This is a genomic window from Bradyrhizobium rifense (assembly GCF_008123425.1).
GTDB lineage: Bacteria > Pseudomonadota > Alphaproteobacteria > Rhizobiales > Xanthobacteraceae > Bradyrhizobium > Bradyrhizobium rifense.
The window spans coordinates 1-46749 of record NZ_VSSS01000071.1 but is presented as its reverse complement, the minus strand read 5'-3'; the positions used below and the strand labels follow the sequence as shown (position 1 = coordinate 46749).

The window sequence follows — 46749 nt, the reverse complement described above, 5'->3', positions numbered from 1 at the left end:
GTCGGGCAAAACAGGCGCATGCTGGCATCATGGCACGATCGGCTCTGCGAGCGGCCTGCGCGGATAAGCCGGATGGCATCGGTGCGGCGACGGTGCTAGGTAGTCCGCATTTCCTTTTGATGTTGCGGGTTCAAGACATTGCTCGACGGACTCTACAAGGTTGAATACGGCATCCACGACGCTTTCGGGCGCAGCATCATGTGCCTGCACGACGGCAAGATGCTGGGAGGCAATTCCGCCTTCGCGCATCTCGGCACCTATTCCGAGCGGGACGGCGAGATCATTGCCGAGGTGATCACCGAGCGCCACAACGAGGACCCCCATTACAAGCCGCTGATGGGCGCCGACGTCGCCACGATCGGCGCGCGCGGCCGGCTGGATGGCGACCAGATCCGTCTCGAGGGCAGCGCGGACACCATGCCGGGCGGAAATTTCTGGGCCGTCCTCACGCGGCTCGACGATGGCGCGTTGCCGCCACGCGGCACGATCGGGCAGGGTGGCATCGCCAACGGACTCTATGGGATGAGCCTGCGCGCGCTCGATGGTGTCGATGCCGGGCTTTCCGGGGTGATGCTGCTGATCGACGGCCGCATCCTCGGCGGCGATGCGTTCTTCTACTATCTCGGCTCCTATTCCTCGGCGGACGGCCGATGGAAGGGCGAGATGCTCAACCAGGAGCACACGCCGGCGAAGGGCGACAATCCCGTGTTCGGCGGCTACGAGGTCGGGATCGGCTTTTCGGGGACCTGCACGTCGGACAGCGGCGAGCTCGAGGGCATCGCGCTCGCAGGCAAGCGCAGCTTGCGGCTGGCGGCCTCGCTCAAGCTGATGCGCAGGGCGTAGGGCGTCTGCTCACATACCGCGCCATTGTCCTTCCGGAAATCGGCGATTATTTTGTGATCGGGCGCCAAGCGGCCGATCAACCACGCGCTCATCCGTTCCCGCACCGGTGATTGTGGCGCCTCCACAGGAGGCCGGGGGGCTAAGCGTGCTGAACCGTCACCAAGTTTTCTAGGCCATGTTGTACGACCATCGGCCTGCGATGTCGTGGGACTAAATTCAAGCCAATACAGGGACCGCACCTTGTCTACGGCTTCAGCCCTCTGGCAGACCAGCCAGGCGCATGCCTTGAATACTGCGCTTGCCCGCGGCGCGAAACATCGGATCATCGCTAAACGCGTTGTTCTTCATCCGACGGATGGTGAACGATGGGTCTAACGCAAGCCCTTCCTTCGCGGCAACCCGTGCCTCATCCAGCTTTCCGATAAGCGCGAGCGCAGCGGCGAGCTGAAAATGCCCTATAGGATAATTTGGGTTTGCTTTCAGACCTCGACGTAACCAGACGACAGCATCGTCGTCAGCTCCGAGTACAAATTTGCCGAACCCAATCCAACACATCCATCGGTGCGCGCCTTCATCGCGAGGCGACAAACGAAATGCCTCATTTATATCGGCTTCCGCTTCTGCGGCGCGACCGAGATGTATTTTGCCGACACCAATGAAAGCATGGGCGTCGGCCAAGTTCGGGTTCAGTGTCAGCGCGTACTCACACTCAGCTATGCCTTGTGCGGCCCGGTTAGTGCACAATTGCAGGCAGCCCAAAAACGCGTGAGCGGGAGGGTAGTGCGGGGCCAAGGAGGCCTTAACCAACGCCCTTTCAGCCACAACAAAATGCTCATCAACGTTGTCACTGAGCAAAAAGCCAGCGATTGACATATCGATAGAGGCGATACCCACCAGCGCTTCAACATGATCGGGATCGAGCTTAAGGGCACGCTCGAAAAAGTCCCGCGCTTGCACCATATTTTCCAAAGTCCAGCGCTTATTCCAACGAGCCATTCCTTGGAAATACAAATCTAATGCGGTGGGATGCAACGAGCGCGCCGCTCGCTCCGCCTCGGCTGCAATAAGTTGGGCATTCAATGTATTGGCGAGCCGCGATACGATTTCATCCTGCATGTCGAGGAGGTCGGCAAGAGGCTTGTCGAAGCGTTCGGCCCAAAGGTGGTTTCCGGTTTGTGCATCTACGAGCTGAACGTTCACCCGAAAGCGGTTGCCGCCCCGTTGCACGGACCCTTCAAGCACGTAGCGGACGGTCAGTTCGCGGCCCACCTGCCGGATGTCGATAGATTTGCCCTTATAAGAAAAAGCAGTATTGCGGGCAACGACGAGTGAACCGCGGATGCGTGACAAATCCGTGGTCAGGCTCTCAGTCACGCCGTCAACGAAATAATCTTGATCGGGGTCGCCACTGAGGTTCGCAAGCGGCAAAACAACAATCGAGAGAGGTGATAAAATCGAGTTCGGCCAAGATCGAGTGCCCGCCGTCGCTGTCGCTAATTCATGCGGCACAACAGCATAAGTTCGCACTGGGCGGTCGATGTTCTTGAGACTCAGCTCGCCCATATCAATAAAGCCAGCGGCGATCTTGCCCTGAATATGTTCGTAAGCGGCTGCGGAGATGCAGATACCGCCGGGCTCTGCTATGCTCTCAAGCCGCGCCGCAATGTTTACGCCATCTCCAAAAATATCGTGCGGTTCAACTATGACGTCGCCGACGTTGATGCCGACGCGGAGGGCAATCCGTTCATCTTTGGCATCGGTCGATGTAAGTTCTTTGATGCGGTTCTGGAATTGCAAGGCGGATCGAACAGCTTCGACAGCACTTGGAAAATCAGCCAAGAACCCGTCGCCAGTATTTTTAACGACGCGGCCCCCATGTGCGGAGATCGCAGGCGTGACAGCGTCCGTAAGGACCGCCGCCAATTTTGCGTGCGTGGCTTCCTCGTCATGGTGCATGAGTCGCGAGTACCCAGCTACATCAGCGGCTAATATAGCCGCCAACTTGCGCTCAACCCTGACTGGTAACTCTTGCGCCATGACATCTAATCCGACCGGCTAGGCACTGTACGACGGGTTCATACCCGATGCCATACCCCCGACGCCCATAGGTGGCGGCGATCCAATCCCGAATCCCGGTGCCGTCTGGCGCTTGATAGGGCCATGCCCCGTCTTACCCGACGCTGCGGCCGCAGCGCCCGACAGGAGAGTTGGCTCATCTATCACGGCGATTGCAGATAACGGCTTGGGATAATCGGGGAAGACGGCGGGCACTCGCGGTCGGTCGAGAAGAGCCCACCGAATTCCGCCCCTAACCGCATGGGGCATATGCGCCGACGCTCGAAATCTCCCGCCGTGATCAACGTTCCCACTTTGGGCATTCGTCACAGAGATGGTCGGGCTTCCGATCGCCCTCATACTCGTTGCACTATTGCTGCGCCGATTGCGTTTGGTTCATCCGGCAATATGGGAAAAGCTCGGCCGACCATCCTTATTCATATGGACTTGGCCCGGATCGATTGTCGCGCTTCTTGAGCGCGTTGATGCCAATACGCGATTGATCTTGTTTCCTTTCCGAGCCCAAAGCTTCCAGCGTGGCGATCCTCGCACAGCGATTCTATTGTGGCTGGTAAGGGCTATGCTGGGCTTGCTCGTGATACTCCGTTGTTGGTCGTGGTGGGCGAATGGATAGAAGTCCCGGCTCATAAGCCATCGATGACGACTGAGCGGCGCGGCCTGCTCAGGAAGCCGATGCCAATGAGCACTCACCTGGCGCCTTGTCAGGCAGGTGGTCCTTGCGCGCCTTGCTGCCTCGCTCACGGCAGATGCCGCGGGCCCAGGGCGCCTGCTTATGCATTCGTATTTTATCGACACGACATCATGTCGCCGCTGCACGTCATCGCCGCGACTAGCCTCCCTGTCGCAGAGTCTCGACGGGATCGAGCCGTGCAGCGCGCCACGATGGGTAGAGCGTCGCGAGGAACGACAGGGTCAGCGCCATGATCACGACCGCGGCGGTCTCGACGAGATCGATATCCGCCGGCAGCTTGGACAAAAAATAGAGTTTTGGCGGAAACAGGTCGGTGCGCGTCAACCAGGACATGAACTGTCGGATCTGTTCGATATTGGCGCAGACGAGAAGCCCGGCGACGAAGCCGGCCAGCGTGCCCGCCACGCCGATCGAAGCGCCGGTGATCATGAACGTTCGCATGACAGCACCTTGCGACGCGCCCATTGTCCTGAGGATCGCGATGTCGCTGCCCTTGTCCTTCACCAGCATGATCAGGCCGGACACGATGTTCATCGCGGCCACAAGGACGATCAGGCTCAGGATCAGAAACATCACATTTCGCTCAACCTCGAGCGCGCCAAAGAAGGTCGCATTGCGCTGTCGCCAGTCGACCAGGAAGATCGGTCGGCCAGCCGCTTCCGCGACCGTCTTGCGAAACAGGTCGATCCGATCGGGATTGGTCGTGAACACCTCAATCGCGGTGACGTCCTGATTGCGGTTGAAGAAAGCCTGCGCCTCCGCGATCGGCATGAAGATGACTCCCGAATCGTATTCGGACATCCCGATCTCGAACACGGCGGCGACCAGGTATTTCTTGACGCGCGGCATCACGCCCATCGGCGTCACCGCGCCGCTGTGCAACGAGCGTGATACTGTCGCCGGCTTGGAGAGAGAGTTGATCGGCGAGGCCCTGGCCGATGGCGACGCCCTGGCCCTCGTCAAAATGCTCGAGTGACCCGTGCTTGATGCCGTTGGCGATTGAGGGAAGTTGATTAAGATCGGCGGCCCGGATGCCGCGCACCAGGACGCCGGAGGCATTGGACGACGAGGCCAGGGCCGGGCCGTCAACGACCGGCACCGCCAATCGAACGCCCTGCACCTGACTGATGCGCTCGGCGACATCCTTCCAGTCCGTCAACGGAGTTTCCAGCGGCTGCACCACAATATGCCCGTTGAACCCGAGAATCTTGCCCAGGAGTTCTGTGCGAAAGCCGTTCATCACGGCCATCACGATGATCAGCGTGGCGACCCCGAGCATGATACCCAGAAACGAGAATCCCGCGATGACCGAGACAAACCCTTCCTTGCGGCGGGCTCGTAGATAGCGCGCCGAGAGCATCCACTCGAACGGCGCAAAGGGTCCTGCTTGCGGCGAATCCATCACTGTCTCGTCCATCATCCGATCGGACCGTCATTCTCTCCCGTTGTGATTGGATTTGCTAGAGTGGCGTGTTGCTTCACGGCCGGCTGTATTCTGCGGCACCTGCACGTCGGACAGCGGCGAGCTCGAGGGCATCGCGCTCGCAGGTAAGCGCAGCTTGCGGCTGGCGGCCTCGCTCAGGCTGATGCGGCGGGCGTAGGGCGTGTGCTCACCAAGTCGTCGCGTTCGTTTTGCTGTCAGAAGGCGGCATTAAAGCCTGGCGTCTGGATGTCGGCCTTGGGCCAATAGGGAAGAGACAAGACCAGGCCGTGTACCCATAAACCCGGCGACGTGATGCGACGAACGCAATGTCCGCTTTTCCCCTATAGCGGCCGAGTTCGTGCGGCAGCGCAATATGTCGCGATGGGCCAATCGCGTCGTTATGGACCGCTCTTAGGCAGGTCCGATCTACCCTTCAAGGGCGACATGAGGCGACAGACGGATTCAATCGCATCCGCAAACGTCGAACTTTTGATCTCGGCTGCTCATCACCTTGGGTCAGTTCGGCCGCTGCTTCGGGGGCATCGAAGCCAAAGTGGATGACCAAGTGCCCTTGGCTTGCTTTCGCCGAAGGTGGTGGAGAAGCGGGGGTATGTGATGGGGATCGTGCGGGAGCGAGCGTGACTCGCTCGCATCACGCTGTGAAGCATGAACGCTGCTAGCAGCCACTTCAATTCGTCGTGGTCTTGCCGCCGCGCATGGACACGAGCTTGTCCTCACGAAATCGGAGAATGAGCCAAGCGGTCTCATCGAAACCGTCTGCGAGCTTTCCCTCGTGATAATACACCATCTGAGCAGGTTCCGACTTCGACGGCGGTCCCAGCGCCGTGATTACCTCCTGACGCGACATACCTAAATGCAGCTTGCTGTCGAAGACGACGGGCGAGAACTTTTCCGGAATGATGCCGCAATCGGTCGAGGTCTCGGTGTCTTTCTCGGTGAGCTCTTCAACGATCTCTGTGACGAGATGGTCCGGGCCGCCCATCTCTCCGCTGGACACGACCCATAATCGATGCTGCGCGCGCCGATAACACAGCCAATAGATGCTACCTCCAGCGTCGCCCTGGTGTTGGATGGTCCCTTCGCCCACGGCTTCGCGGACCGCGCCGAGCCGCGTCTCTTCGAAGCGGCCGGCGAATGCGCCTAGCGAAAAGCGGGTCGCCAATCTCTTCACGACCGTCGGTGGCACGCGCTCGAACGCATGTTCGTCGACTGGCGGCGGCGGTGTCTGCGCGGAGCAGTCGTCCGCGGGGATCGCGAAAAGGAGAAGCAGCAAGAAGAGCGTCTTTCGACCATCAACTCCGAATTGCCTTACATTGGAGATTGAGCGCTTCTGGAATAGCTCCTTTCCTTTGGCAAGGATGGCGTCAGCATCGAGATCTTTGACGCGGCCAGCCGCTCTGTCCGCCAGTCCTTTAAATATTTCTCGCCTCAGCAGGTCGCGCCCAGGCATCGAGAATGCGGGCGTCAGCTTCTGGGTGTCGGACACGTCAGTCTGTCTCCTGCGATGAAGAAAGGCACAACATATCATAGCTGGCGTGTGGAGGAGCCTCGCTCACCCCACCGCCTTCGAATTACGGTGACGGTGCACTTAACCAGACGGGAGTCGAGCGGAGTTTAGTGCACTGTCATCGTATTTTATCCGACGCCGTGCGTGAGATTGAAGATTTTTTTCTGATGAGCTGCAGATTGCTTTGCGCTCGAAGTTTGCGTCAGCAACTGGAGTGAATCTGCGTCATCGTCGCTGACGCGAGACAGGGCCTGATCCGTGTATTTCAGGCGATTTTGGTCGCGGGAGATCTTGATTCCCTGGACGGCAAGGCGTGACAACGCGGCAAGTGCAATTGCCGTTTTGCCTGCGATCTCAATTGTCAGCCGCGGCCAAAACCAGAAGGCACTCTCGGCCGAAAGACCCGGACGCCGCTCGGAGGGATGGCGCAAGCGAATGACGCCCCATTGCAGCGGATGGACATTCTCGAGCCTCTGGCTCAACGAGAAGGTCATGAGCAGCTTCACCAGGCTGCCTAAATTGACGCCGGTCGCCGCACCGCGGCGCAGCAGCGTCCTCATGTGCTCCGGCGTATAATAGAGCGCCCAGGCCTCCCGATAGATCGCTTTCCACTCATCTTCCGACATGCGGGAATGCGTGGCGCAGACGTGCTCAAGGTCGTAATTGTTAAGATCGGGATCCATTGGAGTCTGGATCGTCCAGAGGTTCTTGTGATCCTCCGAGCCCGGCAACGGGGTCAGGCAAAAGAACTCGAGGATGTCGATCGGCAGCTCACGCTGGATAATTGCAATATCATTGCGGATCGAGTCAGGCGTATCGGCAGGGAAACCCAGGATGTATCCAGCGAGCGTCAAAATGCCGTGGTCCTTCCAGGCCAGGAGCATCTTGCGGTATTCAGTGATCTTGTTCTGTCTCTTCTTCGCCGCCAGGAGATTATCGGGATTGATGTTCTCAAGCCCGATGAACACGCGCGTGACGCCCGCGCGTTTTGCTTTCTCGACAAAATTCGGAATCTTGTGACAAAGCGTGTCCACCTGGATGAGAAGCCCAAGAGGAATACCCTGGGATTCCCTTAGCCAGATCAAGCGATCAAGGATTTCCTCCCAGTGCTTGTTGCGCGCGAAGTTATCGTCGGTGATGAAATATTTGCAGATGCCTTGCTTCCAGTTGCTGCGGACCAGCGCCTCGATATCATCAGGTGTGCGGAAGCGCGACTTGCGGCCCTGCACATTGATGATCGTACAGAAAGAGCATTGATAGGGGCACCCGCGTCCGGCATCGAAGCTGGTACTCAGACCCAAGGTCCGTCGCACGTTCTCGATGGGCAGGAAGGGCGCCGGCGTACCTTCAATGCCGGGCAGGTCCTTGAGGAAATTGTAGATGGGTTCCAGCCGCCCGGCAGCGGCATCCCGCAGGATCGTATCGAAGCGACCTTCCGCTTCCCCGGCGAACAACGAAACCTTCATCGCCCGGCAGGCATCCAGATCGACCGCGCTGCCGTCGAGCATCGACAGGCAACCTGAGACGTGAAAGCCGCCGATCACGACCTGAATGCCGGCATCGCGTAGCGGACGGGCAATATCCAGAGCGCGAGGGTACTGGTTCGACTGCACGCCGACCAGCATGATCAAGCCGAAATTATCGTGCCGCGAAAGGCGCGCGACCAGCTTTGAAATGTCAACGCGCGCGCTGAATTCGTCGATCGCTTCGATGTCGATCTCGACATCGGGCCCCAGCACGCGACGTGCCAGGCTTTCCTGCGCAATTCCATAGAGGCTGGCAAGCGAATTGGAGGGAATGGTCGCCCGCCACCATCGGATCACATATCCATCTTCGCCGTAATGTGACGGTTTGATCATCACGAGCTGGAAGCGGCGTTTTGGCTGAAGGACCGAAGCCGACATCATCGCTTCCTCTTTTCGAGACCCTCGCTCTCTAGCACGTCTTGGCAAATTCTGTTGGGGTAAGATGCCCGCATTGAGGAAAGGCTGACATCGGGCAACAGATCGCAACACGTCTACTATGGGGTTGTCAGCGACATCACGGCGCCTGGCACGCCGCTCCCGTCTTCACCCAGGCCTCCACCAGCGCGCCAGCCTGCTCTTGCGTGCCCGGCGCGGGCGAGCGGCCGAAGCCGGGCTTCCAGGCCCAGCCGACGAGGGTGTCCTTGCCGATGTGGTCGACCAGCGCTTCCACCTTGCGGCCGCCGTTGCGCATCGGGTCGCGGATCTGCTCGCAGATCTCGGCGATGGTCTTGCCTTCCCAGGCCATCTCGCGCGGGGCGAGGTGCCATTCGGGATGGCCGGGAATGCGGCCGGGCTCGAAATTGGCCTTCTGGTGGCAGGTGTGGCAGCGCATCGCCTCGAGGCCATGGCCGTCGGCGCCGCGCGTCACCGGCGGCTGATGGATGCGGGGCGTGTCGCCTTGCCGCGGGCTGTCGCCGGCCGGATGGCAGTTGGTGCAGCGCGGATGCGTCAGCACCTTGCCGAGTTCGGTGAAGATCGCGGCCGAGCGCTTTTCGGTGTCGGCAATGTTCGCAAAACTTTCGGGCGGGGCGAGGGCGTGGCTCGTCGTGTCCGACGCGGCGTAGCCGGCGCACAGGCTGCTCGTCAGCGCCGCCATCGCGGCCATGAGCTTGAAGCGCGTGGTGATCATCCCTTGCGCACTCATTTGGTGGCGACGAGGTAGCGGTTTGAATCGGCGAGGATCACGTCGCGCACCGCCTCGTGATATTTGATGTAGCCGGTGCAGCGGCAGAGATGCCCGTCGAGCGCATCCGCGATGGTCTGCTCCAGCGCCTCCCGGGCGACCGGCGCGCGCGCGAGACGTTCGAGCAGCACCTGGCCCTCGTTGAGGAAGCCCGCGGTGCAATAGCCGCACTGGAAGGCGAAGTGATCGATGAAGGCCTGTTGCAGGGCCGAGAGCTGACCGTCCTTGGCATGTCCTTCGACGGTGCGGATCGACTTGCCGTCGAAATTCACTGCGGGTGCGACGCAGGTCGGACTGGTGCAGCTCGAGCCATCCGGCTCGTCGACAATGATGGCGCAGCTCAGGCATTGCGCGGCGCCGCAGCCGAATTTTGTGCCGGTCATGCCGAGCATCTCGCGCAGAAAATCGTTCATCGAGAGATCGTCGCGGACGTCCATCGGACCATGCTTTTGGCCATTGATGGTGAGGCTGAGGGTCGTCACGCCAAAACTCCCTTCAAAAGGCTCGCCGTGACCGGCAGCGCGCGAAAACGGTGGCCGGTGGCGTCGTGGATGGCGTTGATCAGCGCCGGCACGATCGGGATCATCACGACCTCCGCCATGCCCTTGGGCGCTTCGTCGGGTGTCAGCGGCTTCAACATCTCGATCTCGAGATCGCGCAAGGGCAGGTCGGAGCCGCGTGCGACGAGGTAACGGCCGAGATTCCATTCGCCGTTGCCGGGCCCGCCTTCGAACGGCGGCAACGTCTCCAGAAGCGCGTAGCCGACGCCCATGGCAAAGCCGCCATGGGATTGGCCCATCACCACCTCGGGCACCAGCGCGGTGCCGCATTCGAACACGCTGTAGGCCTTGGCGATGCGAAGCGCGCCGGTTGAGCGCTCGATCTCGACGCGGACGAGCGTGCCGCACATCGAGGTGTAGGCGGTGCCGATGCGGTTGTTGTCGGTCGGCGGAAACTTGACGCTGACGCGGTTGATCCGCTCGTACCTGGTGTCGCCCCGGCGGATCGCGAGCGCGTCGATGTCGGCGCGGTATTGCTCGCCGAACAGAGGAAAGCGCGCCCGTGACCAGGCCCAGCGCGAAAAACTATGCGCGACCGCGCCGGTGACGAAGCCGCGCGCATGCGCGGTTGCGGCGAGCGCCGGCAGCGCCAGTGGCGGGAGGCCGGGCATCGTCAGCTGGCCGTTCTGCCAGCTCGCATTGGCCCATTGCCGTGCGCGCGGATCGGTCTTGGGAATGCGCCACAGTTCGAGTGCGGCGGGCCACAGGCCGAAGCGGAAGATGACGCGGGCGGCTTCGGCGGAGGAATGCGTGCCGACATGGGCGCCGATCGAGGCCGATGTCGCCGAGGAGATCGAGGGCACCCAACGCGGATTGCGCTCAGCCGCATCCTGCGTCTTCTGGTCCATCGTGTAGGGATCGCCCGAGGTGACGAGGCCGAGCACGTCGTAGCTGTCGACGCGCGCGACCGACACCTCGTCGGCGATGGCGCCGAGATGGCCGGCGACGCGATTCGCCAGCGCGGTGCCGATGCCGTTGCCCATCTCGACATGGTCGCAGTAGATCGAAATCTTGCCGTCGGGGCCGAGCTCGACACGGCCGAGCGAGCAATCCGCGCCGGAGCCGTAATCCTTGGTGACGCAGGCCACCCCAGTGCCGACCAGCCGATCGCCCGTGGTTTGCCTGAGCTGGGCGCGCTGCTGCCAGATCGGATGTTTTTCGAGCTTGTCGAGGATTTCGGGCGTGCGCACCGAGACGATATAGGGATTGCCGGTCATGGTCCGGCCGTTCTGCTTGAGCGCATTGCGGCGACGGAATTCGATCGGGTCGAGCTTGAGCTCGCCTGCGGCCTCATCGATCAACGCTTCGAGCGCAGTCATGGTCTGCAGCGTGCCGTAGCCGCGCATCGAGCCGGCCGTGACGCCGCGCGAATGCAGCGCGATGGTGGTGACGTCGACCTTGGGGATGTCGTAGATGCCGATCGCGCCGGTGGCGGCGACCACCGCGACGTTGGCGGAAAAATTCTGCAGCCCGCCGCCGTCGAGCAAATGATCGGCGGCAAACGCCTTGATCAGGCCGGTCGAACGGTCGATGCCGATGCGCGAGCGCATCTTGATCGGGTGGCGTTTGATGCCGCCCTGGAATTGCTGGTAGCGATCATGCGCAAGCCGTACCGGCTTGCCGGGGAAGCAGATCGCGGCGAGCGCGACATAGAGAATGAACGGCGTGTGGTCGCGGCCGCCAAAGCCGCCGCCGACATGGGCGAACTGCGCGTTGATATGCGAGGGCTTGTAGGGCGGATGCGCCTTGCCGAGCAGATGCGCGAGTGACTCTGCGGCCTCATAGGGCGACTGCACGCCGAGCACCAGCTCGAGATTGCCGCCTTTGCCGGCGTACCATGCGAGCCCGCACTCCGGCTCCAAAAACATCGGGTCGACCGATTGCGTCTCGAACTCGCGGTCGAGCACGAGAAGCGAGGCATTGTCTGCGGCAAGCTCGCTGCGGATCTGGTCGCCGAGCTTTGCGGCCTTGACGTAATCGGCCGGCATCTCCCTGGCGAGCGGGGACCACACCGGAAGTGCGGCGTTTTGCACCTTCTTGGGCGAGACCCAGCCGGCCTGGATCGGTGAATAGACGTCGGGCTTGTCGGGCGAGGGGCCCGCAACGCGGGTGAAGCGGTAGGAGCCGTAATCGGGCGCGATCACCGGGCCGGTCTCTTCGCCGAATTTCACGAAGGTGCCGTCACGCAGCACGAGCCGCGCCTGGTCGAAGGCGTCAAATTTTTCGAAGATCAGCAGTGCGACCGGCTGTCCGAGATAAAGCGGCGTCTTGCCGAGCGGGCAGAACAGATCGCCGGCATAGAACTCCGGCACCTCTGTGCCGATGTGGTCGAGATCGCTGGCGGTGATGATGACGGAAGGCTTGAGCGGTCCCGACAGGCGGGCGAGGTCCATGCCGGTGTAGACATGCGTGGCGTCATTGGCGCGCACCAAAATCGCGTGCGAGGTGGTCTGCGGCCAGCCGGGCAGGTCATTGGCGCGGAAATCAGAAGCGTAGAGCTTTGCGCCGGTGACTTTTGCGACACCGTCGACGCGGCCGGCGCCCTTTGTCGCCGGGTTGAAATTGCCGCGTCCCGGCAGCATCTCATGGGCCGCGAAGGGCGCGTTCGCCGCCGCAGCAAGATGCGACAGGCTGACCGAGATGCCGCCCGCCGATAACCACTTCACGAACTCGCGTCGCGAAGGCCGCATGGTCTCATCCTTGTACAAGGTCTCTTGGACTCACGATGCTGACGGCATCGCGGCCATGAGCTTTGAAATGGGTACGCGCCAACGCTGGCCTGAAGCTGTCATGATTCGCCACTGCGAAATAGAAACTGACGGCGCGTTACCATCCGATGAAGACGGCTTGCTTTCCGTGTGTGCACGGATTGAGAAGTACGGTTTTCCCGCTTGATTTGCGGTCGAATCGAATAAGACGGTTCGCAACACAAGGGGCGGAAACGCATGCAGCACGATCCGAACGACGGCTCTCCGGAGCGCACAATGGCGGGCACAGCGGGGCTGTCGCGGCGGCAGTTGCTCGGCGCGGCCGGAGCGTTGTCGCTGATTGGAGGCCCCGCCAGGGCCCAGCATGCCATGCACGACCACGCGGGCGCGGCCCACTCCGCCGACATGTCGCCGACGATGGGCATGGTGCCGGAAGCCGCAGTCCCGGCCATGGACCAGCCGCTGGTCGAGCCCGAGGTGCGCAGGTCGGTCAATGGCGTGCTGAGCACGACGTTGCGTTGCGCCTACGCCTATCGCCAGATCGGCGGCGTCAGGCTCTATGTCAGGTCCTATGAGGGCGGCAGTCCCGGCCCGACCCTGCGCATGAAGCCCGGCGAGACGCTGCGGATCAAGCTGATCAACGATTTGCCGCCGAACCGCGACGGGTTGCCGGCGGACATCAGCCATCCGCACCAGTTCAACAACACCAATTTCCATTTCCACGGCGCGCATGCGAGCCCGAGCGGGATCGCCGACAACGTCATGCGCTCGATGGCGCCGGGGCACAGCTACAATATCGAGATCGCGCTGCCGGCCGACCACACCAGCGGCACCTATTGGTATCACCCGCACCACCACGGCAGCGCCGACATCCAGATGTCGAGCGGCATGGTCGGCGCGCTCATCGTCGAGGGCGATTTCGCCGGCGTGCCCGAGATCACGACCGCGCGCGAACGGCTGCTGGTGCTGACCCAGGTCGTCCACGACGCCAATGGCATGATCGAGAATTTCGAGACGCTGTTTCCGGAGACGGCGACGCGTTTCCTCGCGATCAACGGCCAGCGCCGTCCTGTGATCGAGATGCGACCCGGCGAGGTCCAGCGCTGGCGCATCCTCAATGCGGCCTATCAGGACGACATGCTGCTCGATCTGGAGAAGCACGATCTGCATGCGATTGCGTATGACGGCATCCAGCTCGGCGCGGTGCAGAAGCTGAAGCAGCTGCTGATCGCGCCCGGCCAGCGCGCGGACATTCTGGTGAAGGCAGGTGGACCCGGCACCTACGCCCTCAACGCCGCGCCTTACGACCAGGGCCACCCGTCACCGGTCGGGCCGCTGGCGCGGATCGTGGTGTCAGGCGCGCCGATGGAGATGAAGCTGCCGGGCGCCTTGCCGGCTGCGCCGCTCGCGAGCATCAAGGACACCGAGATCACCAACCGCCGCAAAGTGGTGCTGTCGGCAACCGCGCCCGAAGCGGACGCCGCCGGCCATTGGCAGGAATTCGGCTTCTTCATCGACGGCAAGAAGTTCGATCCCGGCCGGATCGACCAGCGGGTCAAGCTCGGCGCGGTCGAGGAGTGGACCATCGTCAACACCCATGAGCATGACGACCACGTCTTCCATATCCACACCAACCCGTTCCAGGTGGTCTCGGTCAACGGCAAGGCTCTGGCCGTGCCCGAATGGCGGGATTCCGTGATCGTGGAACGCAAGGGCGGCCAGGTGGTGTTCCGCTCGCGCTTTCTCGATTTCACCGGCGTTTACATGCTCCATTGCCACATGATGAATCATGAGGAGATGGGGATGATGCAGACGGTCGAGGTCTATAAGGCCTAAACCTCAAGGCGAATTGGCGGAATTTGGGCTCCGGCGGGGCGGAATCCGGGTCCGGCCGGGCTTCCCCTGGCGGCCCGCATGGCCTATTACGCCGCAACGCAACAATTCCCCCAAAAAGACCTCATGATCCGCCTCGACAACGTCAGCAAGCAAGCCGGCCACCAGATCCTGTTCATCGAAGCCTCGGCCGCCCTCAACAAGGGCGAGAAGATTGGCCTCGTCGGTCCGAACGGCGCCGGCAAGACCACCCTGTTCCGGATGATCGCTGGCGAGGAGCTGCCCGACGAAGGGCAGGTCTCGACCGATCGCGGCATCACCATCGGCTATTTCAACCAGGACGTCGGCGAGATGGCTGGCCGCAGCGCCGTGGCCGAGGTGATGGACGGGGCGGGACCGGTGAGTGCGGTGGCAGCCGAGTTGCACGAGCTCGAGACCGCGATGGCCGACCCCGACAAGGCCGACCAGATGGACGAGATCATCGCCCGCTATGGTGAGGTGCAGCACGCGTTCGAGGAGCTCGACGGCTATGCGCTGGATGGTCGTGCGCGCGAGGCGCTGTCCGGCCTCGGCTTCAGCCAGGAGATGATGGACGGCGACGTCGGAAAACTCTCCGGCGGCTGGAAGATGCGCGTGGCGCTGGCCCGCATTCTGCTGATGCGTCCCGATGTGATGCTGCTCGACGAGCCGAGCAACCATCTTGATTTGGAAAGCCTGATCTGGCTGGAGAAGTTTCTGCACGATTACGAAGGCACGCTGCTGATGACCTCGCATGACCGCGAGTTCATCAACCGCGTGATCTCCAAGGTGGTCGAGATCGATTCCGGCTCGCTGACGACCTATACCGGCAATTACGAGTTCTACGAGCAGCAGCGTGCGCTGAACGAGAAGCAGCAGCAGGCGCAGTTCGAGCGCCAGCAAGCGATGCTCGCGAAAGAGATCAAGTTCATCGAGCGCTTCAAGGCGCGCGCCTCGCATGCGGCGCAGGTGCAGAGCCGCGTGAAGAAGCTCGACAAGATCGAGCGCGTCGAGCCGCCGCGCCGCCGCCAGACCATCGCCTTCGACTTCCTGCCGGCGCCGCGCTCCGGCGAAGACGTCGTCGCCTTGAAGAAGGTGTTCAAGGGCTATGGCACCAAGCGGATCTATGACGGGCTGGATTTCATGATCCGTCGCAGGGAACGCTGGTGCGTGATGGGCGTCAACGGCGCCGGCAAGTCGACGCTGCTCAAGCTCGTCGCGGGCGCGAGCGAGCCGGACGAGGGCACCGTCGCCGTCGGCGGCAGCGTCAAGATGGGCTATTTCGCCCAGCACGCGATGGATCTGCTCGACGGCGAGCGCACCGTGTTCCAGTCGCTGGAAGACCAGTTTCCGACCGCGGGGCAGGGTAGCTTGCGCGCCCTCGCCGGCTGCTTCGGTTTCTCCGGCGACGACGTCGAGAAGCGCTGCCGGGTGCTGTCAGGCGGCGAGAAAGCGCGGCTCGTGATGGCCAAAATGCTGTTCGATCCGCCGAATTTTCTGGTGCTGGACGAGCCGACCAACCATCTCGACCTCGCCACCAAGGAAATGCTGATCACCGCGCTGTCGGATTTCGAAGGCACCATGCTGTTCGTCTCGCATGACCGCCACTTCCTGGCGACGCTGTCCAACCGCGTGCTGGAGCTGACGCCCGAGGGCATCCACCAGTTTGGCGGCGGCTACACGGAATACGTGGCGCGCACCGGGCAGGAAGCGCCGGGGTTGCGGTCGTAATGAGCTACGTGAGGTTTCGCCGAAACCACTCCAGGCGTTCTTGCTCTTCTTCGGGAGATCGACGTTCCACGAGCACGAAGCCCACGAGTCGACCATCCTGATCTGACCAAAAGTTTCCGGCCCCTGCGCTGGTCGTGTATACCGTGATGGTTACGGGAGCCGATGGACTCAGCTTCTCCAGCGCAGTTAGTAGCGATGGAAAGCCACGTGTAGTGATGCCGGCTCTGATAGTGCTCTCCTGCCGTCTTCTGAGTAGTCGGAGCCAGAATTCGGCGGACGTGTAGTCCAACGCTCCCGGCACAGAGGCAGGCTGCGTCAGATCCGATCGCTTCAGGAAATTGAGTGCCGCCGCCTTGTCTTCATTTGCCGGCAGCGAGCCGATCATTCGCGTCAGCAATTCGACCGTCATCGCCACAGCATCTCTCCAAAGAGCGGTGCGCTATGGTAACTTTCGCACGAAGATTGCCAAGGGCACATGCCCGCTTCTTTTGGCGACGCTGGTCGCAAGTGGCCAGGCAGGATGGGCGCTGATTGGCGCCCATCCGTTGGGTTTGCGGCGGCTACCGCAAAATCTCGTTCAGCACCTCGCCATCGACCCCGTGTGGCCTGACGCCCAGGATCTGCATGATGGTCGGGGCGACGTCGAGATTGTGCATGCGGCGGATCGTGGTGTTGTCGCGGATCCCGGGGCCGGAGGCGATGAAGGTCGCGCTCATCACCGGCAGCTTCGGATCGTGGCCGTGGGCGCCGTAGAAATTGGGCATCGACAATGCGGTCGTGGCCGCATTGAACGGCGCATCGCCGAGGCGGGCGACGCCGGGGTTTTGGATGCCGTCGAAATTGTAGCCCGGCGCCATCAGCGCGAACACATCGCCAAAATCCTGGCCGATGGTCTTGCTGGTGCACTGCCCGAGCCCGGCCTCGCATTGCGCGGGACGGGTCTCGACCACGGTGAAGATCTTCCCCTGCTCGAGCGAGCCGTTGAACTTCGGGTTCGGGTCGACGGCGTTCTGAACGGCGGCGGTGATCTGCGCCAGCAGCGCCTGGTAGGTGGCGGGATCGACGGTGCCGCCTTGCTCGCGCTGCTTCAGGTTGATGTAGATGTTGGCCGCGGGACCTGAGGTGCGGATCGCCACCTTGGTGGTGTCGATGCCGGCATTCTTCAGGATGTTGGTCATGCTGACCGAGGTGTGGAACGGCGCAAAGCCGTGGTCGGAAACAACGATGACGTTGCTGTCCGGGCCTGCCGCGTCCATGATCCGCTTCACCGCCTTGTCCGCGGTCTGATAGGCAAAGCGGATATAGGAGGCGTAGCGCGCGACCTTGGCGGGATCCTGGTTGGCGCCGGTCGAGTTCGGGTCCTTCGGATTGGTGCCCTGACGCGGGTCGGTGAGCAGGAACTGATGCTCGGAGCCATCGGGCTGCTCGATATAGACCATCACGAGGTCGGCGTCGGGATGGTTCTGGATCGCGCGCTCGCCGATCTCGGCCTGGTAGCGCACGAAGGTCTTGACCATGTCCTCGAACATCGCCTCGATCTCGACATCGGGAAAGTTGGTGAAGCCCGGGCTCAGCCGCTCCGGAATGCGGAAATCGGCCTGCGGACGCCAGAACCCGATGCTGTTGTTGATGTCGTCGACATCGGCCAGCACCGGCGCGTTGCGCGGAATGAAGTTGGCGCCGTAACGGGCGAAGCGCACCACCGAGAGATCAGGCGTGAGCTGCGAGACGAAATAGGCCGCACCGACCTTGGAGCCGCTGCCATCGAAGAAGAACGGCGCGTTCTCGCCGCCGAACTTGACATAGGCCGGTCCGGTCGCCGGCGGCGCGAACGGTCCCGCCGTGATACCGCGTGTGGCGTCGAAGAACACCAGCGTGTCGTAGTTCGCGACGTTGTCGTTGGTGGTGTCGAGTGCGGCAACGCGGATCGCGTATTTGAGGTCGAGCGTTGCCGCGCTGGTGCAGGTTGCGGTCGAGGCCGATGCGCAGGAAAAGCTCTCGATCGGATTCGCTGTCGCCAGCACCGGGCTGAACGAGAAGCGGCCGGCCGCCTGCAGCGCCGAGGCCACCGCCGCATCGGGAGCGAAGTCGGTCTGGGTCAGCGAAAAGCCCTGGGCGCCGAGGCCGCCGAAGGCGCCGAACGGCACGGTATAGTCGGTGACGCGAATCGGCTGCGCCGGCTGCACCACGGTGCCGTTGATCGAGATGTCGGCGCCGTCGCCGCCCGGCCAGGTCGCGGTGACGACCTTCTTGCCCTGCTGGCGCAATTGCACCCACAGCGGCAAGGCCGTCGGCCGCGGCGTGGGCCCGAGCGGGCTCTCGCGATAGCCGCCGATCGGCGCGGCAAAGCCGCTGAGGCTCGAGGTGGCTGGCCCGACGATCGCCTGGAACGTGTTGGAGGGGATGTCGTTGTGGACGGCGGTCGAGCCGGTCGCGATTTCGATATGCGAGACCGCGGTGAGCGAGGGCGAGGCCGTGATGTTCTGCACGGCAATCGCGCCATGATGGCTCAGCCGCGCTAGGCCACCGTCGCGCGGCAGCACGCCTTCTGCGATGAACTGCTGGATGAAATCAGGCTTGGCACCGTCGAGCGAGATGAGCACCACCGGCGGCGAGCGATGTCCGTGATGTCTGCCGTGATCCCGGTCACGCGAATTGTCGGAACCGCGATCGCGGTCGTTGCCATCCTGATCGGCGTGAACCGGCATGGCCGTGCCAGCCAGCGATGCCGCCAGCGAGAGCGACGATATCAGGGAGAGAAGCCTTTTCTTGTCCACGTGCTGCCCCGTGTTTTTTGCTGCACAATCTGTGCGCGTTTCACCTGGAATGACACGTCGAGTATCGAGTGCGGCCGACGACGCGCGTATGACGCTTGAGCGACGCGTGCGCGTCGCTGCGCGGATGTTGTCGCAAGGGTCCAACTCGATCTCTGTCGCGCGCGTGAAGGGAACCCGGCAACGCAGGCCTGCGCTCACGCGCCTTGAACGCTGCGAACTCGTTCGTTACGCTTGAGAAAAATCGGGAGGGGCGCGTGAAGCAGTTGAGGATCGGCGACATCACCATCGATGCGGTGATCGAGCGGGAAGGGCCGTGGCGACGGCCGCAAGATTTTTTCCCGGCTTATGACGACGGCGTGTTCAAGCACCATCTGCCGACGATGGAGCCGGAGGTGTTCGACGCCGCGCGCGGCATGATGGTCATCACCTATCAGACGTTTGTCGTGCGCACGCCGCGCTACACCATTTTGGTCGACACCTGCACCGGCGAGGACAAGGGCCATCCGCCGCCGTTCGATTTTCCCGGCAAGGAACGCTGGCGCAACGAATTGTTGGCGCTCGGCATCGGCTTCGAGCAGATCGACTATGTCTTCTGCACGCATCTGCACATCGACCACACCGGCTGGAATACGACGTTACGCGATGGCCGCTGGGTGCCGACATTCCCGGACGCGAAATACGTCTTCCACAAGGGCGAGTACGCGGCCTGGGAGGCCGAGAATGCCAAGGGCAATAATCCGCCGGGAACGGTCTTCCGCGACAATTGCCTGCCGATCGTCGAGGCGGGGCAGGCGCTGCTGGTCGACGACGACTATGCGCTGGACGATACTGTCACGCTGACGCCCACGCCCGGGCATTCGCCCTGCCATTGCTGCGTGAATATTTTCTCTGAGGGACAGCGCGCGGTGGTCGCCGGCGACCTCATGCATCACCAGATCCAATGCCGCGAGCCGGACTGGTCGGCGAAGCCCGATTGGGATGCGAAGCAGTCGGCGGTGTCGCGGCGAAAGTTCTTCGCCTCCGTCGCCGACACCGACACGCTGATCCTGCCGATCCATTTTCCGGCGCCGACGGTTGGACTGATCAAGCCGTTCGGCGCCGCCTTTGATTACCGCTTCAAGCGCGAATAGAGCGGATGCTCTAATAGGCGTAGAACATCCGCTGGATTTCCTTGCTGTCGGTGGTCTTGGTCAGCGCCAGCATCAGCAAGATGCGCGCCTTTTGCGGATTGAGCGTATCCGAGACGATGAAGTCGTGTTCGTCGTCCTTGGCTTCGCCATTGCGCGCGACGATGCCGTTGCCGACACGGCTGCTGCGAACGATCGCGACACCCTTCTTGTGGGCCTCGTCGAGAGCCGGCTCGACCGCGGGCCGGGCAAGGCTGCCGTCGCCCGTGCCGGCATGCACGATCCCCTTGGCGCCGGCGGCGACAAAAGCGTCGATCGCGACCCGGTTCATGTTGGCGTAGCCGTAGACGATATCGACCTGCGGCAGGACATCGAGGTTAGAGACGTCAAATTCGGAGTCCGCCGTGTGCCGGCGGGTCGATTGACGATAGAAATACGGCTTGTTTCCCTGCATATAGCCGAGAAAGCCGAGCTCAGGTGTGCGGAAGGTGTCCGCCGTCGAGGTGTTGTTCTTGGTGACGTCGCGAGCCGCGTTGATCTGATCGTTGAGAGAGACGAGCACGCCCTTGCCGACCGCCTCCTCACTGCCTGCGAGGATCACCGCATTGAACAGGTTGATCGGCCCGTCCGCGCTGATCGCTGTCGACGGCCGCATCGCGCCCACGACGACGACAGGCTTTTTGCTCTTGACGGTCAGGTTCAGGAAATAGCTGGTTTCCTCGATCGTATCGGTGCCGTGCGTGATCACGATCCCGTCGACGTCGTCCTGCGCGAGGAGCGTGTTGACGCGCTTGGCAAGCTTCAGCCAGTAGTCATTGTTCATGTTCTCGCTGGCGATCTGGAAGACCTGCTCGCCCTTGACGTTGGCCACCGTCTTCAGCTCGGGGACGGCGTTCAGGAGGGTCTCGATGCCCACAGTGGCTGCGGTGTAACCGACCACAGTGGTGCTGCTCGCTCCGGAGCCGGCGATGGTGCCGCCGGTTGCCAGAACCATGACGTTAGGCAGACCGACGCCCCTCGCGTTCGCGACGTCAAAACTGATGAGCAGCGCGAACAGCAAGCTCAATGTTGCCAATATCTGATTACGCACTCGAAGTTGCCACATCTTGACGTCCTTTTGCTGGAAAGCCTTGTCGACGCGCCCCGTTTCGCTCAGCACTGCATGATCCGTCAGCCGACGGCGTCTGTCTAGGGTTGTCATGTTTTCGGATGATTTCGTTTGGCCGCTCGGCTCGCGCGGGGAGGCGGCGAGCGGCGACAGGTCTGTCTTCACCTCGCCCCGCTTGCTGGGGAGAGGTCGAATTTGCGCAGCGCAAATTCGGGTGAGGGGGACTCTCCGCGAATCCAACTACCGCCTTCTCTGCGGAGACTCCCCCTCACCCCAACCTCGCCCCGCAAGCGGGGCGAGGGAGTAGATCGCGTAGCGCCTTTACGCGCCCATCTCGCACTTCTTCATGAAGCTGTTCTTGGCGGCGCCGGCGAGGGCCTTGCCATCGGAGCCCACGGCCTTCGGCGTGCAGGCGTCTTCCTTGCACTTCTTCATGAACGAGGTTTTGGCCGCGCCGGCGAGCGCCTTGCCGTCCTTGCCGACTGCCTTGCTCTCGCAGGTGTCGTCTGCAAGCGCCGAGCCAGCTGCAAAGGTGGCAACGATCGCAGCCAGGAAAATTCGCTTCATCATGGGTGTCTCCCTAAACCAAAAGATGGCGCGGGAATTGGAGCCCGGAATCGTGGCGCAATCAAGCAGGATCGCGGCGCGGCATCGGTCCTCGCCTCATTTTTTCCAGCCGTCGAGGATGCCAGCGGCCTTGACGATGGCATCGTCCATGGCCGCCTCAGTCCCCGGTGCCGACTGCCGCCGCGACGACGGCTCGTCGAAATCATGGGTGGCGCCGGGATAGAGGGTGACGTCGACCGGGCTGCCAGGTCCGTCGGCCGTCATGTTTTGTGGGCAGGAGACACCCTGCAAGGCGGACATTCAACCGGAGTTGCTGCACTGAACGACCTCAGCGCTTGCTGCCGATGCTTCTGACCAGCATGGCAACCTGAACCGCGATCAGGCGCCGCATGTCCTTGCCGTTCCGGGCGGTCTCGCGCAGCCCCCGCATGCCAAAGACCAGGCATCGCGCCAGTGCTTCCGGCTCGTCCGCTATGCCGGCGGATTGCACCTGGTCGCGGATCAGATCGGCCACCAGAATCTGAAAATTGTCGTAGACCATGCGGACGGTGCGAAAGCGCAGATCGAACAGGTCCGCCGCGTCGGGATGCATCTCGGCCAGGTCGAAACCGTGGGCTCCCCAGGACTTGCAGGCGTAGAGCAGCTTGGCGTGAAGGCCATCGAGCCGTGCGATTGCGGCGTGAATCTCGCGATGCTTCTGCTCATCCATTCTCTGGATCACGGCCGCGAAGATGGCATCCTTGTCGGGGAAGAGCAGATAAAGTGCCGGCCGCGACATTCCCGCCTGCGCGGCGATGTCGCCCATCGTCGTGCGTGCGTAGCCATAACGCGAGAATACGTCCGTTGCAGCCGCAACGGCGAGCTCCGCTTTCGAAACCTTCGGATGGGGCATGAGCCTCCCACGATCAACAGACGGTCACCATTGACAAAAAATCGAAAAATGTCAATATGACAAGGAAGGCAACATCACGGGACCTGGACTATGAACGACGAAGCACGCCTGAAAACCTGGAATATTTATCAGTCCGCGTGGGGCCCGATTGATGAGACCGAACGCCGTCGCCTGCTCGAGCAGAGCGTGGCCCTGGATTGCGTGTATGCCGATCCCGTTTCACAGGTCCACGGGCGGGACGCCTTGATGGCCCGCATCGCCCAATCCCAGCTCAAGTTTCCCGGCGCGCATTTCAAGAATGACAGCTATCTCGTGCATCACGAGCAGGGCCTGTTTCGCTGGACGATGTACAACGGCCTCGGCCAGGTGTTCGTGAAGGGCGAAAGCTTTGGTCGCTTTGACGACGACGGCCGCCTGGTTCAGGCGACCGGCTTCTTCGAGGTCCCGCCTGGACAACCCTGATCGTTCGCCTTCGGTGGGCGCAGCAACGAGCCGCAGCCGGCTCGAACGATCGATATCAAATCCCCCGCGCGAGCAGCGCCTTGAAATCGGCGCGTGCACGCTGCGCTTCGGCGCGGGCGACCTCCGAGGCGTCCCCGAGGCCGAAATAGCCGTGGATCAGGCCGGCGCCCTCGTGATGCTTCACCCGCACGCCGGCGGTCTCCAGCGCCCGCGCATAGGCTGTGCCTTCGTCGCGCAGCGGATCGAACCAGGCGGTGGTCACGATCGCGGGCGCGAGGCCTGCGAGTGAGGCGGCACGCAGTGGCGAGACCCGCCAGTCGGCGGCGTGACTGGCATCAGCGAGATAATGGCCGGCGAACCATTCCATGACCGCACGCGAGAGGAAGTAGCCGTCGGCATTCTCGGTACGAGATGGAAAGCGCGCGTTCTCGCGTGCGTCGGCATAGAAGCCCACGACGTCGGTGACGGGATAGACCAGCAGCTGCGCGGCGAGCTTGATGCCGGCATCGCGGCAAGCGATCGCGGTGGCGGCTGCGAGATTGCCGCCGGCGCTGTCACCGGCAACGCCAAGACGCTTTGCATTGCCGCCAAATTCCGCGACACGGTTGAACACGTCGCTCGTAGCCGTGAAGGCGTCCTCGAAGGCGCCGGGAAAGCGCGTTTCCGGCGGGCGGCGATAGTCGACGGAGACGACGACCGCGCCGGTCTCGATCGCGAGATTGCGCGCCTGTCGGTCGTGGGTCTCGAGGTCACCCGCGACCCAGCCGCCGCCATGGAAGAACACGACAGTGGGCGCGGGCGCGCTGCCGGTGCGATAAACGCGTGCATCAAGTGGGCCGGCGCCGCCCTTCACCTGGATATCCTGCACGGCATCGACGGGCGGCGGCGGCACGGCGGCGCGCGCGGCAGCCAGTGCGCGCAAGGAATCGCGGGCGCTCTGTGGCGTCATCACCGTGGGATCGCGCAGCGGCAGCAACGGAATGATCTGGGCGATGACGGGATCGAGCGGTGCGGCCATGATCGGATCCTTACGGGTGTGGCGTGGCCACAGGGGTTCTTGGTCTTGCTTGCGGGTTAGCATAGATTTCGCGCGTCGCATCGGCAACCGGAGACGTGTTGCAGACGTCATGCAGATGAACGAACGGGCAGGGAGGTCCTGAGGTGGAATTCGAAACGCTGGTCCAGTCGCGCCGCAGCGTGCGCGGTTTCAAGCAGCAGCCGGTGCCGCGCGCCGTGGTCGAGGCGATCATCGAGAGCGCCAAGCGCGCACCGTCGTCGATGAACACACAGCCCTGGCACGTTCACGTGCTCACAGGCAGCCCGCTCGAAGAGGTGCGTCGCCGCAACATGGACGAGATGATCGGTGGCGCCAAGGTCAAGCGCGACATCATCAGCCATGGCGAGTACCAGGGCGTGCATCGCAGCCGCCAGGTCGACATCGCCAAGAAGCTGTTCGGCGCGATGGGGATTGCGCGCGACGACAAGCCGATGCGGCAGGACTGGGTGCTGCGCGGCTTCCGCCAGTTCGACGCGCCGGTCTCGCTGGTGCTGACCTATGACCGCGTGCTCGATCCCGGCGCCGTCTGCCATTTCGATCTCGGTGCACTCTGCTACGGCATCGTGCTGGCGGCCTGGGACCGCGGGCTCGGCTCTGTCATCAACGGGCAGGGCATCATGCGCTCCGACATCGTGCGCGAGGTCGCGAAGATCCCGGAAGACGAGGTCATCATGACCTGCGTTGCGATGGGCTATCCCGACGACAACTTTGCCGCGAATGCCGTTCGTTCGGAGCGCGAGGGCAATGACGAGTTCGTTCGCTACGTCGGTTTCGCCGACTGACACAGAGAGGGTGGAGGAGATTATTCCCTCACGAAATTTTTCGTGCGGACTCGTTACGGCCCCTTGCAATCTCCACCGTGCAGGAGGAACAATATCCGGACTCAAAGGTTTGTTGCTGGCGCGAGGGAATTGACATGCGGCGGCTGGCTAGCCTGGTTCGATGGTTCTTCGGCCCGCGAATGCGGCGTCCGATCGATGATGATCCCAGCCTTCCTTTTACGCCTGAAGAGTTCAGCAGGCTGGTCCGCAGTGGCCGGCGCGAGGACATGAAGCTGCTCGCCGAAGGACTGGCTTGTCGCTCGATCCCGCACCGCATCAAATACCGGGCGACGCACTAGGCGCACCCGTGACGTCGTTGCCCGCCCGCTGGTTTAGCGCGCGCTTAGCGTGAGAGTGCGACCTCCTTGAAGGATGCAACCAGCGCCTTCTCCAGCTTTCCGGTCATCCCGCAGAGAATATTATAGGCCTCGTTGCGCGGCATCGTCGGCTTATAGTGCCGGTGTTCGATCAGCGCGGCGAAGATGTCCGAGATCGTGAGAATGCGCACGATGTCGTTGATGCTCTCGCTGGCCAGCGCATCCGGATAGCCACTGCCGTCGAGATATTCGTGGTGATGTCGGACGGCATCGAGAATTTCCGGCGTGATCTTCTCGTGGTTCTTCAAGAATTCGTAACCCGCCGCCGGGTGCGTCTCGATCATGGCGCGCTCCTCGACATCGAGCCGGCCGGGCTTGTCCAGGATCGCAAGCGGGATCTGCGCCTTGCCGATGTCGTGGAACATGGCGGCCGTATACATGCGCTCCAGATCCATTCGTCGAACGCCGAGACTGAGCCCGAAGTCGATGGCAACGCCGGTCACGAGCAGGCAGTGCTGGTAGGTTCCCTCATGGTGGCGCCGTACCGTGGTCAGCCATTCCGACAGGCCGTGCTGGGTGATGCGGTCGGCAATCTGGCGTCCGGCTTCCTTGGTGCCGTCGACATCAAGGGGCTGGCCAAGTGTGACGGCCGTGAACATCGACGCGATGGCGGTGGCCGCGGTCTCGACGGCGTTGTCGGGCTGGGGCGAACTGCCCGGCGAGTCCGATGCCGGATCAGCCAGCGCCGCCAGCAGCTTGATCTTGTTGAGCGGGCCGGGGAGCACAAGCGTCGCGCCGAGCGCATAGGCTTGCGAGATGCAGACGTGCGAGGAGTGCTCGACGAGGAAGATGCGCTTGGTGGCCTTGGCCAGCCTGGCGGACCGCTTCTTGATCGCCGCGATGTTGTCGACGTCACGCAGCTCCGCACGGACGACGATGGCAAACGGCATTTGCGTCAGCTTGGCTTCCGCGTCGAGCCGTTCGCCCGCGACGGCGAATTGCTGTTCGAGCGCCGCGCAGATGCTCGACAATTTGTCGGAGGTGTCCGCGAGCACATGCACGAAGGGGCGCGCCGATTGCGCCGCCCGGATGGCGCCGTCGCCTTTGACGGGGCTGGTGATGGTTCGCGCGTTCTGCACGGGTGACCTGGAATTGACTGAGTTGAACGAACTTGATGATGTCTTGAACTGGTTTGCCTACTTGGCCGGCGCGGCGTCCGCCTTCGCGCTCGCCGGTTTCCTGCTGTCCCTGTTAATGAAGTGAACGCCGGCCATGGTGCCGTCGATCCAGACCAGCTCGCAGCGCCGGTAGGCGAGACCGGTCGAGGACAGCAGCATGAAGAATTCCTTGGCTTGCAGCACGTCGAGGGTGCCTTCGACCTCGATCTTGGCGCCGCTCTGCGAGATGTCGAGCAGCCTACAGCTGCGTCGCCAGGTGCCGTCCGAGCCCATCAGGTTCACGGCCTGTTTGTGGTCCATCTTGACCCGAAGCGCCTTGCGACCATCGAATTTCATCGGTTAACCCCCATTTTCGCGCCGCGATTTCCCGGATCGCTTGTATTGGCGCTTGCTGCGATTTCCCCCCAGCGCACCGTCCATTGGCTGGTCGACAACAGAAGCGTTTCGAAAATCAGCTGCGCGCGCTCGCGCTGCGCAAAAGAGAGCCGGGCGCCGCTGCGATTGCTCAGGATCGCAAGCGTGGTCGCCCAATTCAGGCGCGACGCCCGGCAGGCCATCACCAGGCCCTCGCAATCGTCGTCGCTCATGACATGCTCGACGATCTCGATCGGCGCGCCCGATAGCACCGACAAGGCCGTGAACAGATTGGCGGTCTCGCCGCGGATCGCGAAGCGGTTCACCGTGGAATCGTTGAGCTTGCCGACGCGGTTGAGGGCAACGATCTCGGGCCGCGCGCTCGCGTAATCGGCCGAGGAGGGCGGCTTTGGCGGCGGCGGTACGGCTGCCTGCGCGGGAGGAACGGCGGAGGCATTGGGTTTGGCGGGCGCCGTCTTGGTGGCGGCTGTCTTGGCGGGTTGGGTGGAGAGCAGCTTCCGCACGATCAGGTCTGGTGTGCCGGGCCGTAGCACCAGCGCCTTCGCAATCTCGCCGTCCTGGTCGGCTCCGGCGAGGGCGGCGTAGGCTGCCTCGGAGAATTTTGTTCCGGGGTTCTTGATCAGCGCCAGGCAAATTTGCTCGCCGCGCTTGATCAGCGCCTCGGTCACGTCAGGCTCGATGCAGTCGCGCGCCGCGATCGCGCGTTGATGCCGCTCGCCGCACGAAGCCGCGATCGCCGCGAGATCGGCCGTGGAGAGTGCCTGCGATTTGAGCAGCACGGGACACGCCACGTCCGCGTCGTCGTGGGAGGCAAGGCGCCGCAATGTCTCCGGTGGAGCCACCTTGAGCTCGGCAAGGGTGGTGCTGAGTTGGATCAGCGCACTGGTCTCGACCCGTTCCGTCAGTCGCAGCAGAACGCCATCGACCACGCCGGAGAGCAGTTCCTGCGATCGGTCGCGGCTGCCAGTGAGCAACTGCACAATGCCAGAAAGAATGCGAGCACAACGGTCCAGCGGGCAGCCTGCGACCGCCGCTTCCAATTCACCCAGAATATCAGCAGGCGAATTTGCCATCATGGCAGGGGCCTGACTCAAATAAAATGCGACTAAGCAACGCCCTTCATTCCGCACTACAGACGTTAATTTGAAATTGAGACCTCGCCCCTCCGGGGTATCAGCGCACCGCTTGCTTGACTGAAAAGGTTATCGAAATTTGGCAGGGGCGAACGCTTCGCTTGTCCTTTGCATTGGACACTCGCCAACTGAGCGAGATGGGCTCAGATTGAGTCTTTCGCTCCAACGGGGAGCTCACAGGAGGAATTCAGACCGGTATATTGCCGGACACGCGTCGTTTCCTGGCGCGGTTTTTCATTTGCCATGAACAACAGTGATGCTGCGCCAGCACTGGCGCCAAAGATATTTCGTTTCTCCGACGTTGACGAGTTTCGCAGTTCGATCCGCGGCCTGAATTTCGAGTTCAGCCGCTCGTGCGAAGGATTGCGGCCGAGCAGATCATTCTGCAATTGCCGGGCTGCGACGTGAATATGACGCGGGCATTTCCGCGCGTGGTGGACGCGCAGCTCGTTGCCGATTGCACGGCGGTGGGCTTCGCGATGGACGACCTCGAAGTCCCGATCCGCTTCAACGGCGCGCAGCGCGACCGCGCCGTCATCGTCATCGGCAGCAGCGGCGCGGCCTACAACACGATCGAGGAAGTGCAACGGCAAATCGCCTCGGTCGTGTTCCGGCCCGAGGTGAGGGATCGCGGCTGGCCCGCGACGAGCTCCAGCTTCAAGATATTCGAGACCAGTCCCTCGGCGCTGCATAGGCTGCGGAAGGTGGTCGGGGATGTGCTGGCGGCTGCGTCCGAGCCGATCTCTGCAGCCGAGGTGCCGCTGAAGGCGGCAGCGATGAAGGAGTCCCTGCTCGGTGCGGCCGATGCCGCGTTCGCCAATGTCGTGCCCGCGCGCTGGACCCAGCGGCCGAACGACGAGCGCCAGTTCAAGCTGTTCCAGGATATCCGCGCGCTGCTGTCCGACGACCTCTCGCAGCCGATCTACAGCGAGGAGATTGCGCGCAAGCTCGGCCTGTCCGTCCGAACCATGTACGACGTCGTGCGCCGCTATCGCGGCATGAGCCTGCACCGCTATTTGCGCCTGCGTCGCTTGTGGCTGGTGCGCCAGCGACTGCTTGCCGGTGCCGACAGCGTCAAAGCCGTCGCGCTCGCGTTCGGCTTCTGGCATCTCAGCGATTTCTCCCGCGGCTATCGCGATCAGTTCGGCGAGGCGCCGTCGGAAACGCTGGAGCGCGGCCGCAGGCGATAAGGGGATTGGGACCGGAGTCCGGTTTCGTGCTAATCTGCCGGACATGAGCAACCGCGTCCTCGTCCTCTACGGTTCCTACCGGTCCGACCGCATGGGCATCCGCCTTGCGAATTTCGTCATCGATCGCCTGCGCGGCCGCGGCGAGGAGGTCGAGTTCATCGACGCCAAGGCGATCGGCCTGCCGATGCTCGACCGCATGTACAAGGAATATCCCAAAGGTGCGGCGCCCGAGGCGCTGGAGAAGCTGGCCGGCCAGATCCGCGGCGCCGACGGCTTTGTCTTCGTCACCGGCGAATATAATTGGGGCATTCAGCCCGGCCTGAAGAACCTCACCGACCACTTCCTGGAAGAGTGGTTCTGGCGGCCGGCCGCGATCGTGAGCTATTCCGCCGGCCGCCTGTCCGGCGCGCGCGCCTCGACCGCGTGGCACGGCACGCTGTCGGAGATGGGCATGGTGGTGATCTCGAGCACCATCGGCGTCGGGCCGATCGCGCAGACACTGTCGGCCGAAAGCGAGCCGATCGGCGAGGGCGGCAAGGCGCTGGAACGCTCGTTCCCGCGCTTCGCCGATGATCTCAATTGGTGGATCGAGGCGGCAAAGGCGCAACGCGCGCGCAAGGCGCCGCCATATTAAGCGCGCCCCGTGTTGCGGCCCGGCCCCTGAATCGAAAGCGCCTTCACCCGCCGCGCCTCCGACCTCGGCTGTTCCGACGCTGCGACGATCCAGTCCTCAAAGGCTCTGACGAGGCGATCATTGCGGCCAACGGGTCGACGTACCAGATAATAGCCTTCGTCGAGCGTCACGGGCGGCGCGAGCAGCTTCAACCTTCCACTCGACAGATGCGCCTCGAGATAAGCCATATCGATCATCGCAATGCCGCCGCCGGCCAGCGCCGCTTCGAGGGCCTGCGCGCGGGACTCGACAACCAGGCCGCCGTCGCTTGGCTTTCCAGCGCGGCGGGACGCCGTCCACCAAAGTGACCAGTCCCGAAAGCGCGAGCGGGCGTGGATAATGGAGGGGCCGTCGAGATTCTGATCGGCGATCGGGGCGGCCACAGGGGCGAGCGTTTCGCGAAACAGCAAGGCCGCCGTCAGTCCAGACCAGCGCCCCAATCCATAGCGGATGGCGCAGTCGATATCCTCGACCTCAAGGTCGATCACACGACGGGTCGTGGTGAGCGCCACTTCGATATCCGGATGCAGGGCCCGGAATTCTGGAAGCCGCGGCAATAGCCAGTGCGACGCCAGGGTCGCGACCGTACTGATGCGCAACTGAGAGCGCCGGCGGCGGATCGGCTCGACAGCGGCCTCGATGCGGTCGAGGGCGTCGCCCATCACCGACAGGAGGGTCTCGGCGTCATCGGTCGGCGCGACCCGGCGTCCCCGCTTTTGGATGAGGGCCACGCCGAGCTGGTGCTCGAGATCCGCGATCCGATGGGACAGGGCCGACCGGCTGACCCCGAGGATGTCGGCCGCCGCCGTGAGGCTGCCCGTTTGAGACAGCACCGAAAGCGCCGCAGGCCTCTGAGCGATGGAAGCATGACGTGTCGCTCAAACTGGTAGTGATAGGTGAGATTATCTCACCCTTTGACGCAAGCGCAAACTGCTATTCGCAAACCGCACTTGATAAGGCGGAGTGATCGTCGATGCCAAACCTGTTCCAGCAGCTTGCTGCCTATAATTCCTGGGCCAACGCCCGCCTTTACGAAGCGGCGCTCGCGTTGCCGGAAGAGCTGTATCGTGCCGATGTCGGCGTGTTCTTTCACAGCCTGCACGGCACGCTAAACCACCTGCTTCTGACCGACAGGCTGTGGCTGACCAGGCTGACGGGCATCGGCGAACAGCCGAAGCGTCTCGACCAGATCCTCTACGAGGATCGCCTGGAGCTTGCCCGCGCCCGGCTCGCCGAAGATGCGCGCCTCATTGCGGTGGTCGACGGCTACGACGAGGCAACGCTGGCGCGGCTGCACGCCTATCAGACGACGTCCGGGAAGCCGCAGGAACAGCCGCTCGCGGACATCCTGCTTCATCTGTTCAATCACCAGACTCATCATCGCGGCCACGCGCACGCCTGCCTGTCGATCACGACCAGGCAGGAGCCGCCGCCGCTCGATCTCTTGATGCTTCAGCGCGGGCTACCGCCGCCCAATCTGGCCGAGCGCTTGAACGCGTCCACGGCGTGAGTCGCAAAAGCTTGCTTCGGCGTGCGTCCAGGGTATTACGCCGCCCTGACTTCGCCGAGGAAGCGGTCGAACTGACCGGCGAGATCGCGTGACTGCGTCGAGAGCTGTTCGGCCGCGCCGAGCACCTCCCGTGCGGCCGCACCGGTGTCGTCGGCGGCGCGCTGCACGCCGGTGATGTTGGTGTTGACCTCCTGGGTGCCCCGAGCAGCTTCCTGGACGCTGCGGGAGATCTCCCTGGTCGCCGAACCCTGCTGCTCGATCGCGGCCGCAATCGCGGTGCCGATCTGGTCGATCTCGGCGATGACGTCGGCGACGTTGCGGATCGCGGTGACGGTCTCGTCGCTCGCTGACTGGATCGCCGTGATCTGCTCGGAGATCTCGGTGGTCGCCTTGGCGGTCTGGCCGGCCAGCGACTTCACCTCGGAGGCGACGACGGCAAAGCCGCGGCCGGCGTCACCGGCGCGGGCGGCCTCGATGGTGGCGTTGAGCGCCAGCAGGTTGGTCTGCTCGGCGATGCTCTGGATCAGCGTGACGACGTCGCCGATCTTCTGCGCGCCGTCGGCGAGCGCACGGGCGGTGTCACCGGTGCGGCGGGCGTTGTCGACGGCGCGGGCTGCGATCTCGGTCGATTGTGCGACCTGACGGCCGATCTCGGCGATCGATGACGTCAGCTCTTCCGTCGCGCTCGCGACCGTCTGCACGTTGGTCGAGGTCTGCTCGGAGGCGGCGGCCACGACCGCGGCCTGGCTGTTGGTCTGGGCGGCGGTCGAGGTCATCGACTGCGCCGTGGTTTCCATGGTGGAGGAAGCCTGCGACAGGCCGCCGACGAGCTCGGTGATCTTGGCCTCGAAGGCGCGGGTCAGCTCGTCGAGCGCCTGGGCGCGGCGCATCTTGCCGTCGTTCTCGACCTGCTTCTCGGCCGTGAGCCGGTCGGCCCGGATCATGTTGTCCTTGAACACCTGGACGGCGGCGGCCATCGCCCCGATCTCGTCGGAGCGCGCGGCGCCGGGAATCTCTTCCGCAACCTCGCCGTCGGCGAGCCGCGACATCCGGGTCGTCAGGCTGACGATCGGAGCGCAGACGCGGCGGCGGACCATCACGATGAGGCCGGCGCTGGCGATCAGCACGGCAAGGAGGCCTGCGAGCGCGACCGTGAAGCTGGTGCGCGCGGCGGCGGACGCGCCGGAGAGGATCTGCTCGGCATTGTCGTAGAAGGCGTCGCGAACGCCGATGATGGAGCCGAGGCCCTTCTGCGACGCCACGTAGAAGGTCTCGACGTCGTGCTCGTATTTGCCGCTGATGGCGCCGTCCTTGACGAGCTTCATCTCGCGTCCGAATTCCTCGACATAGCTCGCATTCATCGTCTCGATCGCCGCGGCGACGTTGGCTGGCGTTGCCGGGTTGCCGCGCAATTCCATCAGCGACATCACGATCTGGTCGTTGCGGCCCTGCATGCGGGCCATGTCGGCCTTCTCGGCGTCGTTGGCCACTTTCTTCGCGCCGACAAGGTTCTTGTGCACGCTGGAATTGAGGCCGCCGATGTCGCGCAGCGTCATGGCGATGTTGGCGGAGTTGGACTGGCGATAGGCATCGCCGTTGAGGATCGCCATGCGGCGGACCTGCTCGTTGAGCAGCGCGGTCACGCCGGCGTTGAGCACGGCATTGTCGGCGACGATCTTCCTGGCGGCGTCCTTGCGCGCATCCGCCGGTCCCGCGATCGCCTTGTCGATGGCGTCGCGCAGTGCGGTGAATTTCGAATCGATGCCGTCGATGTTGCTGCCGATGGCGTTGCCGTCGTCGAAGGAACCGGGCAGCTCCTTGCGTAGCGCGTTCATCTTGTAGCGCGCGCCGTCGGTCTGCTTGCGCAGCTTGTCATGTTCGGTGAGCTGCGACGGGTCGACGGTCGCCGGTCCGTACATGATGTTGGTGGCGAAGCCGCGCTCGGGGTTGAGATAGCGCGGGATGTCGCTGACGGCGCGAACGATCGCGAGCCGGCCCTGTGCCTCGGCGATCCTGTCCATCGTCTGGTATTTCGTGACCGCGACGTAGACGGCGAGGCCGCCGCCGACGGTCGAGAGCGAGACGATGGCGGTGGTCAGCAGCGTACCGATTTTCATGATTTGTCCGGCAATTGGCGCGGTGAGAGAAAGAAATTCTCCGAAAAGTAGAGCGAGCGTATTAATCGCGGGTTTACGCTGGCAGCCGCTGTTGTCGCAGTCAGATGGCCTTTCGATCGAGGGAAGCGAGGATCTCCAGCGTCGCACCGTCGCGCCCACCGGCGAAATATCTGGCGAGCGCCTCGTCGAAGACAGCCTCGTCGGACACCGCGCCGAACAGCGTCATCGACGAGCGGAATTTGGCATCGTCAGGCGCGCCGAGGATCGCGTTGATGGTTCGTCCCTCGACGGCAAGCACGAGGCGGGTGCATTGGAGCAGGCGCGGGCCGAGCACGGGGTGGGCGAGGTAGGCCTCGGCCTCGGTGCGCGAGCCGATGGCGTAACGCTGCGACATGGCGCTGAAGCCGAGGCCGGCGACCTGCGGGAAGACGAACCACATCCAGTGAGATTGCTTCCGGCCGCGGGCCAGCTCCCCCAAAACGTCACGAAAAACCGGGTCCTGGGCCCTGAGGAAGCGCTCTAGATCGAAAGGAGCGGTCATCGGATACCTCAGGAGGGGCTTACCGGCCCCGATTATGCCTAACTTTTGGCTCCCAATATGGTAGCTGGTACAGAGTCTCCGGGTGGGGGTGGGTCCCCCCGGGGGTCGATTTGGGGATCTGATGGTTTCCGACCGCGCAAACGCCGAGAGGCTGTTGCCGCGCCGCCGAATTGGGCGAGCCGAGACAATTTTGCTGTCTATGGCTGCCGTCGCGCTGGCGCTGGGCGCTGCCGCGTGGGTCGCGGATATCGGCGATTCCACTCCGCTGGTCACTGCCGCGCTGCCGCCGGCCAATACAACTTCGTTCAACGACCGTTTCACCTCGCTGTCGGGCAATCAGTCCGGCCTGCGGACGTTGGAGCGGTCGGCGTTGAACGCGGTGGAGCTCAAGCTGCGCGATGCCAAGGCGATGCTCGCTCAAAAGCTCCAGGGCGACGACTGGCGTTCGACCTTGACCGACGACGACCGGACAGCGGTTGATGAGAGGCGGCTCTCGCAACGGGCCGATGCCGTGCCGGTGCCGCGTTCGCGTCCGGTCCAGGCGGACCTCAGCGCCCAGATCGCCTCCAGCCAGGCCTATGCCGACACCACGCCCAGGGTCGACAATCGCAACTTCTTCGAAAAATTCAAAGACAAGATCAAGCTGGCCTCGCTGACGCCCGACAGCGGCCTGTTCGGCAAGGCGCCGGATCTGGCCGCGCTCGGCTACGATTCGCGGACGGCGGTCTATGACATCAAGGCGAGGGCGCTCTATCTGCCGAACGGCGTCGCGATCGAGGCCCATTCGGGCATGGGCGCGCTGATGGACGACCCTGACCATGTCGACCAGCGCATGGTCGGTGCCACGCCGCCTGCGACCTACGACCTCAAGCCGCGCGAAAAACTGTTCCACGGCGTTCGGGCGCTGCGCATGACGCCGACAGATGGCACCAGCGCGCTCGGTCGTGTCGGCCTGCTCACCCACACCTACATGCTCGGGCCGCGCGGCGATTCCAACGGTTGCGTCTCGATCAAGGACTATGATCGCTTCCTCAAGGCCTACGACAATGGCGAGTTCAACCGCTTGGTCGTCGTGCCGAGCCTGAGCAGCCCGGCAACTGTCGCGCAGCGCGCCAGCACCGATTCCTGATGTTCGGCCTGAAGTTTGCGTGCTGCGGCGGGGCTGCCGTTTTCCCTTTGTTAAGCCGTTGTCGTCCAGAAGCAGCCCATGAGTGATCCAGCAAGCTCCGAGACCCCGCTGCGCACGACGTTCAAGATCAAGCTGAACGGTGACACGCTGGCGATCGCGACCGTCGGCCAGGCCTATCAATTCCTCACCAACTTCAAATCGGTCGAGTGGATGGAATTCCGCTCGCTGCATGACGATGCCGTCCACGCGCTGGAGGGCGCCGCCGACAATGCCATCCTCGTGGTGCAGGCGACGAACGCGGTACGCGCGTTGTTCGTGAGCGCGAAGCTCCTCTAACGCAGACGTTTTTCTCCTCGAACCGGCTTGTCGGCTGCCGCGACGAAGCCATGGCGCGCGCACGCGCCGAGGAGGAATGCATGGACATTGCCAAATTCATCGCGGGCATCGATTGCGCCACGAGAGAGCCGCCGACCGAAGCCGCGCTCGCATCGTTCGAGACAATGCTCGGGTGTCGCCTGCCGGATGACTATCGCCAGTTCCTGCTGGCCTGCGCCGGCGGTTATTTCCAGGGTTCGGCCGAGTTCAACTGGCCGCAAGGGCATTGGGCAGGTGCGGTGCAGGAGGTGCTGGGATTGCGGGGCGACGAATGTTCGCTGGCGCGGACGCGTGAGACGCCGCAATGGCCGACCGTCGATGACCTCCTGTGGATCATGAGCGATCACGGCGGCAATCCGATCTGCATGACGATCGACAAGCCGCATTTCGGCAAGATCTGGTTCATCGATCACGAGGTCGCCGAATACGAGAAGCCGTGGACACTTGCTGAAGCGATGTCCGACGGCTGGGGCTACGTCCTGCCGCTCACGTCGACATTTCGCGACTTCATCGCGGGCCTGTACGAGGAGGCTCAGTGAGGCAGCTCATGGTCATCGCGAGCGCAGCGTAGCAATCCAGAGTCTTTCCGCGGAGACAGTCTGGATTGCTTCGCTACGCTCGCAATGACGAGGCTAGAGCTCGGGTTGATCAATCTCGTGCCCCGGATGCGGCTGCTGCCCTGCTTGAAGTCGGCGTTCGCCTATGAATTAGGCGAAATGCATCACTAGGTGTCCGCTCATCTCAACCGTTCGGTTGATGTTACTGCGCAGCAACGAGACGCGACCAAATTGCGGTTCCCGTTCGTAATCTCTTACCACCCAGCAATGATTTGTTACGGTGGAATCGTTTCGAGAATGCGATTGGAAATGCAATGGGAATGGGCGGCGCGGAAGAGAGTCGAGAGGCCGGTTGCGCTCGACGAAATGTAGCACGCTCGATGACCGGCTTCAGGAGAGGGGGGCGAGCCATTGCTGCCACCCTTGTTGCGGCGCTATCGCTCTACGTCTTTCAATCGCAAGATGCTCGCGCACAGTGTGCGACGACCGGAACGGACCCGGTGACGGTCACCTGCGCGACCAGCACCGCAACCACGTCGACCACGAATTCGACCAGCCCCAATGCAGCGACGAGCGACAGGACGCAGCAATTCAACGCGGACCTGATCGGCCAGATCAATTCGGGCGTGACCGTCAGTGGCACGGGGCTCGATCTTGTCACGACGAAGTCGGTCGGTGGGATCAGCTTTACGAACAATGGCGCGGTCAGCTCCACCGGAGGTTCAAGCGCCTTGCAGTTGGACGGGGCGGGCGGGTCTGTGAGCTACACCGGCGCCGGCAGCATCCTGTCGGTGTTCAGCTCGGGCCTGACGGTAACGAACGGCGCGAGTTCCGCGAGCGGCAACATCACGATCAATTCGAGCGGCAACATCACCAGCGACGCATTCTCGACCGCGGTGGTCGCCGGGGTCGCCAGTGCCACCAACAACGCCAGCGTCGGGGTGACGCTGGCGGGCGCGATTTCGGGCGGAAGCGGCGTCTCGGCGACCACGGCGGGCGGCGGCAACGTCACGGTGACGACGTCCGGCGACTTCCTGACGAACGCCAGCGCGGCCGGCATCGCGACGGCCACCACCAGCGGGACCAATACGGTCAACATCAACGGCGGCCTCCATCAGGCAGGCGGCCCCGCCAATGTCAGTGCGACGGCGACCACCGGCAATGTCTTCATCAACATGACTGCCGGGACGCTTCAGAGCGCGCTCGGCTCGGGCGGCGGCGTGGAAGCGACCACGACCAGCGGCAACATCATTGTCAATGCGAGCGGCGGCACGATCGGAACCAGCTTCGTAAACGTCAGCGACGGCGTGGTGGCGACGACGGCGAACGGAGCCATCAATATCACCACGACGTCCGTCTTCGCGGACCACATCGGCGTCAATGCCCAGGTCACGGCGGGTGGGAGCGGCGGCATCACGATTGTCGCGAACGGCGACATCAGCGCCCACAACAATGTCGGCATCCTCTCCGGCGTCGTCGGGGGGACCGGCAACACGTCGATCACTTACAATGGCTTGCTGGACACCAGCGAGGCCGTCACCGCGACCTCCAGCAGCACCGGCAGCATGAGCGTCGGTGGCACCGGCAGCATCATTACGGTCTTCGGACCCGGCCTAACGGTAACCAACACCGCGACCTCGACCAGCGGCGATATCACGATCAATCCGAGCGGCAGCATCAGCGTCAGTGACACTAGTGTCACCGCGCAGGTCACCAACGCAGCCAACAATGCCAACATCAATGTAACGCTGGCAGGCGCGCTCACTGGCGCAGCGGCCGTGTCGGCGACGACGGCGGGCGCCGGCAACGTCACGGTGACGACGAGCAACGACGTCACCGCCAACAACGGTGCAGGCATCACGGCGACGACGACCAGCGGTACCAGCACGGTCAATGTCAATGGCGGCACGAGTCAGGCGTCGAGTGGTGCCAACGTCAATGCGACCGCAACCAGCGGCAATGTCGCCATCAACATGACGGCCGGCACGCTGTTGGGCGGAGCCGGCGGGGGCGGCCTCGACGCGACCACGACCAGTGGCAACATCGTCGTCAACGCGAGCGGCGGGCAGATCGGTACCAGCGCGGCGCGGGTCACGAGCGGCGTAATCGCAACGACCGCGAGCGGTGCCATCAACATCACCACGACGCCGATCTTTGCGGTCAACAACGGTATCAACGCGCAGGTCACCGCCGGCGGCAGTGGCGGCATCACGATCGTTGCCAACGGGGATATGAACGTCGTCGGCAATGTCGACATCCTCTCCAGCATCACGGGCGGCACCGGCAACACCTCGATCACCTATAACGGCGCGTTGACCTCGACCGGCAATGGCGGCATCAGCGCGACCTCCAGCAGCACCGGCAGCATGAGCGTCGGCGGCACTGGCAGCATCGACACGTCGATCGCGGGGCCTGGGCTTACGGTGACCAACAGCGCGAGCTCGACCAGCGGCGATATCACGATCAATCCCAGCGGCAGCATCAGCGCGCTTGCGCTTTCAAGCGCGATAACGGCCCAGATCACGGGCGCGGCCAACAACGCCAACATCGTGGTGGCCCCGACTGGCGTGTTGTCGGGCGGACGCGGCATCACGGCGACGACAGCGGGCGGCGGCAATGTCACGGTGACGACGAGCAACAACGTCACTGCCAACAACGGTGCCGGGATCACGGCGACGACCACCAGCGGTACCAGCACGGTCAACATCAACGGCGGTACCAGCCAGGCATCGACTGGCGCCAACGTCAACGCGACGGCGACCAGCGGTAACGTGTTCATCAACATGACGGCTGGAACGCTGACGGGGTCAGCCGGTGGAGGCGGTCTCGACGCGACCACGACCAGTGGCAACATCGTCGTCAATGCGAGCGGCGGCCAGATCGGCACCAGCGCGGCGCGGGTCTCAAGCGGCGTCGTGGCGACCACGGCGAGTGGGGCCATCAACATCACCACGACGCCGATCTTTGCGGTCAACAACGGCATCAACGCTCAGGTCACCGCCGGCGGTAGTGGCGGCATCACGATCGTTGCCAACGGGGATATGAACGTCGTCGGCAACGTCGACATCCTCTCCAGCATCACCGGCGGCAGCGGCAATACTTCCATCACCTATAGCGGCACACTGATCTCGACGGGCAGTGGCGGCATCAGCGCGACCTCCAGCAGCACCGGCAGCATGAGCGTCGGCGGCACCGGCAGCATCAACGCGTCGATCGCGGGGCCTGGGCTCACGGTGACCAACAGCGCGAGCTCGACCTGCGGCGATATCACGATCAATCCTAGCGGCAGCATCAGCGCCCTTGGGGTTGCAAGCGCGGTAGCGGCCCAGATCACGGGCGCGGCCAACAACGCCAACATCGTGGTGGCGCCGACTGGCGTCCTGTCGGGCGGGCGTGGCATCACGGCAACGACAGTGGGCGGCGGCAACGTCACAGTGACGACGAGCAACAACGTCACCGCCAACAACGGCGCGGGGATCACGGCGACGACCACCAGCGGCACCAGCACGGTCAACATTACCGGCGGCACCAGCCAGGCTACGGGCGGCGCGAACGTCAATGCGACTGCGACCAGCGGAAACGTATTCGTCAACATGAATGCCGGCACGCTGCTGAGCGGGGCCGGCGGTGGCGGTCTCGACGCGACGACCACCAGCGGCAACATCGTCGTCAATGCGAGCGGCGGCCAGATCGGCACCGGCGCGTCGCGAGTCACGAGCGGCGTGATCGCAACGACTGCGAGCGGTGCCATCAACATCACCACGACGCCGATCTTTGCGGTCAACAACGGCATCAACGCCCAGGTCACCGCCGGCGGTAGTGGCGGCATCACGATCGTTGCCAACGGGGATATGAACGTCGTCGGCAATGTCGACATCCTCTCCAGCATCACCGGCGGCAGCGGCAATACCTCGATCACCTATAACGGCGCGTTGACCTCGACCGGCAATGGCGGCATCAGCGCGACCTCCAGCAGCACCGGCAGCATGAGCGTCGGCGGCACTGGCAGCATCGACACGTCGATCGCGGGGCCTGGGCTTACGGTGACCAACAGCGCGAGCTCGACCAGCGGCGATATCACGATCAATCCCAGCGGCAGCATCAGCGCTCTTGCGCTTTCAAGCGCGATAACGGCCCAGATCACGGGCGCGGCCAACAACGCCAACATCGTGGTGGCCCCGACTGGCGTGTTGTCGGGCGGACGCGGCATCACGGCGACGACAGCGGGCGGCGGCAATGTCACGGTGACAACGAGCAGCAACGTCACTGCCAACAACGGTGCGGGGATCACGGCGACGACCACTAGCGGCACTAGCTCAGTGAACATCGCAGCCGGAACCGTTCAGGCTGGCTTCGGAGATGGGGTCGATGCCTCCGCAACTACTGGGAAATCGGTCGTCAGCAATGCCGGCGTCATTAACGCCTCCGCGATCGGCGTAAACCTGACCGGCGGCACGACCAACGCGATCAGCAACTCCGGCAGCATCAGTGGTGCAACCGGCATCGTGACGTCGGCCGGAGCGACCAGCGTGTTCAATGCGGGCGCGATCACCGGCAGCGGCGGCATCGCGATCCAGTTCGCGGGCGCCGGCAACACCCTGACCATCGCCCCGACTAGCGTCATCACTGGCAACGCGGTCGGCGTCGGCACCGATACGTTCCAACTCGGCGGCGCGTCCGGAAGCGGCAGCTTCGATGCTGCTCTGATCGGCCCGGCGGCGCAGTACCGTGCCTTTGCCAGCTACAACAAGGTCGACGCCTCGACATGGACCCTGACCGGCACCAATGCCCTGGTGCTGCCGTGGACGGTGCAGCAGGGGACGCTCAACGTGACCGGCACGCTCGCGAACTCGACCTTCACCGTGCAGGGCGGCACGTTGTCCGTCGACGGCACCGTCGGCGCGACGACGGTCAATGGCGGCTTGCTGGCTGGCAACGGTACGCTCGGTGGCCTGACCGTGAACGGCGGCATCGTCGGGCCCGGCCATTCCATCGGCACGCTGAACGTAGCCGGCAATGTCGGCTTCAGCGGCGGCGCCTATCAGGTCGAGACCAATCTTGCCGGGCTCTCCGACAAGATCGTCGCCACCGGCACGGCCACGCTGACGGGCGGCACGGTTCAGGTCATCGCGCAAGCGGGGACCTACTCGTCGGCGATCACCTATACCATTCTCACGGCAGCCAGCGGCAGGACCGGCGCGTTCGCCGGGGTCACCACCAATATTCCGTACCTCATGGCGACGCTGAGCTATGACGCCGACGACGTCTTCCTTAACCTCGTGCGCAACCCAACCTTCTTCCAGGACCAGGGGATCGCGCGCAACCAACGCGCGGTGGGCACCGCGCTCGACCGTTTCCCGGTTGGCAATCCGCTGTTCGTCGCGGCGGTGAATGTTGGCGCCGGTGCGATCCCCCGGACACTCGACAGTCTCTCCGGCGAGATCCACGCCAGCGTGCAGTCGGTGCTGATCGACGATAGCCTGTTTATCCGCGATGCCGTGCAGAGCCGGCTGCGCCAGGCGACCTATGCGGGTTCGAATGGAGCCATGGCCGCGCTCGGTCTCGGTGGGCCGATCGTGGCGTACACGGATCCCGCGAACGCCTATGCGTCCGCTAGCCGGCCTGCGTTCCCGACCAAGGCGATCCCGATGGCAGTGCAGCCGGCGCCGGAACTGACCTGGTGGACGCAGGGCGTCGGTGCATGGGGCAATTTTGACGGCGACGGCAACGCGGCCGGAGTGTTACGCAATCTCGGTGGCGTCTTCACCGGCCTCGACCGCCGCTTTGGTGAGGATTGGCGTGCGGGTGTCGCGGCGGGCTACACCAACTCGTCCGTCAGTGTGGGTGCGCGGGCGAGCTCGGCCAATATCGATACCGCCCATGTCGCGGTCTACGCCGGCACGAGCCGGGGACCGCTGAATTTCCGCTCTGGCGCCGCTTTCGCCTGGAACGAGGTCGGGACCAATCGCTCAGTGCTGTTCCCCGGCTTCTTCGACAGCGTGATGGCGCATTACAGCGCCAGCACCAGCCAGGTGTTCGGCGAGGTCGGCTACGGCTTTGCGGTCGGCAAGCTCGCGATCGAGCCTTTTGCCGGGCTCGCTTATGTGCATCTCGACACTGGTGGCTTCAGCGAGGCGGGCGGCGCGGCAGCGCTGGTCGGCTCGCATACGACGCAGGATACTGGGTATTCCTCGCTCGGCGTACGCTTGGCCGAGAGCTTCGCGCTCTTCAACGGGACGACCATCGTCCCGCGGGTATCTGCTTATTGGCAGCACGCCTATGGTGACACGGTCCCCACAAGTGCGCTGAGCTTCGTCAGCACGGGCAGTACGTTCTCGGTCGCCGGCGTGCCGCTGGCGCGGGATGCCGCGGTGGTGGAAGCCGGATTTGACTGGCAGGTCAGGCCGAACGCCAAGATCGGCATATCCTATTTCGGCGAGTTGGCGGACCATGTCACCGACCACGCCGTCAAGGGCAGGTTCAGCCTGAATTTCTAGTCCACGGATTGATCGCGTTCCCCGGACGCGTCTGCGTCCGGGGCGTGAGAGCGAACCAAGGCTCAATGCCTGTCGCCGCCGTGGCCGTCGTCATCGTCGTTGAAGTCGTGGTCGCCGCCGCGGCCGAAGCCGGGATCGACACACGCAAAGTTCGCCGCATCGCTGGTCAGGCCGCTGCCCTTGTAGGCGGGAATCCCGGGATAGACGCAGAGCGGCCGCGTGCCTCCGGTCGGGAAGTTCTGGGCAATGCGCGGATCGAACACGCCGCCGGTCGGGTAGGGCGAGGTGGTGTTGGTATTGGCCGCGACGATGCGTTTCGGCGCGATGCCGTTCTCGACCCAGTCCGTGATCGCCTTGAGCTCGTTCGTCGCGAAGCTTGCGGTGGCCGCGCCGCCGCCGCAATGGGCCATGTTGGGCACCATGAACAGCCGCGCAAAATCGGTCGCGTGATTGTCCATGCGCTGGTTCATCTTGCGGTACCAGCGGGCGATCGCTGCGCCCGAGAAGATGCCGTCATTGACCGAGGACGAAATGATCAGCTTGCCGCCGCGCGCTTTGAACGGACGCAAATCGGTTGCGATCGCCGCCATGAAGTCCATCGAACTTTCCGGATAGGCCGCAGTCTTCGTGAAGATCTTCGGCGCGTCGGTGTCGAAGTTGAATTTGAACACGAAGGCTTCCTGGCCGGTCGGTCCGTTGACGGGCGTGACGACGGGCGGCGTCTGGAAGATCATCGGAATCGCGCCGGCGCCCAGCGTCAAATTGATCGCGGTGTTGACACCAGGTACCGGCGCGGTGACGACGTTCCAGAATTGCCAGCCTGCGCCCGACGCCGTCGGCGGCGTCCAGATGCCGGCATCCCAGAACCAGTTCGAATAGAGCCGTTCGCCCTTTGAATTCACCGGGCCGGCGTAGATCTTCTTGAGTGCATCGACCTGGCCGCTGGTGAGACAGGTGCCGCCATGCGGCGTGCTGCCGTGCGAGCCGGTGCCGCAGGTGTAGCTCGCGAGCGCGGGATACACCTTCCTGGCCGTGCAGGCGTGGTAATTGTCGATGATGCCGTCGACGAGGCCATCGAGCGCGTCGCAGGCGCTCAGGATCGCAGCCGATGCCACCTGAAGGTCCTGCTGCGGGAACGTGTCGGGAATATAGGGCTGGCCGTTGACGTCCTTGCTGGTTGAAAGCGTGCCGAGCACCTGCTCGTTCCAGGCCTCCGCCAGGCCCGCCTGTGGCAGGTTGAAGCCGGGATTTTGCGAGATCACGCCGTCGAACAGCCAGGGCGATCGTTGCGACGCGACCATCGCGTCGCGGCCGCCGTTCGAGCAGCCCATGATGTAGGAATAGACGGTCTCGAGGCCGTAGAAATAGGAGATGATCTGCTTGGCGGTCGTCGCGGTCTTCTCGATGCCGTTGTAGCCGTAGTCGCGGCGCGCCTGCGCATCGATCGCGAAATGCGCGGAGCCGCCGGCATTGGCGTCGTCGTCCTGATAGCCGCCGACGGCATTGGTCGCACTGTCCTCGTGGCCGCCGTCATCGGCCGACACTGCCCAGCCCTGGCCGAGCTCGACGCCGGCCGCACCTTGCGGGTCGGCATTGAGGCTGCCGTCGGTGCCGCCGCCGCCCATCATCTCGAAGCGGCCGTGCCAGGTGTTGGGCAGGTTGAGCGCAAAGCCGATGCCGTAGGTGAAGTGATCGGGGTCCTGCGTCGAGATGCGCTTGTTGATGATGCCGACCACGTTGCAATAGCCCGACTTCTGCGTCGCGCTCAGGATCTGCGTGTTCGGCAGAGTGAGCCCGGTGAGGGCGGTGCAGGACGAGCGCGGGGCCACGCCGCTCGGCGGCAGCCCGTGTGCGGCCGCTTGCGGGCCGAAAGACGCCATGTGGCGACGATCGTCGAGGCGAGGAAAAATCGTTTCATGTCATGCCCTCCCAGTTTCAACGTTGATGATTGAACGAAAGCACCCGACGCGCCGCGAACTGGCGAGGCGTCGCGTGGTCAGAGACGTTTTCTGAATCGCTGTTGGGAGAGATGCGCGTGCGCCGGCCATGAGCCACGACGCAGTTTCGTTTGCGCGCAGAACCATTCCGCCGCGATGCGCTGTGGCACGCGGATCGTCGCCCAGCCCTGATGACGGCACGGACGTTCGCTCCCCTTGACCCTGCTCGCGGTACGGCAGGCTTTCACGATCCTTAGGCGAGCCATGTTGCCGTGTCAACATGGAGCATTGCGCGATATTGCTGTGCAACCTGTCGTAGAAGCTGTACACGCGGGCGCGATGGTCCACTCGGCTTCTCGATCCGAGCGCGTTGCGTTAGACTCGCTGTCCGAATCCCCAAGATGCAGCCGGATGCGCTTGCACCGGCTTTGCGAAAGATGCGCACCGATGCAGCCAACCAAGGCACGGGTCAGGAAGCGGATCGCGCGACCGCAGCGGGCGGCGCGCGTGACAAAGCCGACGCGACCGGCGCCGCGCATCGTGCCGGGCGCGAAGACAGCCAAGGTGAAACCGCTGGCGCTCGGGGACCTCTCGCAACTGCTGGGCTACAGCATTCGCCGGGCGCAGCTGTGGATCTTCAAGGAATTCAGCCGGCAGCTGGCGGCCTTCGAGATAAGTCCCGCCCAATTTTCCGTGCTCTGCGTGATCGACGCCAATCCCGGCGTCAACCAGCTCGCGGTCGCGCAGCTGCTGTCGATCGAGCGGGCCGGGCTCGGCAGGCTGGTGGATCATCTGGAGGGCCGTGGCTGGGTGCGGCGCACGGCGTCGGCCATCAACCGCCGCTATTACGTGCTCTATTTGACGGAGGCCGGCACGGCGCTGCTGGGCCGGCTGAGGCCGGCGGCCGCCGAAAGCGACAAGGCGCTCGCGGCCAAGATCGGACCGCGCGCCTACAAGGAATTGCAGCGGGCGCTGTCGGTCTTTGTCGAGGATGCCTGAGCGATCTGCGGCGGCCTGATTTGGCGGGTCGCCCCTCCTTTATCATGGCTTGAACTGCATGGCGGGAAAGGGCAAACGGTCCGCCAAGACCGTGGCTTACGCCATCCATTTCAAGCCTGACGCAGAGGGAGAAACCCCATCATGAAACGCCGTACATTCCTCAAGGGGGGCGCAGTCGCCGGCGCGACGACGCTGGTTGCTGCACCTGCGATCGCGCAGAGCGCACCCGAGATCAAATGGCGCCTGACCTCGAGCTTCCCGAAGTCGCTCGACACCATCTACGGCACGGCGCAGACCTTTGCGAAATACGTCGCTGAAGCCACCGACAACAAATTCCAGATCCAGACCTTTGCCGCCGGCGAGCTGGTCCCCGGCCTGCAGGCGCTCGATGCGGTCAGCGTCAACACCGTCGAGATGGCGCAGACACCGCTCTATTTCTACATCGGCAAGGAGCTGGCGCTGGCCTACGCCACCGGCGCGCCGTTCGGCATGAACCATCGCCACCAGGAATCCTGGTGGAACTTTGGCGGCGGCGCCGACCTCACCAACGAGGCGCTCAAGCCCTTCAAGACCCACGCCATCCTCTGCGGCAATTCCGGCACCCAGATGGGCGGCTGGTTTCGCAAGGAGATCAAGACCGTCGACGATCTCAAGGGCCTCAAGTTCCGCATCGCCGGCATGGGCGGCCACGTGCTGGCGCGGCTCGGCGTGGTGCCGCAGCAGCTCGCGGGTGGCGACATCTATGCGGCGCTGGAGAAGGGCTCGCTCGACGCGGTCGAATTCGTCGGTCCCTATGACGACGAGAAGCTCGGCTTCCAGAAGGTCGCAAAATACTACTATTTCCCCGGCTGGTGGGAAGGCGGCGCCATGCTGCACATGATCGTCAATGACGAGAAATGGGCGAGCTTGCCGAAGCAGTATCAGGCGATCGTCAACCAGGCCGCGTCCGCGGCCGGCGCCTGGATGCTGGAGAAATACGACAGCGTGAATCCGGCGGCGCTGAAGCGGCTGATCGCGAACGGCGCGGAACTGAAGGCGTTTCCGCAGCCGGTGCTGGAGGCCTGCTACAACGCGACCCAGGAGCATCTGAACGAGCTCGCTGCCAAGAGCGACCTGTTCAAGCGCACCAAGGACAGCCACGACGCGTATCAGAAGGAGCTGTTGTTCTACACGCAGATCGCGGAGAATTTTTACGACAACTACCTGCTGAGCAAGATGCGCAACAAGGCCTGATTGTCAGCCGGGCGCGGTGATTGCGCCGCGCCCGGCTCTCGTCGAGCCTGTGAGCCA

The 46749-nt window shown here is 63.5% G+C and carries 36 protein-coding genes and 2 pseudogenes; 17 read left to right on the top strand and 21 right to left on the bottom strand.

What is annotated here, in order from left to right; all coding sequences use genetic code 11:
- Positions 1–138: 138 nt before the first annotated feature.
- Entirely contained in the window at positions 139–843 is a 705-nt protein-coding gene (locus FXB40_RS40235; protein WP_148777808.1) for a hypothetical protein, read from the top strand.
- A gap of 252 nt (positions 844–1095) precedes the next feature.
- Here the strand turns inward: FXB40_RS40235 and FXB40_RS40230 are convergent, their stop codons facing one another.
- Together FXB40_RS40230 and FXB40_RS40225 are read right to left on the bottom strand one after the other, a co-directional pair.
- Complete coding sequence (locus FXB40_RS40230; RefSeq protein WP_148777807.1) at positions 1096–2880, bottom strand: adenylate/guanylate cyclase domain-containing protein; 1785 nt, start codon at positions 2878–2880, stop codon at positions 1096–1098.
- Positions 2881–3748: 868 nt separating this feature from the next.
- Positions 3749–5027: pseudogene (locus FXB40_RS40225) on the bottom strand (lipoprotein-releasing ABC transporter permease subunit).
- Positions 5028–5103: 76 nt separating this feature from the next.
- On the opposite strand from FXB40_RS40225, the pseudogene FXB40_RS50220 reads away from it, so the two are divergent.
- Positions 5104–5211 (top strand): annotated as a pseudogene (locus FXB40_RS50220) (GrlR family regulatory protein); the annotation flags it as partial.
- 510 nt (positions 5212–5721) lie between these two features.
- Here FXB40_RS50220 and FXB40_RS40220 read toward each other — a convergent pair.
- The 5 genes from FXB40_RS40220 to FXB40_RS40200 form a co-directional block, all read right to left on the bottom strand.
- The gene (locus FXB40_RS40220) at positions 5722–6540 is read right to left on the bottom strand and encodes a hypothetical protein (protein ID WP_148777806.1); all 819 of its coding nucleotides are present in this window, start codon (positions 6538–6540) and stop codon (positions 5722–5724) included.
- Positions 6541–6689: 149 nt separating this feature from the next.
- Positions 6690–8465, bottom strand: a complete 1776-nt coding sequence (locus FXB40_RS40215) for a B12-binding domain-containing radical SAM protein (protein WP_148777813.1) — start codon at positions 8463–8465, stop codon at positions 6690–6692.
- A 136-nt stretch (positions 8466–8601) separates the two neighbouring features.
- Positions 8602–9216, bottom strand: a complete 615-nt coding sequence (locus FXB40_RS40210) for an Isoquinoline 1-oxidoreductase subunit (protein WP_148777805.1) — start codon at positions 9214–9216, stop codon at positions 8602–8604.
- A gap of 11 nt (positions 9217–9227) precedes the next feature.
- Entirely contained in the window at positions 9228–9752 is a 525-nt protein-coding gene (locus FXB40_RS40205) for a (2Fe-2S)-binding protein (RefSeq protein WP_148777804.1), read from the bottom strand.
- Positions 9749–12520: a xanthine dehydrogenase family protein molybdopterin-binding subunit gene (locus tag FXB40_RS40200; protein ID WP_148777803.1), complete on the bottom strand. Its 2772-nt coding sequence runs from the start codon at positions 12518–12520 to the stop codon at positions 9749–9751. Before FXB40_RS40200 ends, FXB40_RS40205 begins: the two co-directional genes overlap by 4 nt.
- A gap of 294 nt (positions 12521–12814) precedes the next feature.
- Between FXB40_RS40200 and FXB40_RS40195 the strand changes: the two genes are divergently transcribed.
- Both FXB40_RS40195 and FXB40_RS40190 read left to right on the top strand, forming a co-directional pair.
- Positions 12815–14374 carry a multicopper oxidase family protein gene (locus FXB40_RS40195; protein ID WP_246208260.1) on the top strand — a complete coding sequence of 520 codons (1560 nt, stop codon included), beginning with the start codon at positions 12815–12817 and terminating at the stop codon, positions 14372–14374.
- Positions 14375–14497: 123 nt separating this feature from the next.
- Positions 14498–16120, top strand: a complete 1623-nt coding sequence (locus FXB40_RS40190; RefSeq protein ID WP_148777812.1) for an ABC-F family ATP-binding cassette domain-containing protein — start codon at positions 14498–14500, stop codon at positions 16118–16120.
- A 4-nt stretch (positions 16121–16124) separates the two neighbouring features.
- Here FXB40_RS40190 and FXB40_RS40185 read toward each other — a convergent pair whose 3' ends face one another.
- Positions 16125–16535: a hypothetical protein gene (locus FXB40_RS40185; protein ID WP_148777801.1), complete on the bottom strand. Its 411-nt coding sequence runs from the start codon at positions 16533–16535 to the stop codon at positions 16125–16127.
- 145 nt (positions 16536–16680) lie between these two features.
- Positions 16681–18897, bottom strand: coding sequence for an alkaline phosphatase family protein (locus FXB40_RS40180; RefSeq protein ID WP_246208259.1), 2217 nt, complete (start codon positions 18895–18897; stop codon positions 16681–16683).
- A 254-nt stretch (positions 18898–19151) separates the two neighbouring features.
- Between FXB40_RS40180 and FXB40_RS40175 the strand changes: the two genes are divergently transcribed.
- Complete coding sequence (locus FXB40_RS40175) at positions 19152–20027, top strand: MBL fold metallo-hydrolase (RefSeq protein WP_148777800.1); 876 nt, start codon at positions 19152–19154, stop codon at positions 20025–20027.
- Between the two features lie 10 nt (positions 20028–20037).
- Here the strand turns inward: FXB40_RS40175 and FXB40_RS40170 are convergent, their stop codons facing one another.
- The 4 genes from FXB40_RS40170 to FXB40_RS40155 all read right to left on the bottom strand — a co-directional run bounded on the left by FXB40_RS40170 (position 20038) and on the right by FXB40_RS40155 (position 22591).
- Positions 20038–21129, bottom strand: coding sequence for a type II asparaginase (locus FXB40_RS40170; protein WP_148777799.1), 1092 nt, complete (start codon positions 21127–21129; stop codon positions 20038–20040).
- A gap of 324 nt (positions 21130–21453) precedes the next feature.
- Positions 21454–21702 (bottom strand): hypothetical protein, encoded by a 249-nt coding sequence (locus FXB40_RS40165; protein WP_148777798.1) that lies wholly within the window; start codon positions 21700–21702, stop codon positions 21454–21456.
- A gap of 93 nt (positions 21703–21795) precedes the next feature.
- Entirely contained in the window at positions 21796–21999 is a 204-nt protein-coding gene (locus FXB40_RS40160; RefSeq protein ID WP_148777797.1) for a hypothetical protein, read from the bottom strand.
- Positions 22000–22027: 28 nt separating this feature from the next.
- The gene (locus FXB40_RS40155; RefSeq protein WP_148777796.1) at positions 22028–22591 is read right to left on the bottom strand and encodes a TetR/AcrR family transcriptional regulator; all 564 of its coding nucleotides are present in this window, start codon (positions 22589–22591) and stop codon (positions 22028–22030) included.
- A 90-nt stretch (positions 22592–22681) separates the two neighbouring features.
- Here FXB40_RS40155 and FXB40_RS40150 point away from each other — a divergent pair, with 90 nt between their 5' ends.
- Positions 22682–23053 carry a nuclear transport factor 2 family protein gene (locus FXB40_RS40150; protein ID WP_148777795.1) on the top strand — a complete coding sequence of 124 codons (372 nt, stop codon included), beginning with the start codon at positions 22682–22684 and terminating at the stop codon, positions 23051–23053.
- A 55-nt stretch (positions 23054–23108) separates the two neighbouring features.
- Here the strand turns inward: FXB40_RS40150 and FXB40_RS40145 are convergent, their stop codons facing one another.
- Entirely contained in the window at positions 23109–24071 is a 963-nt protein-coding gene (locus tag FXB40_RS40145) for an alpha/beta hydrolase (RefSeq protein ID WP_148777794.1), read from the bottom strand.
- Between the two features lie 143 nt (positions 24072–24214).
- On the opposite strand from FXB40_RS40145, the gene FXB40_RS40140 reads away from it, so the two are divergent.
- A complete protein-coding gene (locus FXB40_RS40140) occupies positions 24215–24892 on the top strand; it encodes a nitroreductase (protein ID WP_148777793.1) in 678 nt (225 codons plus the stop codon).
- A 134-nt stretch (positions 24893–25026) separates the two neighbouring features.
- A complete protein-coding gene (locus FXB40_RS40135; protein WP_148777792.1) occupies positions 25027–25230 on the top strand; it encodes a hypothetical protein in 204 nt (67 codons plus the stop codon).
- Positions 25231–25274: 44 nt separating this feature from the next.
- On the opposite strand, the gene FXB40_RS40130 is transcribed toward FXB40_RS40135, so the two are convergent.
- The 3 genes from FXB40_RS40130 to FXB40_RS40120 are packed head-to-tail and all read right to left on the bottom strand — an operon-like array spanning position 25275 to position 27877.
- Positions 25275–26387, bottom strand: a complete 1113-nt coding sequence (locus tag FXB40_RS40130; RefSeq protein ID WP_148777791.1) for an HD-GYP domain-containing protein — start codon at positions 26385–26387, stop codon at positions 25275–25277.
- A 57-nt stretch (positions 26388–26444) separates the two neighbouring features.
- Positions 26445–26762 (bottom strand): PilZ domain-containing protein, encoded by a 318-nt coding sequence (locus FXB40_RS40125; protein ID WP_148777790.1) that lies wholly within the window; start codon positions 26760–26762, stop codon positions 26445–26447.
- Complete coding sequence (locus FXB40_RS40120; RefSeq protein WP_148777810.1) at positions 26759–27877, bottom strand: DUF2336 domain-containing protein; 1119 nt, start codon at positions 27875–27877, stop codon at positions 26759–26761. Before FXB40_RS40120 ends, FXB40_RS40125 begins: the two co-directional genes overlap by 4 nt.
- A gap of 410 nt (positions 27878–28287) precedes the next feature.
- On the opposite strand from FXB40_RS40120, the gene FXB40_RS40115 reads away from it, so the two are divergent.
- Together FXB40_RS40115 and FXB40_RS40110 are read left to right on the top strand one after the other, a co-directional pair.
- Positions 28288–29124 (top strand): AraC family transcriptional regulator, encoded by an 837-nt coding sequence (locus FXB40_RS40115; RefSeq protein WP_246208258.1) that lies wholly within the window; start codon positions 28288–28290, stop codon positions 29122–29124.
- 43 nt (positions 29125–29167) lie between these two features.
- A complete protein-coding gene (locus FXB40_RS40110) occupies positions 29168–29758 on the top strand; it encodes an NADPH-dependent FMN reductase (RefSeq protein ID WP_148777789.1) in 591 nt (196 codons plus the stop codon).
- On the opposite strand, the gene FXB40_RS40105 is transcribed toward FXB40_RS40110, so the two are convergent.
- Positions 29755–30630 (bottom strand): LysR substrate-binding domain-containing protein, encoded by an 876-nt coding sequence (locus FXB40_RS40105; protein ID WP_246208256.1) that lies wholly within the window; start codon positions 30628–30630, stop codon positions 29755–29757. The genes FXB40_RS40110 and FXB40_RS40105 overlap by 4 nt on opposite strands.
- Positions 30631–30770: 140 nt before the next feature.
- Between FXB40_RS40105 and FXB40_RS40100 the strand changes: the two genes are divergently transcribed.
- The gene (locus FXB40_RS40100; protein ID WP_148777788.1) at positions 30771–31307 is read left to right on the top strand and encodes a DinB family protein; all 537 of its coding nucleotides are present in this window, start codon (positions 30771–30773) and stop codon (positions 31305–31307) included.
- A gap of 35 nt (positions 31308–31342) precedes the next feature.
- Here FXB40_RS40100 and FXB40_RS40095 read toward each other — a convergent pair whose 3' ends face one another.
- Together FXB40_RS40095 and FXB40_RS40090 are read right to left on the bottom strand one after the other, a co-directional pair.
- Positions 31343–33424: a methyl-accepting chemotaxis protein gene (locus tag FXB40_RS40095; protein WP_148777787.1), complete on the bottom strand. Its 2082-nt coding sequence runs from the start codon at positions 33422–33424 to the stop codon at positions 31343–31345.
- Positions 33425–33524: 100 nt separating this feature from the next.
- Positions 33525–33965: a DUF1810 domain-containing protein gene (locus tag FXB40_RS40090; protein ID WP_148777786.1), complete on the bottom strand. Its 441-nt coding sequence runs from the start codon at positions 33963–33965 to the stop codon at positions 33525–33527.
- 199 nt (positions 33966–34164) lie between these two features.
- Here FXB40_RS40090 and FXB40_RS40085 point away from each other — a divergent pair, with 199 nt between their 5' ends.
- The 4 genes from FXB40_RS40085 (at position 34165) to FXB40_RS40070 (ending at position 42523) form a co-directional block, all read left to right on the top strand.
- Complete coding sequence (locus tag FXB40_RS40085) at positions 34165–35094, top strand: DUF2778 domain-containing protein (protein WP_430648180.1); 930 nt, start codon at positions 34165–34167, stop codon at positions 35092–35094.
- Between the two features lie 78 nt (positions 35095–35172).
- The gene (locus FXB40_RS40080; protein WP_148777784.1) at positions 35173–35430 is read left to right on the top strand and encodes a hypothetical protein; all 258 of its coding nucleotides are present in this window, start codon (positions 35173–35175) and stop codon (positions 35428–35430) included.
- An 80-nt stretch (positions 35431–35510) separates the two neighbouring features.
- Positions 35511–36008, top strand: a complete 498-nt coding sequence (locus tag FXB40_RS40075; protein WP_187437477.1) for an SMI1/KNR4 family protein — start codon at positions 35511–35513, stop codon at positions 36006–36008.
- 518 nt (positions 36009–36526) lie between these two features.
- Positions 36527–42523: an autotransporter domain-containing protein gene (locus FXB40_RS40070; RefSeq protein ID WP_187437476.1), complete on the top strand. Its 5997-nt coding sequence runs from the start codon at positions 36527–36529 to the stop codon at positions 42521–42523.
- 62 nt (positions 42524–42585) lie between these two features.
- Here the strand turns inward: FXB40_RS40070 and FXB40_RS40065 are convergent, their stop codons facing one another.
- Complete coding sequence (locus FXB40_RS40065) at positions 42586–44403, bottom strand: tannase/feruloyl esterase family alpha/beta hydrolase (RefSeq protein ID WP_246208254.1); 1818 nt, start codon at positions 44401–44403, stop codon at positions 42586–42588.
- 504 nt (positions 44404–44907) lie between these two features.
- Between FXB40_RS40065 and FXB40_RS40055 the strand changes: the two genes are divergently transcribed.
- Both FXB40_RS40055 and FXB40_RS40050 read left to right on the top strand, forming a co-directional pair.
- On the top strand, positions 44908–45459 hold the full coding sequence (locus FXB40_RS40055; protein WP_148777780.1) for a MarR family winged helix-turn-helix transcriptional regulator: 552 nt from the start codon (positions 44908–44910) through the stop codon (positions 45457–45459).
- A 141-nt stretch (positions 45460–45600) separates the two neighbouring features.
- Positions 45601–46692: a TRAP transporter substrate-binding protein gene (locus FXB40_RS40050; protein ID WP_148777779.1), complete on the top strand. Its 1092-nt coding sequence runs from the start codon at positions 45601–45603 to the stop codon at positions 46690–46692.
- Positions 46693–46749: the final 57 nt, after the last annotated feature.

Excerpts from the sequence above, each read along its gene's own strand:
- FXB40_RS40230 (WP_148777807.1), bottom strand. The coding sequence starts at position 2,880 with ATGGCGCAAGAGTTACCAGTCAGGGTTGAGCGCAAGTTGGCGGCTATA.
- FXB40_RS40215 (WP_148777813.1), bottom strand. The coding sequence starts at position 8,465 with ATGTCGGCTTCGGTCCTTCAGCCAAAACGCCGCTTCCAGCTCGTGATG.
- FXB40_RS40210 (WP_148777805.1), bottom strand. The coding sequence starts at position 9,216 with ATGATCACCACGCGCTTCAAGCTCATGGCCGCGATGGCGGCGCTGACG.
- FXB40_RS40200 (WP_148777803.1), bottom strand. The coding sequence starts at position 12,520 with ATGCGGCCTTCGCGACGCGAGTTCGTGAAGTGGTTATCGGCGGGCGGC.
- FXB40_RS40195 (WP_246208260.1), top strand. The coding sequence starts at position 12,815 with ATGGCGGGCACAGCGGGGCTGTCGCGGCGGCAGTTGCTCGGCGCGGCC.
- FXB40_RS40190 (WP_148777812.1), top strand. The coding sequence starts at position 14,498 with ATGATCCGCCTCGACAACGTCAGCAAGCAAGCCGGCCACCAGATCCTG.
- FXB40_RS40170 (WP_148777799.1), bottom strand. The coding sequence starts at position 21,129 with ATGTGGCAACTTCGAGTGCGTAATCAGATATTGGCAACATTGAGCTTG.
- FXB40_RS40165 (WP_148777798.1), bottom strand. The coding sequence starts at position 21,702 with ATGATGAAGCGAATTTTCCTGGCTGCGATCGTTGCCACCTTTGCAGCT.
- FXB40_RS40160 (WP_148777797.1), bottom strand. The coding sequence starts at position 21,999 with ATGTCCGCCTTGCAGGGTGTCTCCTGCCCACAAAACATGACGGCCGAC.
- FXB40_RS40155 (WP_148777796.1), bottom strand. The coding sequence starts at position 22,591 with ATGCCCCATCCGAAGGTTTCGAAAGCGGAGCTCGCCGTTGCGGCTGCA.
- FXB40_RS40150 (WP_148777795.1), top strand. The coding sequence starts at position 22,682 with ATGAACGACGAAGCACGCCTGAAAACCTGGAATATTTATCAGTCCGCG.
- FXB40_RS40145 (WP_148777794.1), bottom strand. The coding sequence starts at position 24,071 with ATGGCCGCACCGCTCGATCCCGTCATCGCCCAGATCATTCCGTTGCTG.
- FXB40_RS40135 (WP_148777792.1), top strand. The coding sequence starts at position 25,027 with ATGCGGCGGCTGGCTAGCCTGGTTCGATGGTTCTTCGGCCCGCGAATG.
- FXB40_RS40125 (WP_148777790.1), bottom strand. The coding sequence starts at position 26,762 with ATGAAATTCGATGGTCGCAAGGCGCTTCGGGTCAAGATGGACCACAAA.
- FXB40_RS40120 (WP_148777810.1), bottom strand. The coding sequence starts at position 27,877 with ATGATGGCAAATTCGCCTGCTGATATTCTGGGTGAATTGGAAGCGGCG.
- FXB40_RS40110 (WP_148777789.1), top strand. The coding sequence starts at position 29,168 with ATGAGCAACCGCGTCCTCGTCCTCTACGGTTCCTACCGGTCCGACCGC.
- FXB40_RS40100 (WP_148777788.1), top strand. The coding sequence starts at position 30,771 with ATGCCAAACCTGTTCCAGCAGCTTGCTGCCTATAATTCCTGGGCCAAC.
- FXB40_RS40095 (WP_148777787.1), bottom strand. The coding sequence starts at position 33,424 with ATGAAAATCGGTACGCTGCTGACCACCGCCATCGTCTCGCTCTCGACC.
- FXB40_RS40090 (WP_148777786.1), bottom strand. The coding sequence starts at position 33,965 with ATGACCGCTCCTTTCGATCTAGAGCGCTTCCTCAGGGCCCAGGACCCG.
- FXB40_RS40085 (WP_430648180.1), top strand. The coding sequence starts at position 34,165 with ATGGCTGCCGTCGCGCTGGCGCTGGGCGCTGCCGCGTGGGTCGCGGAT.
- FXB40_RS40080 (WP_148777784.1), top strand. The coding sequence starts at position 35,173 with ATGAGTGATCCAGCAAGCTCCGAGACCCCGCTGCGCACGACGTTCAAG.
- FXB40_RS40075 (WP_187437477.1), top strand. The coding sequence starts at position 35,511 with ATGGACATTGCCAAATTCATCGCGGGCATCGATTGCGCCACGAGAGAG.
- FXB40_RS40065 (WP_246208254.1), bottom strand. The coding sequence starts at position 44,403 with ATGGCGTCTTTCGGCCCGCAAGCGGCCGCACACGGGCTGCCGCCGAGC.
- FXB40_RS40055 (WP_148777780.1), top strand. The coding sequence starts at position 44,908 with ATGCAGCCAACCAAGGCACGGGTCAGGAAGCGGATCGCGCGACCGCAG.
- FXB40_RS40050 (WP_148777779.1), top strand. The coding sequence starts at position 45,601 with ATGAAACGCCGTACATTCCTCAAGGGGGGCGCAGTCGCCGGCGCGACG.